Here is a 53,599-nt window from a genome sequence, read left to right as displayed (position 1 = left end):
CATCGCCGCTCCCGGCGAGACCGTCGTGCTCAGCGTCCACGCCGAAGGCGCGCAGGTCTATGAGTGCAAGGCGGGCACCGACGGCAAGCTCGCCTGGGCCTTCCGCGAGCCGATCGCCACGCTGCTCGCCGACGGCAAGACCATCGGCCGGCACTATGCCGGCCCGAACTGGGAGCATGCTGACGGCAGCGCCGTGGTCGGCAAGGCCATCGGCAACGCACCGGGCGCAACCGCCGCCGACATCGCCTGGCTGAAGCTCGAGGTCGCCTCCCGCCGCGGCAGTGGCGTGCTGACCCCGGTCACCACAGTCCAGCGCATCAACACCCATGGCGGCAAGCTCGACGGCGCTTGCGACAAGGCCGGCGACTTCAAGAGCGCGCCCTACTCGGCCGACTATGTCTTCCTGAAGAAGGGCTGACCGCTCAGCGGTCGGTACCGTCGCGCTCGGCCTGTGCCAGCTCCGCCGCCGCGAGGTCGCCGGTCTCCTCGAGCCGCGCTCTCGCGGTCTCATGGACGTGGGCGGCGAGCGTCGGCATGCGCTCGATCAGGGCATGGAAGTCCTGGGCGTCGAGCAGCAGCAGCCGCGTCTTCCGCGTCGCCGTCACCGTGCCGCTGCGTTTGGTTTTGTGCAGCAGCGCGATCTCGCCGAAGAAGGTGCCGTCGCCAAGCCGCACCTGCTGGCTCGGCAACGCGATCTCGACCTCGCCGGCGGTGATGAAATACATCGACGATGCGACGTCCCCTCGCCGCACCAGGATCTCGCCCTGCTCGGTGGTGCGGGCGCGCAGGAGCCGCATGATGTCGGCGATCTCGGACGCGGACAGATGCGAGAACAGCGGCACCCGCGCCAGCATGCCCCAAGTGACGACGAAGTCGCGCCGCTTCACCTCCTCGGCAAAGGCGGTGGAGATGATCGCGACCGGCAGCGCGATCATGGCAAAGCCCGAGACGATCGCGAACACCGAGACGAATTTTCCGAGCGGCGTCACCGGCACGACGTCGCCATAGCCGACGGTGCCGAGCGTCACGATCGCCCACCACATCGCGTCCGGAATGGTGCCGAGCTTGCTGGGCTGCACATCACGCTCGATGGCGTAGAGTAGCGAGGCAAAGGTCAGGACCACGCCGAACAGGATGACGATGCAGCCGATCAGCGCCCGCCGCTCGGCATGGACGGCTGCAAGCAGCGAGCGCATCGCCGGCGAGTACCGGATCAGCTTGAAGAACGGCAGCACGCCGAGCCCGGCCAGCGTCGCGTGCCGGCCCGTGGCCAGGACGATCGCGGCCGGCAGGAACGCCATGAGATCGATGATGCCGAGCGCGGAGAAGGCATAGCCCAGCCGGTCGGCAAGGGCAGAACCCTGGCGCGGCGTGTGGCCCGCCACGGTCCAGAGACGCGCGGCATATTCCAGCGCGAACACGATCACGGACAAGATGGTGATCGCGGAAAACAGCACGCCGAATTGCGCGTCGAGCTCCGGCACCGAGGCGAGGATCATCGCGACCACGTCGAGCACGATGACGCCGATGATGAGCTGGATGAAGCGCGATCCGGCCGAATAGGCCAGCGGATCGTGCTCCAGCAATTCGTAGAGGCGGTCCCTCAAATCGGGATCGCGAAGCCCACGTCCTCGCGGAACGAGGCGCATGGGCCTTTACGCGCCTGCCATCGCTTTTTCGATCGCCGCAAGCGCCTCGGACGCCTTGGCGCCGTCGGGGCCGCCGGCCTGCGCCATGTCGGGCCGGCCGCCGCCGCCCTTGCCGCCGAGCGCCTCGGAGGCAACGCGCACCAGGTTCACGGCATTGAAGCGCGCGACGAGGTCGGCGGTGACGCCGACCACGATTCCGGCCTTGCCGTCCTCGGTGACGCCGACGATGGCGACGACGCCGGAGCCGATCTGCTTCTTGCCGTCATCGGCGAGGCTCTTGAGATCCTTCATCTCGATGCCTTCGACCGCGCGCGCCATCAGCTTGACGTCGCCGACTTCGCGCACGCCAGCCGCCGCGCCGTTGCTGCCGGCGGACGCGCCGCCGCCCATCGCGAGTTTCTTGCGCGCATCGGACAATTCGCGCTCGAGCTTCTTGCGCTCCTCCATCAGCGTAGCGATACGCGCCGGCACGTCGTCGATCGAGGTGCGCAGCTCGTTGGCCGCGGTCTTCGCCAGCGCCATGGTGTCGTTGGCGTGCTTGCGCGCATAGTTGCCGGTCAGCGCCTCGATGCGGCGCACGCCGGAGGCGACCGCGCTCTCGCCCGTCAGCGTGATCAGGCCGATATCGCCGGTGCGCCTGACGTGGGTGCCGCCGCAGAGCTCGACCGACCAGCCGAGCGCGTTGGCACCGCGCTCGCGCGCGGTCCGGCCCATCGAGACGACGCGAACCTCGTCGCCATATTTCTCGCCGAACAGGGCGCGCGCGCCCGCTTCGCGGGCTTCGTCCACGCCCATGACGCGGGTCGTGACCTCGTCGTTCTCCAGCACCACGTCGTTGGCGATGTCCTCGACGCGGGCAAGCTCCTCCGCCGTGATCGGCTTCGGATGCACGAAGTCGAAGCGCAGCCGGTCCGGCGCGACCATCGAGCCGCGCTGGGCGATGTGGTCGCCGAGCACCTGGCGCAGCGCCTCGTGGATGAGATGGGTCGCAGAGTGATGCGCGCGGATCGACGAGCGCCTGCTGTGATCGACTTCGAGCTGGAGCGCGGTGCCGAGCTTCAGCTCGCCGCTCTCCACCGTGCCGATATGCACGAAGAGATCGCCGAGCTTTTTCTGCGTGTCGGTGACGCGGAACTTGATCCCGCCTTCGCCCGTCAGCACGCCGGTGTCGCCGACCTGGCCGCCGGACTCCGCATAGAACGGCGTCTGGTTCAGCACCAGCGCGCCGGTCTCGCCGGCCTTGAGGCTCGTGGTTTCCTGGCCGTCCTTCACCAGCGCGGACACCACGCCTTCGGCGCTCTCGGTCTCGTAGCCCAGAAATTCGGTGGCGCCGAGCTTCTCGCGCAGCGGGAACCAGATCGCCTCAGAGGCAGCTTCGCCAGAACCCTTCCAGGACTCGCGCGCCTTGGCTTTCTGGCGCTCCATCGCATCGGTGAAGGACGCCTGGTCGACGCCGATGCCGCGCGACTTCAGCGCGTCCTGCGTCAGGTCGAGCGGGAAGCCGTAGGTGTCGTACAGCGTGAAGGCGACGTCGCCGTCGAACATGTCGCCCTTCTTCAACGACGCGCTCTTCTCGTCGAGGATGGCCAAGCCGCGGACCAGCGTCTTGCGGAAGCGGGTCTCTTCCAGCCGCAGCGTTTCCTCGATCAGGTTTTCCGCGCGCATCAGTTCGGGATAGGCCTGGCCCATCTCGCGGACCAGCGCCCAGACCAGGCGGTGCATCAGCGGCTCTTTCGCGCCAAGAAGCTGCGCATGGCGCATCGCGCGGCGCATGATCCGGCGCAGCACGTAGCCGCGGCCCTCGTTCGAGGGCAGCACGCCGTCGGAGACGAGGAAGGCCGAGGAGCGCAAATGGTCGGCGATGACGCGGAACGAGGCCACCGTCTGCTCGTTCGGCCCGCTGCCCAGCGCTGACGCGGTCGCATCGATCAAATGACGGAACAGATCGGTCTCGAAAACGCTGTCGACGCCCTGCATGATGCAGGCCATGCGCTCCAGCCCCATGCCGGTGTCGATCGAGGGACGCGGCAACGGCACGCGCTCCTCCTTCGTCACCTGCTCGTACTGCATGAACACGAGATTCCAGAATTCGAGGAAGCGGTCGCCATCCTCCTCCGGAGAGCCCGGAGGGCCGCCCCAGATGTGATCGCCGCGATCGATGAAGATTTCAGAGCACGGACCGCACGGGCCGGTGTCGCCCATCGCCCAGAAATTGTCCGAGGTCGGGATGCGGATGATGCGGTCTTCGGAGAAGCCCGCGATCTTCTTCCAGAGGCCGGCCGCCTCGTCGTCGGTGTGGTAGACGGTGACCAGCAGCTTGTCCTTGTTCAGCCCGAAATCCCGGGTGATCAGGGTCCAGGCAAGCTCGATCGCGCGCTCCTTGAAATAGTCGCCGAACGAGAAGTTGCCGAGCATCTCGAAGAAGGTGAGATGGCGCGCGGTGTAGCCGACATTGTCGAGGTMGTTGTGCTTGCCGCCCGCGCGCACGCATTTCTGCGAGGTGGTGGCGCGCTGATAGGGCCGCTTCTCGACGCCGGTGAAGACGTTCTTGAACTGCACCATGCCGGCATTGGTGAACATCAACGTCGGGTCGTTGCGCGGCACCAATGGCGAGGACGACACGATCTCGTGGCCGTTCTCGGCAAAGAAGTTCAGAAAGGTCGACCTGATCTCGTTGACGCCGCTCATGTTCATCCAATCGGGTGTGCTTGGACCCGCTTCCTTGCCATCCAAACCTGTGATTTGGGCTGATATCTGCGGGCCAAAGCGCTTTTAGACAAGGCCAGCTTCGCTGTCCAGAAACTGTGCAGAGAGATCAGAGGGTTGCCGTATCAGCGCAATCCCGTTGCAATCCCGTTGAAAGGCGCAAAGCCCGCGTTGACAGGCTTGGCCGGGCTGTGGTCTGTACCTATTTGTATCGTACGGCCACGTCGGGAGAGACCGGCTTTGGGTAGCCGGCGCCGAAGGAGCAACCGCCCCGGAAACTCTCAGGCAAAAGGACCGCGTGGCTTTGACAGCATCTGGAAAGAGGCGCCGACGGGCTTGATGTCCGGATGGCGTCCGCCGACGGGATAATACTCTCAGGCACAGCGACAGATGGGGCTTCGACTGGTGTCCATCGGGGAATCCTCCCCGGGGAACCGCCGAGGGCCCCTGTGATGCTAGCGCGCGACGACCAAGACTCCCTGAAACGTACCCCCCTTCACGGGCTGCATGTGTCCCTCGGCGGCAAGATGGTGCCGTTCGCGGGCTATGACATGCCCGTGCAATATCCCGCCGGCGTGCTGAAGGAACACCTTCACACCCGCAGCCAAGCCGGCCTGTTCGACGTCTCCCATATGGGCCAGCTCCGCTTGCTGCCGAAGTCCGGCAAGGTCGAGGACGCCGCCCGCGCGCTGGAGCGGCTGGTGCCGCAGGACATCGTCGCGGTTGCGCCGGGGCGGCAGCGCTATGCCCAGTTCACCAATGCGGATGGCGGTATCCTGGACGATCTGATGGTCGCCAATTTCGGCGATCACCTGTTCCTGGTGGTCAACGCCGCCTGCAAGGCCGAGGACGAGGCGCATCTGCGCGCGCACCTCTCGGACGACTGCATCATCGATTCGCTGGCCGACCGCGCGCTGATCGCGCTCCAGGGCCCGAAGGCCGAAGCGGCGCTGGCGAAATTGTGTGCAGAGGCGCCCGGCATGAAGTTCATGGACGCCGGCCCGCACAAGGTCGCCGGCCTCGACTGTTTCGTCTCGCGCTCCGGCTATACCGGCGAGGACGGTTTTGAAATTTCGGTTCCCGCAGGCGATGCCGAGCGCCTCGCCAGGACGCTGCTGGAAAACGCGGACGTGATGCCGATCGGCCTTGGCGCCCGCGACAGCCTGCGGCTGGAAGCCGGGCTCTGCCTCTATGGCCACGACATCGACACCGCGACCACGCCGGTCGAGGCCGCGCTGGAATGGTCGGTGCAGAAGAGCCGCCGCAGCGGTGGCGCCCGCGCCGGCGGCTTTCCCGGTGCAGACAAGATCCTCGCGCATTTCGACCAGGGCGCGAGCCGCCGCCGCGTCGGCCTGCGCACCGAAGGCCGCGCCCCGGTGCGCGAAGGCGCGCTGCTGTTTGCAGATAGCGCCGGCGGCGAGCCGATCGGAAAGGTCACATCGGGCGGCTTCGGCCCGAGCCTGAACGCGCCGGTGGCAATGGGCTACGTGCCCACGCGCCTGAGCGCGCTCGACACAAAACTGTTCGCCGAGGTGCGCGGGCAACGGCTGCCGCTCACCGTCGCCGCCATGCCCTTCGTGAAAAACACCTACAAACGCTGAGGACTGAGAAAATGACCACGACGCTGTACACCTCCGACCATGAATGGCTGGCCATCGACGGCGATGTCGCAACCGTCGGCATCACCGATTACGCGCAGTCGCAGCTCGGCGACGTCGTGTTCGTCGAACTGCCCAAGGTCGGCCGCACGCTGAAGAAGACCGAAGCCGCGGCCGTCGTGGAGTCCGTGAAGGCCGCCTCCGACGTCTACGCACCGATCTCGGGCGAGGTGCTCGAGACCAACCCCGCACTCGCCGGCGAGCCGGCGCTGATCAATACGGATGCGCAAGGCGCAGCCTGGTTCTTCAAGATCAAGATTGCCGACAAAAGCGAGCTCGGCGGCCTCATGGATGAAGCCGCCTACAAGGCACACACGGCGTGAGATGAAGCAGACTCCAACCTCATACTCCCTGTCATCACCCGCGAAGGCGGGTGATCCAGTACGCCGCGCCCCATCGGCTCAAGCACTGACGGCCGCGTTTACTGGATGCCCCGCCTTCGCGGGGCATGACAGCGACAGATGACCTAAAACGAGGACCCATGATGACCGCGCACCGCAAATCCGATGGCGATACCGCCGCCTTCGTTCGCCGCCACATCGGCCCCTCCGCGCGCGATGTCGCCGCGATGCTGGACACCGTCGGCGCCAAAAGCGTCGACGCGCTGATGGCGGAGACGCTGCCCGCCTCGATCCGGCAGACCGCCCCGCTCGATCTCGGCAAGCCGCTCAGCGAGACCGAGGCGATCGCGCATATGGCCGAGCTTGCGCGCGACAACCAGGTCTTCACCTCGCTGATCGGCCAGGGCTATTCCGGCACCATCCTGCCCGCGGTGATCCAGCGCAACATTTTGGAGAGCCCGGCCTGGTACACGGCCTACACGCCCTACCAGCCCGAGATCAGCCAGGGCCGGCTGGAAGCGCTGCTCAACTTCCAGACCATGATCTGCGACCTCACCGGGCTCGACGTCGCCAACGCCTCACTGCTCGACGAGGCGACCGCCGCCGCGGAAGCGATGGCGCTCGCGGAGCGGCACTCGCGGGTCGAAGCGAAAGCCTTCTTCGTTGACAAGGACGTGCATCCGCAGACGCTCGCCGTGATGCGCACCCGCGCCGAGCCCTTGGGCTGGACCCTGGTTGTCGGCGATCCCCTCATCGATCTCGACACGGCCGACGTGCTCGGCGCGCTGCTGCAATATCCGGGCTCATCGGGCGCGGTGCGCGACCTCAGGCCCGCGATCGCGGCGCTGAAGGCCAAGGGCGCCCTCGCGATCGTTGCCGCCGACTTGCTGGCGCTGACACTGCTCGCCGCGCCCGGCGAGTTGGGGGCCGACATCGCGATCGGCTCGGCACAGCGCTTCGGCGTGCCGATGGGTTATGGCGGACCGCATGCGGCCTATATGGCGGTGCGCGATGCGCTGAAGCGCTCGCTGCCCGGCCGCATCGTCGGCCTCTCCGTCGATTCCCGCGGGATGCCCGCCTATCGCCTCGCGCTCCAGACCCGCGAGCAGCATATCCGCCGCGAGAAGGCGACCTCCAACATCTGCACCGCGCAGGTGCTGCTTGCCGTGATCGCTTCGATGTACGCGGTCTATCATGGCCCCGAGGGGCTTGCGCAGATCGCGCGCAATGTGCATCGCCGTGCGGCCGTGCTCGCGGCCGGCTTGCGCAAGCTCGGCTTCGCGCTGCAATCCGACAGCTTCTTCGACACGGTGACGGTCGACGTCGGCGGCAAGCGCGACGAGATCGTGGCGCGTGCATGGGCCGAAAAGATCAATCTCGGCCTCGGCGATGGCGCCTTGCGCATCGCGCTCGACGAGACCACGACGCCCGCTTCCGTCGAGGCGGTCTGGCGTGCGTTCGGCGGCAAGCTCACCTACGCCGAGATCGATGCGACCACGCGCGAGGCGCTGCCCGATTCGCTGAAGCGCGCGACCTCCTTCCTCACCCATCCCGTGTTCCACGCGCACCGCTCGGAGACCGAGATGCTGCGCTACATGCGCAAGCTCAGCGATCGCGACCTCGCGCTCGACCGCGCGATGATTCCGCTCGGCTCCTGCACCATGAAGCTGAACGCGACCACCGAGATGATGCCGCTGACCTGGCCGGAGTTCGGCTCCTTGCACCCGTTCGCGCCGCGCGAGCAGGCCAAGGGCTATCATGCGCTGTTCGCGCGGCTGGAAAAATGGCTGTGCGACATCACCGGCTATGACGCGATCTCGCTCCAGCCGAATTCGGGCGCGCAGGGCGAATATGCCGGGCTCTTGGCCATCCGCGGCTATCATGCCGCGCGCGGTGAGGCCCATCGCAAGATCTGCCTGATCCCCTCCTCCGCCCATGGCACCAACCCAGCCTCGGCCGCGATGGTCGGCATGGAGGTGGTGGTGGTCGCCTGCGAGAAGAACGGCGACGTCGACGTCAATGATCTCCGGGCGAAGGCCGAGAAGCATTCCAACGATCTCGCCGCGGTCATGATCACCTATCCCTCGACGCACGGCGTGTTCGAGGAGCACATCCGCGAGATCTGCGACATCGTCCATGGCCATGGCGGCCAGGTGTATCTCGACGGCGCTAATCTGAACGCGCAGGTCGGCCTGTCCCGGCCCGGCGATTACGGCGCCGACGTCAGCCATCTCAATCTGCACAAGACGTTCTGCATTCCGCATGGCGGCGGCGGCCCGGGCATGGGCCCGATCGGCGTCAAGGCGCACCTTGCACCGTTCCTGCCGGGCCACCCCGCGACGAATGGGGATGCGCCGGTCGGCCCGGTCTCGGCGGCGCCGTTCGGCTCGGCCTCGATCCTGACCATCTCCTACATCTACATCCTGATGATGGGCGGCGAAGGCCTGAAGCGCGCCACCGAAATCGCGATCCTCAACGCCAACTACATTGCAGCAAGGCTCGATGCGCATTTCCCGGTGCTCTACAAGAACGAGAAGGGCCGCGTCGCGCATGAGTGCATCGTCGACCCGCGGCCGCTGAAGACGACGTCCGGCGTCACCGTCGACGACATCGCAAAGCGCCTGATCGATTACGGCTTCCACGCCCCGACCATGAGCTTCCCGGTGCCGGGCACGCTGATGATCGAGCCGACCGAGTCGGAATCGAAGGCGGAGCTGGATCGGTTCTGCGATGCCATGATCGCGATCCGGAAAGAGATCGCCGAGGTCGAGGCCGGCCGTTTCAAGATCGAGGCCTCGCCGCTGCGCCACGCCCCGCACACCGTGCACGACATCGCGGACGACGCGTGGGCCCGCGCCTACACCCGCAGCGAAGGCTGCTTCCCCGCGGGCACCTCGCGCACCGACAAATACTGGTGCCCTGTGGGCCGCGTCGACAACGTCTATGGCGACCGCAATCTGGTGTGCTCGTGCCCGCCTGTGAGCGATTACGCGGAAGCAGCGGAGTAAGCCGCGACGGAGGTCTCGCAGGGTGGGCAAAGCGAAAGCGTGCCCACCACCTTTGCATGACGTGAAAGATCGTGGGCACGGCGCTTGCGCGCGTCGTTTTCGTCGAACGTATCGCGCATCCACGACGATTGCGCCGTACGCGGCGCAAAGAACGCATCCCGCTCTGACTCGGACGGCAATGGTCCCCAGACCAGCCGGCGCTCGATCGAAATCACAAGATCCGCAAGCCCGCCTGTTGAATAGCGCCGGCGATGGACGAGTCAGTCGTGACAATGAGCCGCGTCATGCCCGCAGCCTCAGGGTTTCGTCAAAACAGCGCCGTAGCGCCATAGCTGATCATTGGTCAGATGCGTGCCACCCCACCAGCGGTCGATCGGATTGTGACGGCTGAAATCCTCCTGATGGGCCAGGACGGCCTTGCCGAACTCCGTCAACGAGAGACGGCTGCGAAGAAAGACTTCGTGCCGCGCTCGCGAATTCCGACGTTCAATGGTGCGCAGTTCGTCGCCCAAACCGGCCACTGCGGGCTTCGGCCCGAGTGCGAGCCCCTCGAACAAAAATCCGAGTTCGATCTCACCGAACACATATGTCCGCCGTAGCGAGCGGAGATGGAACAACGCATTCGTGTTCGCATACCAGTCAAGCATCTCCAGAAATCGCATCTCGGTCGCACCCAGTCCTGTCAAAGGAGACGGAAGCTCTGCCAGAAGCTCGAGCAACGCCGGCCGCAACATCAGCAAGCAACTCAGGTCGCGGTGAAGCAGATCAATGCAAGCCTTCGGGGTCGGCGCGCGATAGGCCGACCACGCCAATTTGGCAATCTCGAACTCCTCTGCAGTGACCCGCCCGACAGGAATGTGTCGCTCGCCCTTGGCGAAATCATAATCGGGATAAAAAATCAGGTCGGAGTCCAGTAATCGCAGCTTGAGCTTCTGTGCCAGCGCAGGATAACTGCGGAGGTGATCGAGCAACCAGACGAGTTGCAATTGATCTTGGGGCGTCGCTCCGAACCAGAGTTCGATCTCGTCATAAGGCTCGCAAAACTCGGCCAGCGACAATTTGCGGCCCTTGGCGCCCCGCGGCCAGCGGACCCAATCCGACCAGTGATCCGCCGGACCAAGATCTGTGGTGTATGCCGCGAAATAAGCCGAGAGCTTTTCCGCCGTCGGGAGCGGCCCCCACTCAAATCGAAAATGGAACGGTATGACGATCTCGGCCAACCCCGATCGACCAAGCTCACTCCCGCCGCCCCAGCCGGTCAAGATCAGACGCGTCATCGCACCACCTGATCAACGCAACACAAAACGAAACGGGCACTGACGACGTCGGCAACTCAACGTCCTCAGCGCCCGCTCCTCGCGAAAGTTCTTCGCGTTAGAACTTACTCGTCGCCCGGCTCCTCGCCGTCGGCGTCGCGCTCGGGGGTGCCGGCGAGAATCTGCTCGGCGATCAGGCCGGAGTTCTGGCGGATCGCGGTCTCGATCTTGGCGGTGATGTCGGGGTTGGCCTTCAGGAAGGCCTTCGAGTTCTCGCGGCCCTGGCCCAGACGCTGGCTGTCATAGGAGAACCAGGCACCGGATTTCTCGACGAGGCCGGCCTTGACGCCGAGGTCGAGGATCTCGCCCATCTTGGAGACGCCCTCGCCGTACATGATGTCGAACTCGACCTGCTTGAAGGGCGGCGCCAGCTTGTTCTTCACCACCTTGACGCGCGTGGTGTTGCCGACCACTTCGTCGCGCTCCTTGATCGCGCCGATGCGGCGGATGTCGAGGCGGACGGAGGCATAGAATTTCAGCGCATTGCCGCCGGTGGTGGTTTCCGGCGAGCCGTACATCACGCCGATCTTCATGCGGATCTGGTTGATGAAGATCACCATGGTGTTGGACTTGTTGATCGAGGCCGTGAGCTTGCGCAGCGCCTGGCTCATCAGACGGGCCTGGAGACCCGGCAGCGCATCGCCCATCTCGCCTTCGAGCTCGGCCTTCGGCACCAGGGCCGCGACCGAATCGACCACCAGCACATCCACCGCACCCGAGCGCACCAGCGTGTCGCAGATTTCCAGCGCCTGCTCCCCGGTGTCCGGCTGCGAAATCAGCAGCTCGTCGATGTTCACCCCAAGCTTGCGGGCATAGACCGGGTCGAGCGCATGTTCGGCGTCGATGAAGGCGCAGATCCCGCCCTTCTTCTGCGCTTCCGCCACCGTGTGCAGGGCCAGCGTGGTCTTGCCCGAGGATTCCGGCCCGTAGATTTCCACGACGCGCCCCTTCGGCAGACCGCCGATCCCGAGCGCAATATCAAGCCCGAGCGACCCGGAGGACACCGCCTCGACATCCATCGAACGGTCGTTCTTGCCGAGCCTCATCACCGAACCCTTGCCGAACTGGCGCTCGATCTGGGAGAGCGCGGCGGCCAGAGCTTTACTCTTGTCCATGGAAGATCCTTCGACGATACGCAGGGCAGTGGTGGACATTGGGTCGTGCTCCTTATGGCGAGGATTCGCTAGGGGGACAAACGGTTGGCGAGGCGGGCCGGCGATAAAACCAATGTACCCCATTTGTTCCTAGTTCGCAATATGTTCTTTTGGATTGAGCGGCGCTGGCCTGTTTTAACCCCTAGTAGCCTAAGTTGAATTTGGGAGTGGCCTGTTTTGTTCGCGAACTGCCACAACCTGTTCATGCGCGTTTAGGATTAACCCGTTCTGGGTGTAGCGAATAAAGGACGGGGCGTTCCGCTAAGAGAACACCCTTGGGGAACAACCGGCTTGGCGGCGCGTTTGCTCGCACCCCCAGCCGAAAGGCGCCCCCCCGACAGCTGGAGGAAAACCCGCAAGGCGGGTTGGCGGCCCCCTACTGGGGCCGTTTAAAATTCAAGAACAAGAGCCGCCTCAGTTGGCGACCTCTTTCATTTCATAACCTATTTCGGCCAGTACCGATTGGGGGGTGCTGTCCGTGTTTAAGTCCTGGTGGCCTAAGTTGAATTCGGAGGTGTCCGAATTTCGGTTTCGTTAACTTTTCCGGGGTGGTCAAGATTGACCATCTGTCCGGTACGGGACGTGCAAAAATCCAACCATCACCGCGCGGCCCTTGGCTTTCATCGGGTGATGAGAACGCCACTAGCGCTCCCGCCTCCTCTAGAATGGAGCAGCGCCATGCAGCGACGCCATTTCAAGCAAACCACGTCCCTTGAAGAGCGCCTTGCCGAACAAGCACAGCGTCTCCGCCAGGAAGCCAAATCGCTTCCCCCGGGTATCAAGCGGGAGCGTGCGATCCGCAAAGCCCGGCAGGCCGAAACCGGCTCGCACATCAGCGAGTGGCTGCGTTCGCCCGGCCTAAGATCCCCCATTTAAAGGGTAAGGCCGCCTCAATTGGCGGCCTTCTCCTGTTCGATCTGCACTTCAACAGGATTTTCGTCCCCGTCATAGATTTGAGAGACGTTCACTGCGAACGTTCCTCCAGCGGAACGCGGACTTGCAAGGAATGGAGCAAGAGAATTTAATGGTTCCATCCATAGCGGTGCTGAGGGCCGTCAGATGCCTGAGTACCAAGCCTGTGTGATCGGCGAGGATGGGCACATCAAACAGCGCCTCGACCTCATCTGCGCGGATGAAGTTGAAGCCAGGGAACGGGCCCAGTCGCTGGTGGAAGACGACGTCGTAGAGCTATGGCAATCCGACCATAAGATCGCGACGTTCGACCCCGACCCCCTGAAAGCTGAACGCGTGCAGGGCTGGCTCAAGAGCGACCTGCAGCCGCCGAAATAGGCGCTGGCCTGTTTCCGACCTCACTGGTCAAAGTTGATTCCGCAGTGACCCATTTTGGCTTTACGCTGCACCGCACTGCGATGGAGCTGGCCGATGTCGGACGAGGTTCGCGATCTATTCGACCGTTGGGAACGGGTCTGGCACGAAGGCCGGTACGATCTGGTCCCCGGCTGTGTCGGGCCGAACTACATCCGGCATGACGAGAACGGCGACCGGACCGTGACGCGGGAGGCTTATGCGGCCGAGCTGCAAGGCGTCCACCGGGACCGGCCGGGCATTCGCGTCGTGGTCTACGATCACTCGTTTTCGGCAGACCGTGCGTGGTTCAGGTTCTCCTTCCAATGGCCCGATCCCAAGACCGGCGAGACGCAAAGCCGCGCCGGGATGCAGAGCTACCGGATCGACGACGGCAGGCTGGCCGAGACCTGGATCACCATGCGCCCGCTCGGCACGTCATGGACGGACGTTGCGCAGGAACGCTGGACCAGCCCGAGGACGTAACGCCGCCTCGGTTGACGCCCCTGTTTTGCAATGCGGAATAACGTGGCTTTTCCCGGACCAAGGGCGTACCGTCCGACCATCACCGCCCCGCCTTTGGCATCCATCGGTGACAGAGAGTGTGTCGTGCTCCCGCCTCCACGAACCGAGGAAGAGCACCATGCAGTCCCGCCGCAGTGCCCCGCCATCCACATCGCTTTATCATCGCTTGAACCAGGAGGCGCAGCGTCTGCGCAGCCAGGCAGACGCGGCTCAGCCCGGCGTTGAGCGCGAGCGGCTTATCCGCCGCGCGCGACAAGTCGAGAATGCCTCTGGCATCAACGAATGGCTCTCGTCCCCGGGCCAGCAGCCGCCCAGGTGACAAGACGCGCGCGCCGCTACTGTGGAGCACGAGGCATGCACACCGTCTGATCTGCCTCGATCTGATCTGCCTCTACGCGCGTCCCGTCCTGACACAATGAACCTTGGCCCGCCTTGTGCAGACCGATCGGTATCCGGGATTTTGTTCGTTCCCTCCCGGGGCTGGAACAGCGCCGCCGAGCGATCGTTTTCAACGCTTGGCGGCGTTTTTATTTCCTGTCGCTGCAAGAAGCGGCCGCAGGCTCGGGGCCTGGAGGCGCGGGGGCCGTCCTGATGGCCGAAGCGGCCAGGCGCACAAGCGACTAACGACTCCCGGATTTGTCTGTCCGTTTTCCGGACACAAGCCAATCCAAGGTGTCCCAAAAATCACTTGGAAATTTGGGGTGTTCCAACTCCATGTGTTCACTTTGGAACTGAACGGCGAATATCGGCATATTAGGAATCGAGGTTGCAAGCCCTACGGTTAGGACCCGTATGCACGAGGACAGTCATGAAGCATCGCCAACGATTCAAACAGACCTCCCCTCTCGAAGAACGTCTAGCCGAAGAAGCCGAACGGTTGAGACAGGAAGCCAGGAAGCTGCCTCCCGGTTCGCGACGAGAAATCCTCCTCCGCAAAGCGAGACAAGACGAGATCACGGCTCATCTTGCCGAGTGGCTGACCTCACCCGGGTTGCAGCCGCCCAAGCCATAGAGCCCGCGCGCGCTGCCGTTACCCGCTCAAAAACGCATCGCTGGTCATTGTCGCGCGCTCGGCCGTTGAAGCGCTCAATTCGCTGAGCGAGCGCGGCGCGCATGCATGACGCGTAAGACTGCCCTGATTTGCGGCCTCGTTTTGGTGGTCGACCTTTGCGCCGAACGTTTCCGCGTCACGTCCCGCACTTCATTTCAAGATGATGCGCATCAAAGACGCGCAGCCGGGTCGCCGTCATAATTCCGCAATCCTGAGGCAACGAACCTTTCCGCGGTTTCCGGCTTTCCTTGGGATGAGACCGCCACAGTGGGATCTGGGTCATGACGGAAAATACGCAGCGCGATGCCGCTCGGCGCAATCACCTCCTGGAAGCCGCGCTCGAGGAGATGGTCAAGTTCGAACGCAAGGAAAACGAGTTCCGCAAGAAGGACCGCGAGGAGCGCGCCGCCGAGCTCCGCCTTCCTCTCCACGAGATCAAGGTGCATTAGGCTGCTGGGCGCGACCGGACGGGCTTGCCCGCCGGGTGGTCTTCCCAACTAGGTATCTAAATACCTATTTGACAGATGTTGTCATCGGCCGCGAGGCCGAAACCGCCGCCTCAATTCTACTGTGCATGGGGTTGTTTTCGATATTTTTCGAAAACGGCCTGACGGCGACGGCGCCTGCTGGCGCGGATCCGGGCTCAGGACCCCGTCGCCGTTGTCCGCCGCGCCGTTGTTTGGCGCGCCTTGGCTGTCGCGATCGTCGGACCGGTCTAGAACAGAACCAGCAATGCGATGCCGATCACCAGCACCACGAACCCAGCCGCCGTCGCGGCGGCGAATGACCGCTCTACGTTATCCATGATGCCACCCCGTAGCCGGCGCGCCACGTTTCCCCCATGGCTTCGCCGAGCGGACGGAATCTGGCCGACGGGTGTGTCGCTAATTGTGCAATCGGATGTCCAAATTGGGACCGGTGCGGGGCCAGTCTGCGGCCTCTCAGGCGCGACTTTCGCGCGCGACGTCAGGCGCCTGTAAGCCGACTCTCGTAATATGCTCTTGCCCGGTGGACCAACACCGGGCCTCCATACCCAGTCGACGACCCCGCTCCGCCCCGAGCGGGGTTTTCTGTTTGCGGGCACGGACGGCGATGGAGCCGGCCCGGATCCGATCCGCCGGCTGTCAGGCTGCCGTAAGCTGAGCCGGTTACGGTCATCTCGCTATGGTGTTGCAGCCCAGCACCTCAGCCTCCAATAACCTCTCGCCCCGCTTGGCTCTCCCCAGGCGGGGCTTTTTTTCGTCTCTGCAATCCGGTCAGCCGGTCCCCTCCTCCCGCGTCAGCCGCAGCGCGAACGCGCGGATCGCGGGCGCCGCGAGCAGCACGACCGGCAGCATCGCCGCCCATGCGACATCCAGTGCTGAACGAACAGCATCGCGCTTTGCGCGGGAAAGCTGGCGATCCCCGCCGCGATCAGCGAGGTCAGGCCGGACTGGATGACGCCGAAGACGAAATGACTGTAGCGGCGGGGAATGCCGAGCATGATGCGCCCATGTTGCTGCCGTCGTCAGGCAAGCAAGGCATGTGCCGTGGATCGCACCGAGACCGGTTCGAGGCCTCCGCTTCGGACTCCTGTCGCGCGCGTTAGCGCGACGAATTCGCCAGCGGTCTGCGTCCCTTCGCCTCCGCGCGATCAGGCCGGCACGACAACCCCTCGAACCGCCAGAAGGTCACGACGCTGGTCCGGCCGCACTGCTCGCAGGGGAGCTTCTCGTCGCCGAGCATGTAGCGTCCGCGTCTGAACGCAACCGAAGAAGCGGGGTGCCGGCAATACGGACAGACCAGCGGGAAATTCCGTGCGCTCCAGCGCAACAGAAGATGTCTCAGCCAGTTCACGCGTTCCTCTTCTCCGACATCGCGTCCGTGCCGCCCTTCAACGCCAGAAGAGCATAGATGCACCGCACGCAAAAGTGGAAAAGAGCCGCAGGAACCCGGCCTGCTGACAGCTGGCGGTTCCGGTTCCACAGGGGCTGCGCCAGCGTCCGATCCGGGGTCTCGCCGGTCCCACTCGCCGCGATGGAGAATCGCGATTTCAGCGACCAACGCGCCGAATCGTTCCGTGGTTCTCCGACCAAGAACAGAGTTCCTGGGCATTGATCCGGGTTGCAGATGCCACGCAGCCATCAGCAAAACGCCGCCGCGACGGCGGCTCCCACATACGTCGCAGCGTCCGCTGGCGCGCGCCTTTCGGTATCCGATTTCGTTTGTTTCGGGCCGCGCGCGTTTTCGCGATTTCCGTGAATTATCCAAGACTTACCGGAAGATTTCACTTGTCGTCGGAATATTATGACGCCCAACATGTTTGCGGTCATGGAAAGTGAATCGTGGAGGTGACCATGAATCACAGGGGCATCGACTTCACCGTTGCCAAGACGGCGATTCCGGGCGTCTGGCAGTGGCAATTCCGCATCGGCGACCAGATCAAGACCGGCAAGACCGAGACGAAGATTGATCTGTTGGCGATCCGGCGGGTGCAGCTGCGCATCGATCGGGAGCTGAAGGCCATCGCACGCAAGACGGCCTGAACCGGCGGCTTTGAGAGCGCGCGCTCCTCCGCCCCAGCGGGCTTGGGCTTGCAGGAAGCCTGCGGCGTCGATGGCGGGTATTCCGTAGACGCCCGGAATTGATCTGCGTGCGGTTTGGGATTGAATTAAGCACGTTATGGCCTTGGGGACCTGGCCATCACGCGATCGGTGCCAATCATGCCGCATTACTTCTTTCGAATCCGGAACGGCCGCTATTCCGGCTGTGCGGATCAGGCGACGGAGTTTGCCGATCGCAATTCGGCCTGGAAGGAGATGACCAGCGTCTGCGCCGACATGGCCGCAGGCATCTCCCGCAAGCTCCAGGAAAATTCGGAGTGGCACATGGAGCTGCTCGACGAAGCCAAGGAACCGGTATTCCGGATCCGCATCGTCGCCGAATCTTTCGAATAGGCGGCACCGGTTCTAGTCGGCGCTGGGCAGCCGCCGCATGGTGAATTCGATTTCGCCGCCGGGCAATTCGCGCCAGTCCTCGACTTCGCTCATGTAACCGGCCTTGGGATAGCGCGCGAAGAAGGCCTGCGCTCTCGCTCGCGCCGCCGCGCGCGGCAAGGTGAAGGTCTCGCGCAGATAGCCGTCGCCGGCTTGATCGGTCGCCTTGCCGCCCGCCTTGCGCCGGCGGGCCATCCGCTCGGCGAGATCCTGCGGCCGATCGACGATGCCTCTCCTCGCCAACGCCTCGCCTCCTCTACGCAACACTCTTTCGGGAATGTAGGAAGCGGGGCGGGCGAAGTGGAGTCCCCGATCGGAGGCGCAAGCCGCCTCCGACCGGCATACGGTCAGTTGGCGGCCGTGCCGGCCTTGGTCTTCTTGGGCGCGCTGGTTGCGGCCGATGCCTTCGGCGCGGGCTGCTTCGGCGGATCGGAGCGCATGCCGCCCCAGGGATCGTTGGACGCCTTGGAGTCCGGAATYTTCTTCAGCGTTTCCTTGTAGGCCCTCTCGCGCTCGGCCTCGGCGGCCTTCTCCTCCGGGGTCTTGCTCGGGCCGTCCTGCAGCAAATTGAGATTGGGCATTTGCGCATAGGCCGGTCCCGCCAGCACGGCCAGCACCACGGCCGCCATACGGAAAAGCTTCATCATCCACTCCTTGATCATCCATGGAAGGGCGGATCACCCCGCGCCTTGTCATCCTTGTCACGTCCCGGTCACGACCTGGGGGTCGCTCGGGGCCGCATGGGCCCGCTAAAGCCGGTCAGATCTGCACGATTTCGGCGCGTTCAGCCAGTCGTCCCAGATCGGGCCGCATTTGGTGCATCCGTTCAGCGCGAGGCCCAGCGCGGCCAGACAAAAGACCAGGACACATCGACGCAACATCGTCCACCCCATTCCCAAGCGCGGCATCATAGAGGGCGAAGTCAGGCATTTTCAAGCCGACGGGACCAATGCAGACCGGGTGACTTTGCCGCGCCAATGCGCGCAGAATGACCGAAACATCCGGCAACAATGGAGGAAACGACAGCAATGCCATCGCAGCCAGAAGCGGAATTCGGCATCGCCGACGCCAGACGCGTACTCGGCGAGGTCTTCGCGCCCTGGGTCCAGGATCTCAACCTCTCCGTCGAGCGCATCGAGCACGCCCAGCCGGCGGATGCGCCGGACTGGCAACCGGGCGCATTGCTGCGCATGGCGTTTTCGGAACGGCTGTGCCGTAACGGCGGCGTGGTATGCGGCCAGGCGCTGATGGCGCTCGCGGATACCGCGATGGTGATCGCAATTCTGGCCGCCAGTCGCGGCTATCGTCCCATGACCACGGTCGACCAGACCACGCATTTCATGCGCGCGGTGTCCTCGTCGGACGTGCTTGCTGATGCCCGCGTGGTGCGGCTCGGGCGCACCATGAGCTTCGGCCGCGTCACCCTGCTCTCCGCCACCGACAACAAGCCGGTGGCGATGGTGTCGAGCGCGTTCGCGATGCTGCCGGGGTGAGCTTCACGCAAAAAGGAAAAGAGCCGCGTGAACGCGAAGCGCACCGCGGCTCTCGATGACGATGATGTCGAGCACGATGCCGAAGCGCAATTGCTATCGCGCTTCAGACGCCGGGCAGCTTACTTGCCGAGCACTTCGTCGGCCGCGGTGACGATGCTGACGTTCGGATTTTTTCCGCAATAGGCCCCGAACTGCTTGGCGTTCTCGACGAACACCTCGGTGTCGATGATCGCGTTGTCTTCGTCGCCCTTGTACCAGCCGTCCATCCAGGTCAGCACCATCTTGATGGTGTCGTCGCCGCTCTCGACGAACTGCTTGCAGCTCATGGTCGCGAGATCGAGCTTGGTGGCGTGGGCGGGAACGGACGACAGCGAGAGCGCTGCGGCGAACAGAAGCGAAAGCGTGGTCTTCATCAGAATCTCCATCGGCGCGCGGCGCCACAAAAGAAAGGCTCGTTGGGAAAGTCGGCGGAGGGAATCTCCGCTTCAGTTTCGTAAACGAAGTCTGAAGCGGTGTGCAAGTAGCGCCAGTATTGAGTTTAGTTCAACGTAATTTCTATGCACTATTTCACAATCATCGTTTTGGATTAACGCGAATGATCGAGAAACGTGCAACGCAGCGGCACCGTGTTTTCAAGGGTGGCACGATCACCTTTGCAGGCAGCGGCATTGCGTGCACGGTGCGGAATCTGTCAGCGGGCGGCGCCGCAATCGATCTCGACGGCCCCGTCGCGCTGCCGCAATCGTTCACACTGTCGATTTCGCGCGACAATTTCGTACGCGATTGCCGCCCGGTTTGGCGCAGCGACAGGCGCGTCGGCCTCGCCTTTGTACAGTAGTACATACGATGTGAATGACCGTTCGCATCACGCGAACGATTCAGCGATATGCTCGCTCGATCCGACGCCGGCAGCGCCAACGCAGACCCGCGATCACGCGTGCGGCGATCGCAGGCACAATCGCCGATGACGACGAGATCGCCGGTGTGACATTCGAAGGCCAGGTTGCCGACATTGTCGGGCGTGATTTGCCGCAATGGCGAGAAGCGCAAGCCACGGGCATCTGCGCCCCAGTTCTCCCAGGCGGCCGACGGCCGCGCCACAAGCAACGGCAGTGCAACAGCCCGGCCGGATAACGCAGGCGGGTCGGCCCCCCGCCTCGCTTTACTTATTTCGGCTTCTTGGCGGGTTCGCTCGGGCGCGCCCCGCTCCAGGGATCATACTTCTCCTTGGGCTCGGGAATGCGCTCGAGCGCGGCCTTGTAGGCCTTTTCGTCGACCTTGGGCTTGTTGTCCGCCTTGGCCTCATTGCCCTGGCGCTTGCCGCCGCTGCCCATCTGCGCCTGAGCCGCGCCCGTCGCCAGCGCCAGCACCGTGGCCGCTATGACCAAAATCCTCATTGGTGCAATCCCCCTCGTCTGGGGTACAAACTAGCCTGCAATCCTGTAATAGCAAATGCCGCCGGTCCCCCCGGCTTCAGCAAATCTTGATCGCGCGGGACTTCGCCGGATCACATTCGTGCCTATCTGTTGGCCCGCAGGGGACCTTCACGGATGTTGCGGATCATTGCTCATGCGGCGCTGCTCGCCGGAGCGCTCGCGCTCGGCGCCTGCGGCTTTGCCGACAGCCGCGCGCCGGTGCCCGAGTTCATGCGCATCAAGGAAGCCGAGCAGCAGCCGCCTGAACCGCCCCCCGACGTCAAGCGCGTGGTGCGCGAGCAGATCGATGTCGTCTTCGTCACCACGTCCTATCCGCGCGAGGTGCATGTGGCCCCGCCCCATCACGAGGTGCGAGGACCGGGCTGGACGGCCTGCGTCCGCGCGCAGCTCACCTCTGCCACCGGCACCGCGCTCGGCACCCAGACCTACATCGTGACGATCACCGGCGGAAAGGTGGTCGACCGCCGGCGCGCCGAGGCTGATGACATCTGCGGATCGGAAACCTACGAGCCGATCTAGCGCGATCCAACAGACGCGCGACATCTTCGGTCATTTTCGGACGTGGTCATTGCATCGGACTCGCGCTGCGAAAGTTCGGCCGCTATAGCGGCATCATGCCCGACTTCGACGCACGGTATGAAGCTCTTCGCCACCGCGACGCCGCGATGGACGGCGTCGTCTTTGTCGCGGTCAAGACGACGGGCGTCTATTGCCGCCCGGTCTGTCCGGCCAAAACTCCCCTCGCACGCAACGTCGAGTTCTATCGCAGCGCAGCCGCTGCCGAGCACGCGGGATTCCGTCCCTGCCTCAGATGCCGTCCCGAAACAGCGCCGTTCTGTCCCGCGTGGAAAGGCACCCGGACAACCGTCGAGCGGGCGCTGGCCCTCATCGAGGCCGGCGAACTTGATCGAAGCAGCGTGGAACGGCTGGCCGAACGGTTAGGGGTCGGCACGCGCCATCTGACGCGCCTGTTTGCCCGGCACCTTGACGCATCTCCGCTACAAGTTGCGCTGTCGCTCCGCGTGCAACGTGCCAAGCGCCTGCTCGATGCGAGCGGCCTGCCGATCGCTGCCGTTGCAGAACGCTCCGGCTTTTCGAGCACGAGGCGCATGAGCACGGCGTTCACACGACTTTATGGTCGTCCACCATCGGCATTCCGGAGGAAGGCCGCGACGTCACGGTTCGAAAACGGTTGACCACGGCAAGGAGACCATGATGGCCATCAAGGCCTACGGAACAGTCAGCGCCGAACAGCAGAAGCAGATGAGCGGGCTCGAGTTCGTCCAGGGACTTGCGGCCGGAACCCTGCCTCTCAATACAATCGCGCAGACCCTCGGCTATGACGTGGTGGAGGCGGAAAACGGTCGCGTCGTCATCGCGCTCGTACCGACAGGCGCTCATCTCAACCCGGCAGGAACGGTGCATGGCGGCCTCACGGCCACGTTGCTCGACAGTTGCATGGGGCTGGCCATCCAGTCGATGCTCGACAAGGGGACCAGCCAGACCACGCTCGAATTCAAGATTTCTCTCGTGCGATCCATCACACCGGAGACCGGTCCGATCAGGGCCGAAGGTAAGGTCCTGAACTGCGGTCGCCGCATTGGAACGGCTGACGGACGTGTGACAGATGCCAAGGGCCGGTTGCTCGCTCACGGCACGACGACATGCCTCATCTTCTCGGCTTGAGATCGGAAGGGAACGATCGTGCCGACGCGCGAGCCGGTTCCAGGAAAAACCTGTAATTCCGCCGGAACGATCGCTGCCTCCCCTTCTTGTTACCGCAGAGGGCAGTTTCGGAGGAGAACACGATGAGGACATTCACGATTGCGCTGCTGGCGGGCGTCGGCGTGCTGGCTGCGGCTGGCGGCGCGAAGGCTGCGGATATCTACACGACGAGCGAATACACCAGCCCGGATCTGATTCAGCAAGTCCGGCTCGTCTGCGATGACGCCGGCAATTGCTATCGCACCCGTGGCGGCGCGCGCGTCGTCGTGCGCGACTCCTATGCCACCATGCCGCGCGACCGCTACTACGAGCGCCGCACCTATCGCGACTGGGACGACGGCCCGCGTGGCGGCGTCGGCATTCGCGCTCCCGGCGTCAGCATCGGTGTCGGCGGCGACCGCTGGTAATCGATAAGACCTGATGGACGGGACGGGACCGGACGAGACAGCTCGCCCGGTCCCGCGCATGTCAGGTTTCGAGCGGATCGGGCGGCGTGACGACGCGCGTCGGGGACGGAAGCTGCGCGATGAAGCGCGCGAGCACCATGCCCACGCACATCGCGGCGACGAAGATGAAGGCGGATGCCGAGCCAAACCCGAGCGCGGTCAGCGCCGGTCCCGGACAAAAGCCTGCCAGCCCCCAGCCGATGCCGAAAACGGCGGGACCAACGATAATTCTCCGATCGATGTCGTTTCGCGTTGGAACGTAGAATCGTTCGGCGAAGAACGGCCGTGCGAGCTTCAGGACGCGGTTGAAGCCGATGAAGGTCACGGCCACGGCGCCGGCCATCACGAAGGCGAGGCTCGCATCCCATGTCCCTCCCGGGATGCCGCCGATATCGAGGAAGTTCAGCACCTTTGCCGGATTCGACATGCCGGAGATGATGAGGCCGAGGCCGAAGGTCAGGCCGATCGCGAATTGAATGAGGATGGTCATCGCCGTCAGCTCCAGTGCCGCATCACGAAGACAGTGGCGATGCCCGCGGCCATGAAGGTGATGGTCGCGACCAGCGAGCGCACAGATAACCGCGACAGGCCGCAGACACCGTGGCCGGACGTGCAACCGTGGCCCCACACCGCGCCGAAGCCCGTGAGCAATCCGGCGACAATCAGCACCGGCGTTGCCGCCTCGATCGTCTGCGCCGGCAGGCTGCCGGTGGCGAGCCGCACCAGCACGGGGGCCGCGACGAGGCCCGCGACGAAGACGAGCCGGCCCGCGAATTCGCGATCTTCATAAGGTGGAAACAGCCGCGCCGCGATGCCGCTGACGCCGGCGATCCTCCCCGTCGCCCACATCAGGAGCACGGCGGACAGGCCGATCAGCGCGCCACCCAGGAGCGAAGCAATCGGCGTGAAAGGTGTGGCGATCATGGTGATCCTCCGGGTCGAGAGCCATTCTTTGCGTATCCATCGAGGCAACCAGCCGCCGGACGCCCGCGTGCTCAACGAGACGTTAATATTACCACTCGAATTGACGCTACGTCCCAACGGTATTTTCCAATCTTTGCGCTAAGCATGGGCTCCTGAACGGGGAACGACGGGACGTGGTCGACATCGCGCACCAGGCTGCGATCAATCCGGCATCGGCAAGGCATGCTGAGGCTGTGCGCGCACTTGTCCCGCTCACCTCCATCGATCCGGGCCAATGGCGCGCGCTGGCGCAGCGCGCGATCGAGCCGAACGGATATTACCTGCCGGGCTGGGAGCTCGCCGTCAGCGCAACCGCGCGCGGCCGCACCTCGGCCTCGGCGCTCTCCGCATGCGACGGATCTTCGACGCGGCTGATCGGGCTGATGCCGGTGATTCCGCTCTGGCGGGCCTGGAAGATCCCCCTGCCCGCGCTGGTGAGCGCGCATCCCTATGGCACGCTGTGCAGCCCGCTGATCGACCGCGATGCGCCGATCGAAGCGGCCACGCGCCTGCTGCAGCAGGCGCGCGAAGCCGGCGCGCATGCGCTGGTGCTGACCGACGTCGCGCTCGATGGCGCGGCGATGAATTCATTCAAACAGGTTCTGAGCCGCGACGGCCTGAAGCCTCGCGTGCTGTCCTCCTACATCCGCGCCGGCCTCGACGCGAGGCAGGACGGCGAGACGCTGCTGCGCGAGGCGCTCGGCGCCAAGAAGCTCAAGGAGCTGCGCCGCCAGCGCCACCGCCTCGAAGAGCATGGGCCAGTCAGCTTCGACGTCGCCCGCAAGCCCGATGAGATCGGGCCCGCGCTCGAAACATTCCTGCAGCTCGAGGCCAGCGGCTGGAAGGGCAAGCGCGGCACCGCGCTGATCCAGCATGCCGGCGATGCGACCTTCATCCGCCGCGCAGTGCCCGCGCTCGCAGAAACCGCGCAATGCGAGATCATCACCTTGCGCGCCGGCAAGATTCCGGTGGCGGCCGGCATCGTGCTGCGCCACCAGGACCGTGCCTTTTTCTTCAAGCTCGGCATCGACGAAGGCTTTGCAAAATATTCGCCGGGCGTGCAGCTCACGCTCGAGCTCACCCGTCACCTCTGCGCCGATCCAGCTATTGCGAGCGCGGATTCGACAGCAAGCGCCGACCACCCCATGATCAACCCGATCTGGCGCGGGCGCTTTGCGATCGGTGACGTGCTGATCCCGCTGCGGCGGAATGATCCGGTGGTTGCGCTCATTCACGCAGCGCTGACCGGCCTCAACGCCGCGCACGAGGCCGCGCGACGCGTCGTCCATCTGCTTCGAAAATAAGAGACTACTCCGCCGCCTGCGCGTTGATCTCCGCCGACACCTCGCGGATGGCACGCGCGAGCATATTGGGATCCTGCGCGCCGGAGACGGCGTATTTCTGCGCGAAGACGTAGGTCGGCACGCCGGAGATGCCCTTCTCGGCGGCCTCCTGCGCATCGGCCGAGACGCGCGCAACGTCCTCATCGGTGGCAAGGCGGCGGCGCACGTCGGTCGCGTCGAGCCCGACATCGGCGGCTGCCTGCACCAGCACGTTCACATCGGTGAGATCGCCGCCGTCGCGGAAATAGAGCTCCATCAAACGCTGCTTCATCTCGGGCGCCTTGCCGACCGCCTCGGCCCAGAGGATCAGGCGGTGGCAGTCGGTCGTATTGGGCTGACGTGCGACCAGCTCCGGCTTGTAGACGAGGCCCTCCTCGCTCGCGGCCGCGACGACGCGGCCGGCAATGCCCTTATAGGCCTCGACCGAGCCGAACTTCTTGGTGAGATAATCCTCGCGGCTGATGCCCTCGCGCGGCACCCAGGGATTGAGGAAGAAGGGGCGGAATTGCAGCTTGACGGGCACGTCGGGAACGAGCGCGAGCGCGCTCTCGATCCGGTGCTTGCCGATATAGCACCAGGGGCACACCACGTCGGAGACGACGTCGATCTGGAGCGGTTTCAGCGTGCTCAGGTCAGACGAGCTCATTGGCGCCTCCTTCGGGCATTTAAAGGGTTTGCACCAAGATAAGCCGAACCGGCTCCGAGGCAAGGGCGCTAGGTCATAGCTGCCGCGATCTGCTTCAGCCGCTCGGCGGTGCGCTCGTCGGCCGGAAAGAAGGTCTCCAGCGCCAGCTCCGACAGGGTGATGTCGACCGGCGTGCCGAACACCATGGTGGTGGAGAAGAAACTTAGTATCTCGCCGTTGTGGCGCAGCTTGAAGGGGATCGCGACATTGTCGCTCGACAGCGGGGCCGAGCGTGCCGGGATCGGGTAGCTCTTGAGGTCGTTGTAGAGCTTGATCAGCTCCGGATCGGCCGTCGCCTCGCATTGCCGGTGCAGCCGCTCCAGCAGATGCCCGCACCATTCCGCGAGATTGACCGTGCGCGGTGCCAGCGCCTCGGGATGAAAGGCGAGCCGCAGCACGTTGAAGGGCTGGCCGAGCAGCCGTGGCGGAATACCCTCGAGCAGCGGCGCCACCATGCGGTTGGCGGACACCAGATTCCAGTGCCGGTCCACCGCGAGCGCCGGATTGGGCTCGTGCGCCTTGAGGACGAGGTCGATCGCCCGACGGGCCGATTTCAAGGCGGGATCCTCCAGCGGACGCTGCGGGAAAGCCGGCGCATAGCCGGCGGCAACCAGCAGCACGTTGCGTTCGCGCAAGGGCACGTCGAGACGCTCGGCAAGCTTCAGCACCATGTCGCGCGAGGGCGCGGCGCGGCCGGTCTCGACAAAGCTCAGATGGCGGGAGGAGATTTCGGCCTCGCCTGCGAGATCGAGCTGACTCATGCGGCGGCGCTGCCGCCATTCGCGCAAATGGTCGCCGATATGGACGGGCTGGCTGCGCTCGGTGGGTGCGGTGGCTGCATGTGCGTTCATGGTCGAAAACCTAGCATGCGGATTTCAACCCATCCATTACCCCCGAGGTAATCGAATTGGGTCCCGGGCCGGCGCATCGTCCTTCGCACAGGAGATGACCATGATCGCGCTGCTGCTCTACCGCACCCTCGCCGATAGCCTCTTGCCCTGGACCATGACCTTCGCGACCCGGATGCTGGCGCGCAGCCTCAATATGCCGGAACCGCTGGTGCATTCGACCGGCGACTACGTCGTCGCGCAAGTGCTGGCGTTCGAGCACGGCGTCGGCAAGAGCCTCTGCCCGTTCCGTCTCGCCCGCCTGCTCCGCGCCTTCTGGCGCGGACTGCGCATGCGTTGATTTTCACCCCCGACCAACCCAGGAGAACCACGATGATCTACGCATCCACCTTCCTGCGCCGCGCCCTGCTTGCCGACGCTGTCTTCAGCGGCGTCGCAGCGCTCGGCTTCAGCGTCGGCGCCGGCGCGTTCGCCTCCCGCTTCAACCTGCCTGAAGGACTGCTGCGCGAAACCGGCCTGTTCCTGCTCGCCTACACCGTGCTGGTCGGCTTTCTTGCCTCACGCGCTTCAGTGCCGAAGGCGCTGGTCCTGCTGGTCGTGATCGGCAATGCCGCCTGGACGGTTGCAAGCGTCGCGCTGCTACTGTCGGGCGCGGTGGCGCCAAGCCTGCCGGGCGAGCTCATGGTCGTTGCGCAGGCGATCGCCACCGGCGTGTTCGCCGAGCTGCAATATTTGGGATTGCGGAAGAGCGGGACCGTGGTGGCCGCGTGAGGCTTGTTTGGTTGCTCACCACGCGCAGTCGTCGCCCGGCTCGACCGGGCGCCCCAGTATTCCAAAGGCGGTCGTCGTATGCGGAGAGGCCGCGGCGTACTGGATGCCCAGCCTGCCGCCTACGCTAAAGCTTCGGCGCCCGGGATATCAACCCCGGCGAAGCCTTGGCGTAGCCGGGTCGCGGGGCATGACAGCGGGGGCTAGGCCCGCCCGCGGCCGACCTTGCCGTTGAAGTGCTTGCCGTTCAGCTTCTTCTTTTTCGCGGCGGTGCCTTTCGCGCCGGTCTTCTTGGCCTTGCGCTCCGCGCGCGCCTTCACCTCGGCGCGCTCGGCCCGGGCTTCTGCGCGCAGCTTCTTGCGCTTCTTCTCGCAGGATTCGCACTTGCAGCCGATCGGCTTCAAATAGGCTTTGAAATAGTCGGTGCCGTAGTCGTAGTTGATCTCGTCGCCCGGCTCGATGTTCTTGATGGCGCGGATGAACACCTTGCGCTCGCGCGGGCGGACGTCGGATTCCGCGTTCGGCCGGCAGGAATGGTTGATGTAGCGGGCGAGGTTCTTGCGCACCGAGCCGTCGATGGTCCAGCGGCCGTTGAGCTCGAACAGATATTTGTTCTCGATGTCGTCCTGCTCGGGGATGCGCGAATCCAGGATCGGCCCGAAATAGCGGACGATCCGGGTCCCCTTCTTGATCGGTTTGGTGGCGAAGAGGCCGAGCCCGGTCTTGGAGCGGCCGACGCGATAAGGTTTGTTCGACGAGATGGCTGACATGATCAAGAGAAACGAGGACGCGAACGAGGCTGGAACAGCCCAAGCGAAGCCGCTCTTCTAGAACGATTCCGCGCCGCTGTCAGGTCTTCGCTGCGCCTGTTTGAACCTTGCCCACAATCAAGACGTCTGATGGCGCGAGTTCCCGCTACATCATGGCCTCAGGATGACTTGCATCACGCCCGCATGCCTGGCCGTGTTGCTGATATGCGCCGGCCTCGACTGCGCCACCGCCCAATCCGTGGGCAGCAGCTAGGCCTCGCCTGGCGTCGGTGCCGATCGGTCAGGCCTCCGGCAGCTTCCGGGTCATGGGCGACATCAGCATCGTCTCAAACAGCCGCTCGGTCGTCGTCCCCTTGGGCAGCCGCTGCAAAATATCCGTCAGCCGTCCGTCGAGCAGCAACGTGGTGAAGCCATGCACCATCGACCAGGCGCGCGCAATCGCCGCGCCCTGATCGAGCGTTAGCGCGTCTCCGCTGATCTGCTCCTGCCGCATCGCGCCGATCGCATTGGCGAGCCCGGCGAAGGAGGCCTCGGCGGCCTCGTGCAGCGCGGGCCTGGAATAGTCGAGCCGCTCGGTGCGGAACATCAGCCCGTACATGCCGGGATGGACCTGCGCGTAGGCAACGTAGGCTTTCGGCCGCGCCAGCACGCGCTCGAGCGGCGTGGTGGCGGCATCACAGGCCGAGACCATCGCCGCGTTGAACTGGCGGAAGCCGATGGCCGCGAGCTCGCTGACGAGGCCGGTCAGATCGCCGAAATGATGCGTCGGCGCGGCATGCGACACCCCCGCCTCGCGCGCCACCGCACGCAATGTCAGACCGGCGAGGCCCTCGCGCTCCAGCACCCGTTCTGCAGCCTGGAGCAGCGCCTCGCGCAGGGCGCCGTGGTGATACGGCGTCTCGGTCTTCGCGCTCGCCCGCGGCGCGGGGCGAAGCCGCCCACGGGAAGCGGATGATGTCACGCGGGTGCGGCGCGCCGTTTCGGTCTTCGTTTCGGATTTAGCCATGGACAAGCTATATGACGCAATATTGACACTGTAAAGATTTCGCTTGACGAATACGGCCATCGGCGCTACCTGATCTTTACGATGTAAAGATAGGGAGATACGCCGTGCAGCAGGACGCCATCTCTGAGCGCCGCAACAATCTCGCGCCGATCCCGTTCGAGGCCGACGCGCCCTTCCTCAAGATCATCGGCGAATTGCCGCGCGAGCTGAACGGCACGCTCTATCGCAACGGCCCCAATCCGCAGTTCGACTCGCCCGGCGCGCACTGGTTCGTCGGCGACGGCATGCTGCACGCCTTTCACCTCGAGAATGGCCGCGCCAGCTACCGCAACCGCTGGGTCCGCACCCCGAAATGGCTGGCCGAGCACGATTCCGGCCGCGCACTGTTCGGCGGCTTCGGCCGCAAGCTGCCGGACGCCCCGGCGAACCTCACCGATGGCGGCGTCGCCAACACCAACATCATCTTCCATGCCGGCAAGCTGCTGGCGCTGGAGGAGGCGCATCTGCCGACCGAGATCGAGCCGGGCACGCTCGCAACCCGCGGCTACCACAACTACCAGGGCCGCGTCGCCGGCAGTTTTACGGCGCATCCGAAAGTCGATCCCGTCACTGGCGAGATGCTGTTCTTCGGCTACAACGCCGCGGGGCCGCTGACCCCTGCCCTTTCCTTCGGATCGATCGATGCCTCCGGCAAGGCGACGCGCTTCGAACGGTTCGAGGCGCCCTATGCCAGCATGGTGCACGACTTCATCGTCACCGCGAACCATGTGCTGTTTCCGATCCTCCCCATCGCCGGCAGCATGGAGCGCGCGATGAGCGGACGGCCGCCCTATGCCTGGGAGCCGGACAAGGGCGCCTATGTCGGCGTGATGAAGCGCAAGGGAACGGCCAAGGACATCGTCTGGTTCCGCGCTGAAGCCTGCTACGTCTTTCACGTCATGAATGCGTGGGAGGACGGCAACCGCATCATCGCCGACGTCATGCAGTTCGAGGAAGCGCCGCTGTTTCCGCATCCCGACGGCCGACCGACCGATCCGGAGAAATCGCGCGCCCGCCACTGCCGCTGGACGTTCGATCTCGCGGGCAATACCGACCGCTTCCAGCAGACTTATCTGGACGATCTCACCGGTGAATTCCCCCGCATCGACGATCGCCGCGCCGGGCTGAAGAGCCATCACGGCTGGTACGCCTGCGCCAATCCGAGGCTGCCGATGTTCGGTGCACTCTCCGGCGTCGTCCATGTCGACGGCAGCGGCAGGCGGCTCGGCCATTATCTGCTTCCGGCCGGCGACACCATCTCCGAGCCGGTCTTCGTCGAACGGTCGAAGGATGCGTCCGAAGGCGACGGCTGGTTGCTCGCGGTGGTCTGGCGCGCGCGGGAAAACCGCAGCGACCTCGCCGTGTTCGACGCCACCGATGTCGAGGTCGGCCCTGTCGCGCTGGTGCAGCTCGGCCACCGCGTGCCGGACGGCTTTCACGGCAATTGGGTGGGGGCGGCGTAGCCTCCTCTCGTCATTCCGGGGCGCGACGAAGGCGCGAGCTACGATGCGCAATTGCGCATCGTAGCTCGACGCTTCGCGTCGCCCCGGAATGACAAGCGTAGATGTGTCACACCAGAGAGGCCTCCCATGCACATGCCCTCAATCACCGCCAACGCCCTTGCCGTCCTCGCCCTGATTTGCGCCGCGCTCGCATTCCAGATGATCCGGCGGCGGCGGAGCAGCCAGGCCACCTTCAGCTGCGGCGTCTTGCTACCCGTCGGCCTCTTGATCGCCTGCGCGCTGCCGCTGCTGCCCTGGGCGGAATTCGTCGATGAGATTTCCGAGCAAGCCATTGCAGCAATTCATCTTTTAGAAGTCACCTACGTTATTTTGACACTGTAAAGATTTCGCTTGACCCGGCCCACGGCTTGAAGTACGTATCTTTACACTGTAAAGATTTGCCTGACCGAGGCGGCCCATGACGATTTTCCTGATCCTTGCCCCCTACGGCGCCTACACCTTCCTGATGCTCGTGACCTCGGCCACGATCAGCGTGTTCGCAGCCTCCGCGATCTGCCTCGCCACCATCGCGATCGACGTCGCACGCGGCCGCTCGGTGAAGATCCTGACCGCCGGCTCGGCGATCGTTTTCGCCGCAATCGGCCTCTACCTCGCACTGCTCGATCCGAGGCTCAGCACGCTCGGCGTCAAGCTGTCGGTCGATATCGGCATCTTCATCCTGTCGCTCGGCTCGATGCTGGTCCGGCGGCCCTTCACGCTGCAATATGCACTTGAATCCGTGCCGGCCGAGACCGCGGCGATGCCCGGCTTCCTCACTGCGAACTACATCATCACCGGCGCCTGGACCGCGGCCGCGCTGCTGATGACGGCGGCGAATGTCGTGCTGCTCTATGTCCCGGGCTTGCCGCTCTGGTCGAGCCTCGCGGTCGCCTTCGCCGCCCGCAACAGCGCGATCTATTTCACAAAGTGGTATCCCGAATATCGCCGGATCAAATATGCTGCGCCGGCCGCCGCCCTGCCCCACTCTCATTGACGACAGGACAGACGATGAAAGACGTATTCCGCCGGCTCGCCTCCGACTTCCTCTCCACCATCGTCTTCCTGGTGATCTATCTGGCGACCGACAACGTCATCCTCGCAACGGTCGTCGCCATCCTCGGCGCCATCGGCCAGGTGGTGTGGTCGCGGATCAAGGGCCAGACGCTCGGCTACATGACCTGGGCGAGCCTCGGCCTCGTCATCGTGCTCGGCGGTGCGACGCTCCTCACCCACGACCCGCGCTTCGTGCTGGCAAAGCCGGCGATCGGACATGTCGCGATCGGCTGCATCATGCTCAAGCGCGGCTGGATGTTGCGATATCTGCCCCCGATCGTGACCGAGACCATTCCTGAATACGTCACCCTCGCCGGCTACGCCTGGGCCGCGCTGATGTTCGTGCTCGCCGCAGGGACCGTCGCCGTCGCCATGACGGGGGACATGAAGCTGTGGGCCTTCTATATTTCGGTGGTTCTGATCGGCGCGAAGATCGCGGCGTTCGCGATCCAGTACGTTGCCTTCCGCCTCCTCGTCGGTAGCCGCATACGTGCTGCCGCGCGCGCCTGAACTCCCGACGCCTTGTCCACACGCGAACCGCTTTCCCCTTCGCGCGAAAACGCCAATTTTTGCCGCGGCAAAGAGAGCGTTAGTCACGCCACGCGAGTTGGGCTATAGGCGTCCCTGGCCGGCCTTGCGGATTGGCGCAGGCCGCCGGGAAAAAATTGGGAGACGGAAATGGCCGTGGACGGCAACTGGAATCTGACCATGACGACCCCGATGGGCGAGCGCCAGGCGACGCTGACCCTGTTGAGCTCCGGCGGTACGCTGACGGGCACGCAGGGCGCCGATGGCAATTCCACCGAGATCTTCGACGGCACCATCAGCGGCGACGCCGTCAACTGGAAGGTCTCGATCACCAATCCGATGCCGTTGACGCTCGAGTTCATCGGAACGGTCTCCGGCGACAGCATGAGCGGCGAGATGGGCATCGGCCCGATGGGCAGCTTTCCGTTCACGGGCACCAAGGCCTGAACGGCTGTTCGAACAGATCATGCGCGCTCTCCGACTCATCGCGGCGACGATCCTGTGTGTCGCGACGCCGGCGACAGGGCGTGCGGACGACACCGAACCGGCGTGGCGCGCAAGCGCGCTCGCCCTGATGCCGGCAGGCTACGTGGCGGGCGCGGCATATCGGACCGACGGTTCGACCGGCTACCTCGCCGTCTATCCGGCGACGTCGAACGATCCGAAGACGCCCACAAGCGTGTTCGCCGCACGGCAGGCTCTCGTGGTCACGCTGACGCCGGATACGACACGCGCGGTATCAGCGGAGTTGAAGCCGCGCACCGAGCCCGATCCGGACAACGACGACACCGATTTCGCCAAGCTGCACGCCGACCTTGCCGGCAAGCGCGCAACGCTGCCTGAGGGCACCGAACCTTGCGATCTCGGCGCTTGGTCCATCGACAAGGATCCGAACGGACTCAACGTGCGCGCCAAGCCATCGGCAAAGGCGCGCGTGCTTGGCACGCTGCCGCCGCCCTACCGGCTGAAGTTGGGCGGCAGCGAGAACACGCCCGACGGCGGCTGGCTCACCGAATTCCGCATCATCGGTTTCAGGGACGGCTGGTTCCTGATCGAAGGTGCCAAACCGCCGGGCAAGGACTACGAGGACGAGAAGAGATATCCGCGCAATGCGCCGAAGCCCTATGCCGGGCGCGGCTGGGTCGCGTCCAACAAGATCGGCGCGACCTATGCCAATGGCGGCACGCGCATGGGCGGGCTGTTTCAGGCGCCCTTCGTGGATGCCAAATGGATGCCGGCGCAACGCGAGCTCGGCGGCGCGATCGACACCGATGGCGGCCCGAAGCGCATCTTTGCCTGTAGTGGCCTCTGGGGCCTCGTCGAGAGCCAGGACGGCGTGCGCGGCTGGTGGCGCGCGCTGTGCTCCAACCAGGTCACGAATTGCAGTTAGGCGGGTTGAGGCTTCGCCGATACCTCACTTCGTCATACGCGGGCTTGACCCGCGTATCCATCTTCCTTGAAGAGCGATGGATGGCCGGGTCAAGCCCGGCCATGACATCTCAGCCCAAATTCAATTCCTTGAAGAAGTCGTTGCCCTTGTCGTCGATGATGATGAACGCGGGGAAGTCGACGACTTCGATGCGCCAGATCGCTTCCATGCCGAGCTCGGGATATTCGAGCACCTCGACCTTCTTGATGCAGTGCTCGGCGAGGTTTGCCGCCGCACCGCCGATCGAGCCGAGATAGAAGCCGCCATACTTCTTGCAGGCCTCGCGCACGGCCGGCGCGCGGTTGCCTTTGGCCACCATCACCATCGAGCCGCCGGCGGCCTGGAACTGGTCGACGAAGGAATCCATGCGGCCCGCGGTGGTCGGACCGAACGCGCCGGAGGCGTAGCCCTCGGGCGTCTTGGCGGGGCCGGCGTAATAGACCGGATGGTTCTTGAAATAGTCGGGCAGCGGCTCGCCCTTCTCCAGCCGCTCGCGCAGCTTGGCATGCGCGGAATCGCGCGCGACGATCATGGTGCCGGTCATCGAGACCCGCGTCTTGATCGGATTTTTCGAGAAGGTCGCCAGAATGTCCTTCATCGGCTGGTTGAGGTCGATCTTGACGACCTCGCCGCCGAGCGACTGCTCGACCTGCGGCAGATACTGCGCCGGGTTGTGCTCGAGCTCCTCGAGATAGACGCCGTCCTTGGTGATCTTGCCGAGCACCTGGCGATCGGCCGAGCAGGACACGCCGAGCCCGATCGGCAGCGAGGCGCCGTGGCGCGGCATGCGGATCACGCGCACGTCGTGGCAGAAATATTTTCCGCCGAACTGCGCGCCGACGCCGAGTGACTGCGTCATCTTGTGGATTTCCTGCTCCATCTCGACGTCGCGGAAGGCGTTGCCGTCGGGCGAGCCGTGGGTCGGCAGCGCGTCGAGATAGCGCGCCGAGGCCAGCTTCACCGTCTTCATGCAGAGCTCGGCCGAGGTGCCGCCGATCACGATGGCGAGGTGATAGGGCGGGCACGCCGCGGTGCCCAGCGTGAGGATTTTTTCCTTCAGGAAAGCCAGCAGCCGGTCCCTGGTCAGCACCGAGGGCGTGGCCTGAAACAGAAAGCTCTTGTTGGCGGAGCCGCCGCCCTTCGCCATGAACATGAACTTGTAGGCGTCATCGCCCTCGGCGTAGATCTCGCACTGCGCCGGCATGTTATTGGCGGTGTTCTTCTCCTCGTACATCGACAAGGGTGCGACCTGCGAGTAGCGCAGATTGCGGCGCAGATACGCATCGCGCGCGCCTTCCGACAGCGCCGCCTCGTCGTCACCGTCGGTGATGACGTTGCAGCCCTTCTTGCCCATGATGATCGCGGTGCCGGTGTCCTGGCACATCGGCAGCACGCCGCCGGCGGCGATGTTGGCGTTCTTCAAAAAGTCCAGCGCGACGAACTTGTCGTTCGGGCTGGCCTCGCCATCCTCCAGGATCGCGCGCAACTGCTTCAGGTGCCCCGGCCGCAGGTAATGGTTGATGTCGCCAAAGGCCGCCTCCGACAGCGCCCGCAGCGCCTCGCGCGATACCACCAGCATGTCTTTCCCCAAAACCTTCTCGACCCGGACGCCCTCGGCCGTGATCTTCTTGTAGGGCGTCTCGTCCTTGCCGAGCGGGAACAGCGGGGTGTGCTTGTAGGGCGGAACGGGCTTGGACGGGTCGGGAAAGGCGGTGGGAGCGTTCATGGTCTGGTCTCGGATTGGGGTCGCAGGGCGCGCGCCAAAGGCGCCGAAGATAGAACTCTTCTAAGCCCTTTTCCCACAAATGGAAGGTTCTCGCCTGCCCACAATTGGGGATGCGGCCCTGCCGCCTGGTGCGGTCTCCAAGTGTCCCGATGAAGCACCGGGAACGCTATCGCCACCTCTGATTTTGCGATTTTATGTCCGCAATCGACCTGGTGAAAAGGGGGGAATCCGAAATGTCAGAAATTACAACGCCGGCGGTGAAGTTTAGCGAAAAGATCACCGGCTCCGTCATCAAGGGTTGGCAGGTCGGGGGATATGCGCTTGCCTTGCTCGTTCTCGCGGCGGCGACCTTGGTGATGGCGTGTCTCTTGGCTCTTTCCGGACACGAGCAGCCCGCAATTGCGTTTCTCTTGCTGGGTTCGGCCGTCATCGTGTTTGTGGGGTACAACTTCTATGTGAAGGCCATTGTCCCGGCAAAGATGGCCACTGAACGTCTGGAACAGAACGGCGCCTTGGTGGACACCGTCCAAGAGCTGGCGATCCTCCTGACCGACATCATCTCCCAACTGAACGACTATGCCCTCTTGAACACGGAAGCGATCGTTTCAACGGTCGAAGGCGTGAAGGAACGAATCGCCAGGTTGCCAGGCGGCAGCCTGCTGGTTGGTTCAAGCTACTTTGCAAAGGGAGAGAACCTGGCAAAGGGCGTCCGCCAGGTCGCGGCAAGTTCGCGCGGCGTCGTCGCGGACGTTCGCGATTCCATCACCAAGGCCGACGTGTCGCGGATTGGCAGGCATCTGGAGGATTTGAAGCAGCTGAAGCAAACAATAGAAAAGGAGCTTCTCAGCGCCCAGGGCGCTTAAACAGCACAACCCTTCGCAATAGGCCTGATCGAAGGTCTTGCATGGCCTCGGCGTACAGGCTTTTATGCGCCCTCCAAGGGGCTTTTCATCATGATTTTGAAACCGAACGTCCGCGGCGCGCTCCTGCTTGCCGCCGCCATCACCGGCCTTGTCACCCTCGTCTCGCCTGCGCGCGCGGACCAGTGCGACGACATCGCAAAGCAGCTCGCGAGCGGCGTCGACAGACTGAAGGTCAACTTCAAGGCCGCCAATATCATCTACCTGACGCACCCGGCAGCGAAGGAGCTTTCGCTCGGCTGCCGCGCGCAGGGACAGAACTATTCCAACGAGCTCTATGCCAAGGGCGACCGCAAGCCGACGCCGCAGTTCTATGACCTGGTCGGGTCCGCGGCGGCGATCATCTTCACGGTGCCGAAGGACGACACCACGAAAGGCGCGACCCGCTGCCTGAAGCGCATGGGCCTGCTCCGCGGCGACAAGGTGTCGATGCGCTTCAAGCGCCTCAACATGGAGTGCTCGCGCACCAAGACGGAAGCGTCGATCGCGATCACGCGGCCGAAGGACGAGTAGGCGCTCATACGTCTCGCTATTGCCGCGGGCGCAGTGCACACGTGTCGCTGCGCAGCCGGCCACGTACTCCGTTATTGCGAGGAGAGGTCTCGCCGTCTCTCTGACATGGCACGACGAGGCACAGAAGAGCCCATCCCACCGCACCATATCCCTCGCATTTTACCGATTGCCTTGACGGAAGTTTCGCTCCTCGCAGGCCAGTGTGGATTGTTTCCATCTGTGAGGATTTGTGGATGAGTGTTTCCACCGTTGCACCGCCGCCGATCGCGATCGTGGTCCCGAGCTACGACACGACCAAGCAGCAGGACGACCAGGCCAAGACCAGGGACAGCGACCCGACCCACCAGCCGACGCCGCCCGCGCCGCTGCCGCCGGGCCAGGGCACGCGGATCGATCAGCTCGCCTGATCAAATCTCCCAAAGATGAAGCGCCCGATCCGGTCGATCGGGCCTTTCGCGCGTCCGGTCGCATCTTCGCCGGATAGCGGGCCCAATATCGTGCGCGGTTGATCCGGGACCTGCGCATGATCGCAAGACTGCTGTTGCAGAACACGATCGTTACCGTCGCGATGGGCGGACTGCTGTTCGCGTGCGCCGGGACGCTGCATTGGCCTTCCGCCTGGATATTCCTGATCACCTCCGCCCTGCTCGGCCCGCTCTGCGGCTGGTGGCTCTATCGGGTCGATCCGGCGCTGCTCGCCGAACGTCTGCGGCCAGTCCTGCAAAAGGACCAGCCGGCCGCCGACAAGGTGTTCATGGCCGTGTTCGTCGTGGCGATACTGGCCTGGCTGGCGCTGATGGGCCTCGACCGGCGCCATCTGGCCTCCGACATGCCGGTCGCGTTCCAGGCACTTGGCTTCGTGCTGTTTCTGCTCTCGACGCTGTTCACGATGTGGGTGTTCCGCGAGAACTCGTTCGCCGCACCGGTGGTGAAGCTGCAAGCCGAGCGCTCGCAGCACGTGATCTCGATCGGGCCGTACGCCCATGTGCGCCATCCCATGTACAGCGGCTTGATCCTGTTCTTCGCCGGCGTGCCGCTGCTGCTGGGCTCATGGTGGGGACTGGCGATGACGCCTGTCTTCCTCGTCCTGCTCGCGGTCCGCATCGACATCGAAGAGCGCGCGCTGAGGGAGGGCCTGCCGGGCTACATCGATTATGCGGCACGGGTGCGCTATCGCCTGCTGCCGGGCCTGTGGTGAGCGCGCATCACTACCCATCGAGTTCGCGGTAGCGGCGGAAGATGCCCTGCTCGTTGAAGGGAATGCGGCGCGGGCTGTCGAGATAGGCCTTGATGTTCGGCCGCGCGGCGACGCGGTCGTGCAGCCCGACGAGGCCCGGGATGTCTGCCTCGAAAGCCTTCATGCGCTTGGGAAAGGCATAGCGCAGACCGTCGACGATCTGGAACAGCGAGAGATCGACATAGGTCAGCCTGCGGCCGGTGATATGGGCTCCGCCATTGTCGGCGAGAAGCTGCTCGAAATAGCCGAGATATTTCGGCACGCGCGCGCTCCAGAAATCGGCCGTGCGCTTCTTCGCCGGCGGCTTCTGGTCTTCGTAATAGAGCGAGGGGCCGAGCGGATGATGGGTGTCGTGGATCTCGACCACGAGGTCGGTGATGGTGAGCTGAAGCTGATGCACCCAGAGTTTTCCGGCCTCCATCTTCGGCGCGAGCCCGTGGCGGGCGCCGAGATAGAGCAGGATGTTCGCGGTCTGGCCGATGACGAGCTTGCCGGCCTTGAGGAACGGCGGCGCAAAGGGCGGCGTACCGCCATGCGCATCCATCATCTTCATCATCGCACTGGTGCCGCGCGGTCCCCGTGCCACGTCGACATAGGCTGCCCCCGCTTCCTCCAGCGCCAGCCGCACATATTCGCCGCGGCCCTGGATCTCGGGCCAGTAGTAGAGCTCGTATTTCATGGAAACAGTCCGTGATTGCGTTGCGGCGAGTGTAGCACGCAACCACGGACGCCATGACGGTGGACGGTGCTCCGCGCCTCAATTCGCCGCGAAGCAATACAGCAGCCCGTCGCCACCCGTGCTCTTCAAGTCGGCCTGCGAGCAGCCGCCATCGGGACCGCGCGAGGGGTGCGAGCTGTTCCACGATTTCGACGGCTCGTCGTCACGCAGGCCCCGCCGGTCGGCATGGCCGACCACCGCAGCACCTTGCGTGCTCGACGACCAGTTCTTGCAGGTCTTGTCGTCGCCGGCGGCGAAGGCGGTGCCGTCGGGTTGCGTCCCCGTGAGGATGTCGTGCCGGTTCGGCGTATCGCCGGCTCCGTTGGTGACCTCGCCCTTTTCGCTGAGCGCCGTCTGCTTGGTCAGGTTGTTGGCGGGGCCATGCAGCTCGGCAACGTCCTTGGCGATGACCGCGCCCTTCGAATTCTGCCACGGCCCCTTGCCGATGCGGTCGCGCGCGTTGACGGCCGGCTTGCCGTCGGCGGTCTGGGTCGAGAGATAGGCGCGCCAGGTTCTGGCGCCGGCACCGGCCGATTGCGCGAGCTTCTGGCAGTGCGCATCGGCCCCTTCCAGGCCGCCGAGATCGGCACCTTTGCCCGGCCCGCTCGAGGTCACAAAGAAGGTCATATCGGCTGACTGCGCCAGCACCGATGGACTTGCGAACACCGCGAGCGCGGCGCCTGCTGGCACGATGACCCTGGCAAAAATGTTCATCCTATCCTCCCGATTGGTCCTGCGATTGCTCCTGGCTGGCCCGCTTTGACCCTCTGACACGAACCCGTCACGACGGACATTATTCCGGATTCCGGCGGCCGCCCACCGCACGCGCGTCACCTCGCGCGGCGGCGCGGGACCGGCCGCCCCCGAAGGCCGTGTCGATTAATTGCTTCCCGAGACCGTAGCGCCGGGCGAGCATACCAACGTGGGCCGATCCTCAAGCGATCGCCCAGGGGAGGACGCGGGAGTCTGTAGCGGAACCGTTCAGGGCGGTATCCGCGATCACATCGGGGCTGCCGCCGGGCGCGGCGTGAGGGGAGATCGTCATGCACTGGAACACCGTCCGCCCAATCGCGGCAATTGCCGGCTATGCGGCACTTTGCTGCCTTGCCATCGGTCCGGACTGCGCCTCGGCCGCGGAATTGCTCAAAGCCAGGCTTGCGCAAAACCTCGGACCGATCTCCGGCCTTGCGATCGTCGCCAAATCGAAGGGGATTTTCGAAAAGAACGGACTGGACATCACGGTCTCGAACTTCACGTCCGGCAAGCAGTGCCTGGACACGGTGATCGGGGGCGGCGCCGACATCGCGACGACGGCGGAGGCGCCGGTCACCGCTTCAGCGATGGCAAACCAGCCCATCGCCTTCGTCGCCGGCATGGAATATTCCGACCTCAAGACGGTCGTCGCCGCCAAGGCCGGCGTCAAGACCAAGGCCGATCTTCGCGGCAAGCGAATCGGATTCACGGCCGGCACCGGCAGCGAGGTCTACACGGCGACTTTGCTGAAGTCGGCGGGATTGACTGCCAAGGATGTCACCCTCGTCAATCTGCGGCCGCAGGAGATGCTGCCGGCACTTGCGGCAGGAAGCATCGACGCGATCGACACTTGGGAACCCCACATCGCCAACGCCAAGAAGGCCCTGGGCGAAGCCGTCGCTCAGCTCGATACAACGGGCACTTACTCGGAAACGTTCAACATCGTCGTCATGAGGCCCTATCTGGATGCCAACCCTGCGCTGGTTGAGAAGTTCATCGCCGCGCTGATCGATGCCGAGGTCTGGATGAAGGCGCACCCGGATGAAGCGATCACGGTCGTGGCGGACGCGGTCGGCATGAAGCGGGACGAACTCGCCCCCATCTGGGCCGACTATGTTTACCGGGTGCGCCTCGACGACCGGCTGATCGAGATTCTCAAGACCCACTCCGCATGGCGCCTCGAGAGCGGCAACCATCCCCCGGGAGCGGCGATGCCCGACTTCAGCAAAGTCGTCGTCACCGAGCCGCTGAAGAAGGTCGACCCCTCACGCGTCACCCTCACGTGGAAATAGGCCCCCGCACAGCCATGCCAGACGGCACTTCAGCGCGACGAGAGATTGCTCTCCGCACTGGCGGTCGCGGTCGGCGGCCGGATTCAGCGCGTCTCCGCCGCCTCAATATTCTGGTCGGGGCGCTTTCGCTTCCCCTGTTCGTCGGCATCTGGGAACTGGTCTCCCGTTCCGGGGCCGTCAACATGGTGCTGTTTCCGCCGCCGACGGTGGTTGCTGCGGCCGTCCTTGAGTGGATACGCAGCGGACAGTTCCTTGGCGATCTGCTGGCCAGCCTCTTTCGCGTCACCACGGGGTTCATCGTGGGCGGCGTGCTCGGCATCCTGCTCGGTATCCTCACCGGCCAATTCCCCGTCGTTTCGAGCTTGCTGTCGCCGCTATTCCATATCCTGCGGCCAATTCCGCCGATTGCTTTCGTGCCGATCGTCATCCTCTGGTTCGGCCTGTCGGAGGCGGGAAAGCTGTTCCTCGTCGTATGGGGCGTGTTCTTCACGGTTTGGCTTGCGACCCACATCGGCGTGCAGAAGGTCGACCGCGGCCTGATTCGGGCGGCGCTGATGCTCGGCACGCCCCGGCGGCAGATGCTCCAGGAGATCGTACTGCTGGGCGCGCTTCCCTACATCGTGGTCGGATTGCGCACCGCCGTCAGCATCTCCTTTTACACGCTTGTCGCCGCCGAACTTGCCGGCGCGTTCGCCGGCATTGTCTACAGGATCGAGATTGCGCAGCAGAATTTGCAAACGGGCCAGGTCATGGGCGGGCTCGCGGCGCTCGGGTTGATTTCGTTCATTGCCGACCGGCTGTTTTCGGCTCTTGCGGAACGTACTGTCTGGTGGCGTTGATGTCGGGACCTCGATCGATCATGAAACTGGCTCTGGCAAGTTCGCCAGCCTCCGTCGAGGAGGAGCGGAAACAACCGGCCATTCAGGTCTCGAACCTGAGCATCGTTTTTGACACCAACCGCGGGCAGACCATCGCGGTGGATCGCGTTTCCTTCGACGTGGCGCCTGGCGAGTTCGTTTGCATCGTCGGGCCCTCCGGCTGCGGCAAGTCGACGGTGCTCAATACGATCGCCGGACTGGAAGTGCCGTTTGAAGGCGACATCCTGGTCGAGGGCTCGCCTGTCTACAGCCCGCGACCCGATGTCGGCATGGTGTTCCAGCAGCCGCATCTTTTCCCCTGGAAGTCCGTCCGCAGGAACATCGCCCACGGCCCCAGGATGCTCGGGAAGTCCACGACGCAAGCCAATGCCATCGCCGACGATCTGATCGCGATGGTCGGCCTCAAGCGTTTCGCCGACGCCTATCCGAACACGCTGTCGGGCGGCATGCAGCAGCGCGTGGCGATCGCGCGAGCGTTGGCCAATCAGCCCCGGGTGCTGCTGATGGACGAGCCCTTCGGGGCCCTCGACGCACAGACCCGGGCGGTGATGCAAGACAATCTGCTGGAGCTGCGCGACCGGATCAAGGCGACAATCGTGTTCGTCACGCATGACATCGATGAAGCCATCGTGCTGGCCGACCGCGTTCTCATCATGAGCGCGGGACCCGGCCGCATCCTGCGCGAAGTCATGGTCAAGCTGCCGCGCCCGCGGTCGAGCACCATCATGGTCGAGCCAACTTATCTTTCCCTCAAGAAGGATTGTCTCGACGTCATCCGCGCAGAAGGGTTGCGGGCGTTCAATCAGTCGGACGCGAGCTGATCGCCAAGAAACTCGCAGCCTGAACTCGCAGATCGGGAAGCGCACCACAACGCGCTGGCATGGTTCTTGAATGATCGACGCTGGGCCTCACAGCGGAGCCGGCGATGCACAGGGCGAACAGCGCGATAGCGGCAGGTGTGATGCTGGCCGAGTCGGATAATCTCGTCAGGCCGCTGCCCGGCTTGCTTGACGGTCTCAACCGGGCTGATTGCAATCGCTTGCGTGCGATCGGACGCGAGAAGGCCCTGGAAGCCGGCCAACTGGTTTGGTCCCAGGGCGACGCACAGGCCGGGATCTACCTGATCAGCGAGGGGCGCATACGCAGCTACTATGCGGCCCCGTCGGGGCGCGAGGTCACGCTCGCCTACTGGTTTCCCGGCAACTTCGTCGGCGGCCCCGATATATTCGGAACAGGCCCGCACATGTGGACATCGGTTGCGGCCGAACGCAGCCGGTTGACGTTCATGCCCGGACCGGCGCTGCGGCGGCTTGCGCTGGAATCGCCGGCGATCGCCGTCGCCTTGCTGGATGCCCTGGCCTTCAAGGCGCGGTGCTATTCGGCGATGGCCCAGATGCTCGGGACGCGCTCGGTGACCGAGCGGCTGCATAGCCTGCTGATCTTCCTGTCGCACGTCTACGGCGTGAAGCGCGACGGCGAGATCGTCGTCGGCATGCCGTTTACCCACGGCGATCTCGCCAATCTCATCGGATCCACCCGCCAATGGGTGACAGTGCAGCTCGCGCGGCTCCAGGAGGAAGGCGTGATCAGGTACGACAGATCCGTGATTTCGATCCTGGATCTTTCGACGCTTGGGCAGGAGGCGGAATAATATCCGCCTTTCAGCCGCCAGACTTCAATTCGAACGCCGCTCGGCCTGCACTGGCCTCGAACCGCCGCGCCAGTCCGATCAGCGCGCGATCATGCCAGGCCGGCGCCAGCAGGGTCACGCCCATCGGCATGCCGTTCGGCAATGTCGCGTTCGGAACCGCCACGCCGCAGAGATCGAGCAGATTGGCAAAGTACGAGTAGTAGCCGAGGCGATTGTTGAGGGTGACCGGATCGCGATCCATCTCCTCCAGCGTGAACGGCCGCGGTGCGGTCGGGACCACCAGCGCATCGATCCCCGCAAAGATCGCTTCGGCATTGCGGCGAAGCCGGTGCAACAGGTGAATGGCACCAAACGTGTCGATCGCCGAATAGCCGGCGGCTGAGCCCAGCACGGTCCTCGTGACATCAAGCAGGGAGCCGGAATCGATGTCCAAAAGCGAAGCGATGGCCGAGTGCCGCTCCGCCACCCAGGGTCCGCTGAACATCAACTCCCCGGCCTGGCGGAACGGGGCGAAGTCCACCTCAATCGCCGTTCCTCCGATCTGCGTGAAACGCTCGCAGGCGCGCTCATAGAGCTCACCGCATTCCGGCATGCCGAAGCATTCGAGATCGGCGGGCGCAATGCGGCCGAACCGGAACGATGGCACCGCCCCACCGGCGAATGAAACCGCCCTGGGCACGCGGCTGTAGGGATCTTCGAAATCGAACCCTTCGATAATGTCGAGGATCGCCTCGCCATCGCTGACGGTATTGCAGAACACCGAAACGCAATCGATCGTCGGGCAATTCGGCACCAGCCCGCGTGATGACACCAGCCCAACGGTCGGCTTGATCCCGACGATGTTGTTGAAGCCGGCAGGTATGCGGCCGGACCCGCCGGTATCGGTGCCGAGCGCGAACGCGACGTGCCCGGCCGCCACGGCGACCGCGGACCCGGAACTGGAGCCGCCCGCAACATAGCGCGCATCGGCAACCGACGCGCAGGGGCCATAGGGCGAACGCGCGCCGGACAGGCCTGTGGCGAACTGATCGAGATTGGTCTTTCCGAGGCAAATTGCGCCGGCCGCGGTGAGGCGTTCGACGCTGTGCGCGGAATGCCAGGGCGTGTAGCTGAACGCCGGGCATGCGGCAGTGGTCGGCATTCCCTCGACATCGATATTGTCCTTCACGCCAAAGGGAATGCCGAGCAGCGGAAGATTTTCGCCTGTCCGGGCGCGCGCCACGAGCTTGCGGCAGGCTTCGAGCGCCTCCTCCCGCGGGCGGAGATAGATCCAGCAATTGCGGTCGCGCTCGGCCTCGATCCGGTCATACGCCGTTTCGATCGCCTCCAGCGGCAGGGACGAATTCCTGGCGATGGTTTCGTGATTTGTCCTGGGGCGCGCGACAGACTGACTCACCGAATATCTCCTTCTCCAACCGTCAGGAGCGAAATTGCGGGAGCTCTGCGCGGGCAACAAGCAATTAAGTGCTTCGCGCCAATGGCCGGCCGGATCAGGATATACGCGGCTTCAAAAGAAAAAGGCGCCGTGCCGGAGCACGACGCCCTTGTTGTTCAATTCGCTGGCGGTCAGTTGGTCTGCTGGATCGCCGACAATTCCCAGCCGCTGCCCGGCCGGCGCGCGAAGGTCCAGACTTCGGTGACCTCGCCCGGCTGCTCGCTGCCGGCGACGATCGCGCCGGTGTTGCGGTCGAGCGTCTTGTCGGTGAGCGCGAAACGCAGCGCCACCGTGGCATAGTCGGTCTCGCCTTCGCGCCAGGCTTCGGCGAGGTCGCCCTGCAACAGTTTCACGTTGGAAGTCCTGTTGACGACGTTGCGCGCGCGATTCTCGCCAAGGTCCTTCTCGAAATAGGAGACCATCTCCGGCGTCGCGAGCGTATGCAGCTTTGCCACGTCCTCGTTCGACCAAGCGGCCTGGATCTCGCCGAGCAGGCGCTCGAACGCCTCATAGTCGTCCGGCTTGATTTCGAGCGGCGCATTGTTGGCGCCGAAGCCGAAGCCGCCACCAAGACCGCTGCGATAGTTCGTCTGCGGCGCCGGACCGGCACCGGCATCAGCGTTGGCGTAGGCCGCCTGCGGCGTGTGGCGGCGCTGCCACCACGACATCGCCAGCCGCACCACGACCACCACGAGCACGATCTGGATGATCAGGCCGAGGATCGACGACAAGCCGCCGAGGCCGCCGAACAGGCCGCCGCCGAACAGCATGCCGAGCAGGCCTGCGCCGAGGAAGCCGGCCGCGAGGCCGCCCATGAAGCCGCCGGCGCGGCCAAACAGGCCGCCGCGCGCGGGCGTGGCTGCGGCCGAGTTCATGCCTGCGCCCGGCTGGGTGTAGGTGCGGTTGAACTGCGAGGTCGAGCCCGGCGCGGTCGTGGTCGACGGCGGGGCGGAGTAGGTCCGCGAGCCGCGCGAACCCGACGAGAAGCCGCCGCCGACGCGGGCGTCGGCGGACGAGATCGCCAGCGCAGTCGGCAGCGCGAGCGCCAGCACGACGGCAATCGTCTTGAAGAGACTGCGGCTACGTTGCGAGAAAGTCATGTTCGTTTCCCAAATCCCCGGCATGGGGACGTGCTCTTAAGATGGTCAGCCTTCCCGAAAAGGGAAGCCGGTTTCGGAACTTATGGCTGCGGCCCTCAGTCGCGGGGATGTGGCAAAAGCCCATATTTGGCGGAGGGTTGAGGCGCGACTGCGACGGAACCGTGGTCGCTGGTTACCGGCGCGTTTACGACGAGAATTCATCTTACAACTGTAACTTAAGGAATCGCCTGAGATCTGCCCGATGTCGTCCTGGCGAACGCCAGGAGAACTCAGGGGACCCATTACCCCAGAAAGCAATTTGGCAAAGACCGGGCATTCGGGATTGGCAGCGTGCGCAATCGATAGATCACGCCGTATGGGTCCTGGCGTTCGCCAGGACGACGACGGAGGTTGTCGCGCGTCCTTCGTTCAAACGCGCTCACCCCGCCTTGGCCATCGTCTCCTTCACCGCCGCCACGAGTTGGCTGAGCGTGAACGGTTTTGGCAGGAAGTCGAACTGCTGCCCTTCCGGCAGGCTCTTCTCGAAGGCGTCCTCGGCGTAGCCGGAGACGAAGATGAACCTGATTTCGGGGTTCTTCTCGCGCATCGCCTTCAGAAGCGTCGGGCCGTCCATCTCCGGCATCACGACGTCGGAGACGACGAGATCGATCCCGCCGCTCTGCTCCTCCAGCACCTCCATGGCCTCGACGCCGTTCTCGGCCTCGACCACGGTGTAGCCGCGCGAACGCAGGCCGCGTGCGTTGAGTGCGCGCAGGCCCTCTTCGTCCTCGACCAGGAGGATGGTGCCCTGTCCGGTGAGATCGGTGCGCGGCTTGGCTTCCGCCGCGGATGCGGCTTCCTTCGCGGCGCCATTGGGTGCGCCGGCCGCCGGCGCCGGCTGCTCGACCTGCGCTTCCTGCTCGGCATGGTGGCGCGGCAGGAAGATGTGGAACGAGGTGCCCTGCCCCGGCTCGGAATCGACGTAAATGAAGCCGCCGGTCTGCTTGACGATGCCGTAGACGGTGGAGAGCCCGAGACCGGTGCCCTTGCCCACTTCCTTGGTCGAGAAGAACGGCTCGAAAATCTTGTCGCGGATGTCGGCGGGAATGCCGGTGCCGGTGTCGGCGACCTCGATCCGCACATAGTCCGCGGCCGGCATGCCCTTGTAGGCGAGCTTGGCCGCCTCGTCCGCGGTGACGTTGGCGGTGCGGATGATCAGCTTGCCGCCGTCGGGCATCGCGTCGCGCGCGTTGACCGCGAGATTGACGATCACCTGCTCGAACTGGGAGACGTCGACCTTCACCGGCCACAGATCGCGGCCGTGGATGGTCTCCTGCTTGACCTTCTCGCCGATCAACCGCCGCAGCAGCATGGCGAGGTCGCTGAGCGCATCGCCGAGGTCGAGCACCTGCGGCCGCAGGGTCTGCCGCCGCGAGAACGCGAGCAACTGCCGCACCAGGGTCGCAGCGCGCGTCGCGTTCTGCTTGATCTGCATGATGTCCTGGAACGACGGATCGGTCGGCTTGTGCGCGTTCAGCAGGAAGTCGTTCGCCATCATGATGGCGGAGAGCACGTTGTTGAAGTCGTGGGCGATGCCGCCGGCGAGCTGGCCGACCGTCTCCATCTTCTGCGACTGGTTGATCTGGTTCTCCAGCGCGCGCCGCTCGGTGGTCTCGAGCATGTGGACGATCGCAGCTTCGGTGTCATGCTCGGCCTCGTCGACCGGCGTGACGAAGAATTGCCCCCAACGCTCCTTCGTACCCTCGAGCGCCACCTCGACCGGCGCGACGTCGGCGTGGCCTTCGGCGGCCTGGTTGATGGCCGCAATCAAAAGGTTCCGGTCGCGCGTATTGACCGCGCGGAAGATCGATTTGCTGGCGCTGTCGAGCCCGAGGGCCTGCCCGAGCTTGGCGTAGCGCGCGTTGGCGCGCACGACATTGCCGCCGCGATCGACGGTCGCAATCGCCATCGGCGTGTGGTCGAAGAAGCGCATGAAGCGCACTTCGGCGGCGCGGTCGGGATCGCTGCGCTCGTCGCGGGCGCGGCTGATCACCAGCGTGCGCGACGGTCCCGGCGCGCCGTCGGCGCCGAAGGCGAGCTTGTGATAGAGCCGCACCGGCATGGTCTTGCCGGTGCGCATGCGCAGGTCGATGTCAAAGACCTCCGTCTTCACCTCGCCCGGCACCGCCACGATCGCAGTCAGAAGCGAGGCGCCGTCGCCGGAGACGATGTCGGCGAGCTTGAGGCCGCCCGAGCCGATCTCGGCGAGGTCGTAGTCGAGCCAGTTCGCCAGCGTCGCGTTGACATAGGCGAGCTCGCCGGCAGGATTGACCGAGAAGAAGCCACAGGGCGCGTGATCGAGATATTCGATCGCGTGCTGGAGTTCCTGGAACACGTCCTCCTGACGCTCGCGGTCGCGGGTGATGTCGGCGATCGACCACACCGCATATTTCGCCTCGCGCTTGCCGGTGCCGAGCGGGCGCACCCGCATGCGCAGCCAGCGGCCCTGGCTGCCGTCATGGCCGGAGATGCGAACCTCTTCCTGCTGGCGTTTGCCCTCACGCGCGGCCTTCAGCAGGCGGAACACCGCCTCGGAGACGTCGGGATTGCCGATGAAGACGCGCTCGACCGGGCGCACATCCTGCGGGCCGGCGGCGCCGGTCAGGGTCAGATATGCGGCGTTGGAATAGACCACATGGCCGCGCGGATCGGTCACCGCGAGCCCGTCGAAGGCGTGGTCGGCGATGCGCCCCATCACGGGATCGTCCAGACTGCGGTCGACGAAGCGGATGATGCCGGCGGCAAACGCAAACAGGTTGAACAGGCCGACCATCGCCAGCACGGCCAGGATGCCGAGAATGTAGGGCTGCGCCTGCGCGCGCCCGAGCGTCATCAGACCGACGGCGACCGCGACGAGGCCGGCAGCCACGAGCAGCACCAGCGCAATGCTGCCCGAGCGCGGCGACGGCTCGTGCGCCGCAGCGGGTTCTCGCGTGAGGTCGTGGTCGGTCTCGGCGGTCATCTCAAGCTGGCGCAGCCTGTCGGCAGAGAATCAACGCGCTACGGGGCGCGCCGGGTCCTCCCTGCCTGAATCGGACCCGCAGGCGCAAGGGTGGCAGAGGCGAAACGTACGCTGATTCCCACATTACGGCCATTTCCGGTACTTTTCGGGTATTTTATCCTCACCCGGCGCCAAATCCGCGCTTCAGCCGCATGACGTAGCCGATGACTTCGGCCACCGCATGGTAGTGCTCCGTGGGGATTTCCTGGTCGATTTCGACGGTGGCGTAGAGCGCGCGGGCCAGCGGCACGTTCTCGACGATGGGGATGTCGTGCGCGCGCGCGATCTCCCGGATCTTGAAGGCGAGGTTGTCGACGCCCTTGGCGACGCAGATCGGTGCCTGCATGCCGCGCTCGTAGGACAGCGCGATCGAATAGTGGGTCGGGTTGGTGATGATCACGGAGGCCTTGGGAACCGCCGCCATCATGCGCTTCTTGGCGCGCTGCTGCCGCAACTGCCTGATCTTGCCCTTGATGTGCGGGTCGCCTTCGGACTGCTTGAACTCTTCCTTGATCTCCTGGAGCGACATCTTCTGCCGCTGGAACCAGCTCCGGTACTGGAAGAAGTAGTCGGCGATGGCGACGATCGCGAGCGCCGCGACCACCGCGCCGAGCAGATGGATGGTCATGCTGGTGGTGGCGCCAAGCAGGGCCGCCGGATCGAGCTTGACCATCGCCTCCATGCGGTGCCGTTCCGGCCACAGGATCATGGTCATGACCACGCTGAGCGCGATCAGCTTGCCGATGCCTTTGAGAAAATTCGCCGCCGCCTGCTTGCCGAAGATGCGCTTGAAGCCGGCGCCGGGCGAAATCTTGCTGAATTTGGGCTTCAGGGATTCGGCCGACCACACCAGCCGGTGCTGGAGCATGTTGCCGGCAATCGCCGCCAGCGCCAGCATCAGCAGGGGCACGCCGACGGCGGCGAGCACCGCGAATTCGATCTGCTGCATCAGCGCGAGCAGAGCCCGGGCGTCGGTCTTGATCATCCAGGAGTTGGCGAGCAGGTTGCGCATCGGCGTCATCAGCCCGCTGCCAACCGAGCCCGAGAAGGTCGAGACCACGAGCGTGCCGCCCGCGATCATGAACCAGGTGTTGATCTCCTGACTTTTGGCGACGTCACCGCGCTCAAGGGCGTCTTCGAGACGCTTTTGGGTCGGGTCTTCTGTTTGGCTCTCCGGATCGTTGTCTTCCGCCATCGAGCCCTCTTATTTCAACGGCATCATCTGGTGCATGACACCGATGAAGTAATCCAGAAATGTGCCCATCATCGCCGTGATGACGACGCCGAGCACCAGGAAGCCCGCGAAGATCGAGAGCGGCACGCCGACGAAATAGACCTGCATCTGCGGCATCAGCCGCGCCAGCACGCCGAGCCCGATGTTGAAGACGAGGCCGAACACCAGGAACGGTCCCGAAAGCTGCAAGCCGAGCAGGAACGCGGCCGAAAAGGCCCGGGTGGCGAGCGAGGCGACGTCGCCGCTGGACACGGTCTCGCCCGGCGAGAAGATCGAATAGCTGTCGTTCAGCGCGGCGATCACCAGGTGATGGCTGTCGGTCGCGAACAGCAGCGTGATCCCGAGCATGGTCAGGAAGTTGCCGACCAGCACGCCCTGCTGGCCCTGGGTCGGATCGACCGAGGTGACGAAACCCAGCCCCATCTGCTGCGCGATCACGGCACCGGCGACCTGGAGCGCCGACAGCGTCACGCGCGCGGTCGCGCCCAGCACGATGCCGATCGCGATCTCATGCAGCATCAGCACCAGCAGCGGGGCAATCGAGCCCATGTCGACGTGGTAGGCGTTGCGGTGCAAGGGCAGGATGATCAGCGTCAGCAGCAGCGCGATCGACAGCTTGATCCGCGTCGGGATGTTGGTTTCGCCCAGCCCCGGCAGCAGCATCACCATCGCGCCGACCCGGGCGAAGACGAGCATGAAGGCCGCGGCGAGCGCCGGCAGCAGCGAGACGTCGATGCGCATAATTCACGCATTGTGCCTCAGCCGCCGATGATTCGCGATGATATCCGCAGCATGTGGGAATGGAGTGCGTCGGCCATGAACGGCAGCGCCAGCAGCATTGTGGCAAAGATGGCCAGGATCTTCGGCACGTAGATCAGCGTCTGCTCCTGGATCTGCGTCAGCGCCTGGAACAGCGACACGATGACGCCGACGACCAGCCCCACCACCATCAGCGGCGACGACACGATCACGATGGTCCAGATCGCATCGCGCGCGACATCGAGGGTTTCAGGTCCGGTCATTGCAATTCTCGCTTTCAGTTACGTTCGTCATTCCGGGGCCCGCGAAGCGAGAACCCGGAATCTCGAGATTCTCAGGTGCGCAATTGCGCACCATAGTTCGGTGCTTCGCACCGCCCCGGAATGACAGCGCCCATCAGATCGGCATCTTCAAGATGTCTTCATAGGCCGCGATCACGCGGTCGCGGACCGAGACCAGCGTGGACACCGCGACGTCGGTGTCTGCGACCGCGGTCACCACATCCATCACATTGGCCTTGCCGGCGGCCATCGCCACGGTCTGCGCGTCCGACTTGCGGCCGGACTCCATGACGCTGCCGACCGCGTCTTTCAGCAGCGAAGCAAAGGACTGCGCGGGCGCCTCGCTGCCCTTGCCGGCGCCGCTGTTCTCCAGCACGCGGGCAAGGTTGGCATAGGCATTGGCTGCGATTGTCGGTGATGCCATGGCTTAAGGATCCTGTTCAGGACTTGAGGATATCGAGCGTGCGCTGGATCATCCGGCGCGTCGCGCTGATGATGTTGACGTTGGCCTCGTAGGACCGCTGCGCGTCGCGCATGTCGGTCATCTCGACCACCGAATTCACGTTGGGATATTTGACGTTGCCGCTGGCGTCCGCCGCCGGGTTGTTCGGCTCGTATTTGACGCGGAAGCTGGACTGGTCGGGCCGGATCTTGCCGAGGGTGACGACCTGCGCGTCGAGCGTGCGGTCGAGCGCGGACGAGAAGGTCGGCACCTTGCGGCGGTATGGATCGCCGCCGGCGGTCTGCGACGTCGAATCCGCGTTTGCGATGTTCTCCGAGATCACCCGCATGCGCCCGGCCTGCGCGCGCAGGCCGGAGGTCGCGATCGCCATAGAGCGGGCAAAGTCGCTGCTGTCATTCGCCATGATCTGTTTCCTTCAGCTCTAGCCCTTGCCGATCGCGGTCTTGAGCAGATGCAGGCTCTTCGAGTAGAGCGAGGTCGCCGCCGCATAATCCATCTGGTTGCTGGCGGACTTCATCATCTCTTCCTCGAGATTGACGGCATTGCCCGCGGGGCGGGTCTCGAAGCCCGCGTTCTTGTTCTGGTCGAAGTTCGAGGCCGCGCCGGATGGCGTCATGTGGGAGCCGCTGGTGCGGGTGAGCGCCAGGGGGCCCATCGAACCCGTGACGGCGCCGCTCTTGTCGAGCTTCGGCTCGACCAGGTCGCGTGGCCGGAAATTGGGCGTATCGGAATTGGAGACGTTCTCGGACAGGACGCGCTGGCGTTCCTGGTGCCACTGCATCTTGGTGCGAAGCGCCGACAGCACCGGGAGGTCGTTGATGGACATCGTTGCGGCTCCTTCCGCCCTCGGACCGTTGCCCGAAGCTAGGCAGAATTTGCCGCGTGTATGGTTAACAGGTGGTTAAGGCGGCTGCAGACGGATGTTTCCGATTGGGACATGCCCCGGCGCCCCCGTGATTCTACGCCCTCAAAAGTGGCATTAACCCAACCGTTTGGCGGCGCATTCGCGGGCCAAGAAGTCGTTTTGGATCGGGCGATTCATAGGTTATTAAGAGTTGGGGACGGCAAAACTTGCCGTGGGACATTAAGAGATCGCAGTTTGGGGCATCGCACGCCCGTGGTCGGCGCACCTGACCATGGGCATGAGAAAAGCGCCATTTGTCGGGGACAAGTATGCAAGGCAGCCCTATCACCTTCATCGTCGCGTTCATCGTCGTTCTGGCGTTGATCGGCGTCGCTGCATGGCTGGTTCGCCGATTCGCCACCAGCCGGCTCGGTGCCAACACCCAGCGTGGCAGGATGCCCCGGCTCGCCGTGATCGACGCCGCCGCCGTGGACGGCCGCCGGCGCCTGGTGCTGGTCCGGCGCGACAATGTCGAGCATCTCCTGATGATCGGTGGCCCCACCGACATCGTCGTCGAGCCGAACATCGTGCGCGCCGCGCCCGGCCGCGACCAGCTCCCGCAGCGTTCCAACGCCGCCGAACCGCCGCGTCTTGCGCCCATGCCGGACACCGGCGGCTGGGCCGACGAAGCGCCGCGGCCCGAACTGCTCGATCATCCCGAGCCGCAAATGCCGGAACCGCCGCCGCGGCCCGCGCGCCCGTCATTCGCCGACGAAGTGCGCCGGCCGGCGCCCGCTCTGGCCGAGCGCCGCAGCGATCCTCTCCCCGGCTTTACGCCCGAGCCGATCGCGCCGCCCCGCCCCGAGCGTGAACCGCGGCCGGAGCCGATGCCGCCGCGCGTCGCCCGCGGCGAACCGCCGCTGATGCCGCGTCCGCCACGTCAGAGCGAGCCGGTGAAGGTGCCGCCGGTGCGTGCCGAGCGCGCGGTCGCGCCGCCGCCGCCCCCGCCCGTGCCGCAGGCTCCGCCTGTGCC

General features: G+C 64.7%; 61 protein-coding genes, 1 pseudogene and 1 riboswitch (1 of these 63 cut by a window edge). Of the genes and pseudogenes, 34 read left to right on the top strand and 28 right to left on the bottom strand.

Features of this window, described 5'->3' with window-relative positions; translation table 11 throughout:
* Positions 1-418, top strand: the 3' portion of a protein-coding gene (locus ACXJMY_RS21130) for a DUF3455 domain-containing protein (protein ID WP_456621277.1). Its footprint begins 86 nt before the window's first position; 418 of the gene's 504 nt are visible here — the last part of the coding sequence; its start codon lies off the left edge, out of view; the stop codon is at positions 416-418.
* Positions 419-422: 4 nt separating this feature from the next.
* Here the strand turns inward: ACXJMY_RS21130 and ACXJMY_RS21125 are convergent, their stop codons facing one another.
* A complete protein-coding gene (locus tag ACXJMY_RS21125) occupies positions 423-1,649 on the bottom strand; it encodes a cyclic nucleotide-gated ion channel (RefSeq protein ID WP_456621276.1) in 1,227 nt (408 codons plus the stop codon).
* Between the two features lie 6 nt (positions 1,650-1,655).
* A complete protein-coding gene (gene alaS / locus ACXJMY_RS21120) occupies positions 1,656-4,337 on the bottom strand; it encodes an alanine--tRNA ligase (RefSeq protein WP_456621275.1) in 2,682 nt (893 codons plus the stop codon).
* Between the two features lie 233 nt (positions 4,338-4,570).
* A riboswitch (glycine riboswitch) is annotated at positions 4,571-4,661 on the top strand.
* Between the two features lie 146 nt (positions 4,662-4,807).
* Here alaS and gcvT point away from each other — a divergent pair.
* The 3 genes from gcvT (at position 4,808) to gcvP (ending at position 9,362) form a co-directional block, all read left to right on the top strand.
* The gene (gene gcvT / locus ACXJMY_RS21115; protein ID WP_456621274.1) at positions 4,808-5,956 is read left to right on the top strand and encodes a glycine cleavage system aminomethyltransferase GcvT; all 1,149 of its coding nucleotides are present in this window, start codon (positions 4,808-4,810) and stop codon (positions 5,954-5,956) included.
* A gap of 11 nt (positions 5,957-5,967) precedes the next feature.
* Positions 5,968-6,336 (top strand): glycine cleavage system protein GcvH, encoded by a 369-nt coding sequence (gene gcvH / locus ACXJMY_RS21110; RefSeq protein ID WP_456621273.1) that lies wholly within the window; start codon positions 5,968-5,970, stop codon positions 6,334-6,336.
* A gap of 161 nt (positions 6,337-6,497) precedes the next feature.
* The gene (gene gcvP, locus ACXJMY_RS21105; RefSeq protein ID WP_456621342.1) at positions 6,498-9,362 is read left to right on the top strand and encodes an aminomethyl-transferring glycine dehydrogenase; all 2,865 of its coding nucleotides are present in this window, start codon (positions 6,498-6,500) and stop codon (positions 9,360-9,362) included.
* 296 nt (positions 9,363-9,658) lie between these two features.
* Here gcvP and ACXJMY_RS21100 read toward each other — a convergent pair whose 3' ends face one another.
* Both ACXJMY_RS21100 and recA read right to left on the bottom strand, forming a co-directional pair.
* The gene (locus tag ACXJMY_RS21100) at positions 9,659-10,639 is read right to left on the bottom strand and encodes a hypothetical protein (RefSeq protein ID WP_456621272.1); all 981 of its coding nucleotides are present in this window, start codon (positions 10,637-10,639) and stop codon (positions 9,659-9,661) included.
* A 104-nt stretch (positions 10,640-10,743) separates the two neighbouring features.
* Complete coding sequence (gene recA, locus ACXJMY_RS21095; protein WP_456621271.1) at positions 10,744-11,832, bottom strand: recombinase RecA; 1,089 nt, start codon at positions 11,830-11,832, stop codon at positions 10,744-10,746.
* Positions 11,833-12,510: 678 nt separating this feature from the next.
* Between recA and ACXJMY_RS21090 the strand changes: the two genes are divergently transcribed.
* From ACXJMY_RS21090 to ACXJMY_RS21075, 4 genes are all read left to right on the top strand, one after another.
* Complete coding sequence (locus ACXJMY_RS21090; RefSeq protein ID WP_456621270.1) at positions 12,511-12,708, top strand: hypothetical protein; 198 nt, start codon at positions 12,511-12,513, stop codon at positions 12,706-12,708.
* Positions 12,709-12,891: 183 nt separating this feature from the next.
* Positions 12,892-13,122: a hypothetical protein gene (locus ACXJMY_RS21085; RefSeq protein ID WP_456621269.1), complete on the top strand. Its 231-nt coding sequence runs from the start codon at positions 12,892-12,894 to the stop codon at positions 13,120-13,122.
* Between the two features lie 93 nt (positions 13,123-13,215).
* Complete coding sequence (locus ACXJMY_RS21080; protein WP_456621268.1) at positions 13,216-13,623, top strand: nuclear transport factor 2 family protein; 408 nt, start codon at positions 13,216-13,218, stop codon at positions 13,621-13,623.
* 1,371 nt (positions 13,624-14,994) lie between these two features.
* Positions 14,995-15,162, top strand: a complete 168-nt coding sequence (locus ACXJMY_RS21075) for a hypothetical protein (RefSeq protein ID WP_456621267.1) — start codon at positions 14,995-14,997, stop codon at positions 15,160-15,162.
* 807 nt (positions 15,163-15,969) lie between these two features.
* Here the strand turns inward: ACXJMY_RS21075 and ACXJMY_RS21070 are convergent.
* Positions 15,970-16,196 (bottom strand): annotated as a pseudogene (locus ACXJMY_RS21070) (DUF2798 domain-containing protein).
* 853 nt (positions 16,197-17,049) lie between these two features.
* Here ACXJMY_RS21070 and ACXJMY_RS21065 point away from each other — a divergent pair.
* Both ACXJMY_RS21065 and ACXJMY_RS21060 read left to right on the top strand, forming a co-directional pair.
* On the top strand, positions 17,050-17,238 hold the full coding sequence (locus ACXJMY_RS21065) for a hypothetical protein (protein WP_456621266.1): 189 nt from the start codon (positions 17,050-17,052) through the stop codon (positions 17,236-17,238).
* A gap of 177 nt (positions 17,239-17,415) precedes the next feature.
* Positions 17,416-17,649 (top strand): DUF6894 family protein, encoded by a 234-nt coding sequence (locus tag ACXJMY_RS21060; protein WP_456621265.1) that lies wholly within the window; start codon positions 17,416-17,418, stop codon positions 17,647-17,649.
* Between the two features lie 12 nt (positions 17,650-17,661).
* On the opposite strand, the gene ACXJMY_RS21055 is transcribed toward ACXJMY_RS21060, so the two are convergent.
* The 3 genes from ACXJMY_RS21055 to ACXJMY_RS21045 all read right to left on the bottom strand — a co-directional run bounded on the left by ACXJMY_RS21055 (position 17,662) and on the right by ACXJMY_RS21045 (position 18,723).
* The gene (locus ACXJMY_RS21055; RefSeq protein WP_456621341.1) at positions 17,662-17,916 is read right to left on the bottom strand and encodes a hypothetical protein; all 255 of its coding nucleotides are present in this window, start codon (positions 17,914-17,916) and stop codon (positions 17,662-17,664) included.
* A 119-nt stretch (positions 17,917-18,035) separates the two neighbouring features.
* Positions 18,036-18,332, bottom strand: a complete 297-nt coding sequence (locus tag ACXJMY_RS21050; RefSeq protein ID WP_456621264.1) for a hypothetical protein — start codon at positions 18,330-18,332, stop codon at positions 18,036-18,038.
* A gap of 115 nt (positions 18,333-18,447) precedes the next feature.
* On the bottom strand, positions 18,448-18,723 hold the full coding sequence (locus tag ACXJMY_RS21045) for a hypothetical protein (RefSeq protein ID WP_456621263.1): 276 nt from the start codon (positions 18,721-18,723) through the stop codon (positions 18,448-18,450).
* Between ACXJMY_RS21045 and ACXJMY_RS21040 the strand changes: the two genes are divergently transcribed.
* Positions 18,717-19,181, top strand: coding sequence for a PaaI family thioesterase (locus tag ACXJMY_RS21040; protein WP_456621262.1), 465 nt, complete (start codon positions 18,717-18,719; stop codon positions 19,179-19,181). The genes ACXJMY_RS21045 and ACXJMY_RS21040 overlap by 7 nt on opposite strands.
* A gap of 119 nt (positions 19,182-19,300) precedes the next feature.
* On the opposite strand, the gene ACXJMY_RS21035 is transcribed toward ACXJMY_RS21040, so the two are convergent.
* On the bottom strand, positions 19,301-19,594 hold the full coding sequence (locus ACXJMY_RS21035) for an HdeA/HdeB family chaperone (protein WP_456621261.1): 294 nt from the start codon (positions 19,592-19,594) through the stop codon (positions 19,301-19,303).
* A 182-nt stretch (positions 19,595-19,776) separates the two neighbouring features.
* Here ACXJMY_RS21035 and ACXJMY_RS21030 point away from each other — a divergent pair, with 182 nt between their 5' ends.
* Positions 19,777-20,019, top strand: coding sequence for a PilZ domain-containing protein (locus ACXJMY_RS21030; protein ID WP_456621260.1), 243 nt, complete (start codon positions 19,777-19,779; stop codon positions 20,017-20,019).
* A 328-nt stretch (positions 20,020-20,347) separates the two neighbouring features.
* Here ACXJMY_RS21030 and ACXJMY_RS21025 read toward each other — a convergent pair whose 3' ends face one another.
* Positions 20,348-20,578: a hypothetical protein gene (locus ACXJMY_RS21025; RefSeq protein ID WP_456621259.1), complete on the bottom strand. Its 231-nt coding sequence runs from the start codon at positions 20,576-20,578 to the stop codon at positions 20,348-20,350.
* 153 nt (positions 20,579-20,731) lie between these two features.
* Here ACXJMY_RS21025 and ACXJMY_RS21020 point away from each other — a divergent pair, with 153 nt between their 5' ends.
* The 4 genes from ACXJMY_RS21020 to ACXJMY_RS21005 all read left to right on the top strand — a co-directional run bounded on the left by ACXJMY_RS21020 (position 20,732) and on the right by ACXJMY_RS21005 (position 22,749).
* Complete coding sequence (locus tag ACXJMY_RS21020) at positions 20,732-21,136, top strand: hypothetical protein (RefSeq protein ID WP_456621258.1); 405 nt, start codon at positions 20,732-20,734, stop codon at positions 21,134-21,136.
* 95 nt (positions 21,137-21,231) lie between these two features.
* A complete protein-coding gene (locus tag ACXJMY_RS21015; protein ID WP_456621257.1) occupies positions 21,232-21,813 on the top strand; it encodes a bifunctional transcriptional activator/DNA repair enzyme AdaA in 582 nt (193 codons plus the stop codon).
* Between the two features lie 19 nt (positions 21,814-21,832).
* Positions 21,833-22,303 carry a PaaI family thioesterase gene (locus ACXJMY_RS21010; RefSeq protein WP_456621256.1) on the top strand — a complete coding sequence of 157 codons (471 nt, stop codon included), beginning with the start codon at positions 21,833-21,835 and terminating at the stop codon, positions 22,301-22,303.
* 122 nt (positions 22,304-22,425) lie between these two features.
* Positions 22,426-22,749, top strand: coding sequence for a hypothetical protein (locus ACXJMY_RS21005; RefSeq protein ID WP_456621255.1), 324 nt, complete (start codon positions 22,426-22,428; stop codon positions 22,747-22,749).
* Positions 22,750-22,810: 61 nt separating this feature from the next.
* Here the strand turns inward: ACXJMY_RS21005 and ACXJMY_RS21000 are convergent, their stop codons facing one another.
* Both ACXJMY_RS21000 and ACXJMY_RS20995 read right to left on the bottom strand, forming a co-directional pair.
* Complete coding sequence (locus ACXJMY_RS21000) at positions 22,811-23,278, bottom strand: DUF6691 family protein (protein ID WP_456621254.1); 468 nt, start codon at positions 23,276-23,278, stop codon at positions 22,811-22,813.
* Positions 23,279-23,283: 5 nt separating this feature from the next.
* A complete protein-coding gene (locus tag ACXJMY_RS20995) occupies positions 23,284-23,712 on the bottom strand; it encodes a YeeE/YedE family protein (protein ID WP_456621253.1) in 429 nt (142 codons plus the stop codon).
* A gap of 173 nt (positions 23,713-23,885) precedes the next feature.
* Here ACXJMY_RS20995 and ACXJMY_RS20990 point away from each other — a divergent pair, with 173 nt between their 5' ends.
* On the top strand, positions 23,886-25,055 hold the full coding sequence (locus ACXJMY_RS20990; protein WP_456621252.1) for a GNAT family N-acetyltransferase: 1,170 nt from the start codon (positions 23,886-23,888) through the stop codon (positions 25,053-25,055).
* A 4-nt stretch (positions 25,056-25,059) separates the two neighbouring features.
* On the opposite strand, the gene ACXJMY_RS20985 is transcribed toward ACXJMY_RS20990, so the two are convergent.
* Both ACXJMY_RS20985 and ACXJMY_RS20980 read right to left on the bottom strand, forming a co-directional pair.
* A complete protein-coding gene (locus ACXJMY_RS20985) occupies positions 25,060-25,725 on the bottom strand; it encodes a DsbA family oxidoreductase (protein ID WP_456621340.1) in 666 nt (221 codons plus the stop codon).
* An 83-nt stretch (positions 25,726-25,808) separates the two neighbouring features.
* Positions 25,809-26,630, bottom strand: a complete 822-nt coding sequence (locus tag ACXJMY_RS20980; protein ID WP_456621251.1) for a helix-turn-helix domain-containing protein — start codon at positions 26,628-26,630, stop codon at positions 25,809-25,811.
* A 100-nt stretch (positions 26,631-26,730) separates the two neighbouring features.
* Between ACXJMY_RS20980 and ACXJMY_RS20975 the strand changes: the two genes are divergently transcribed.
* Both ACXJMY_RS20975 and ACXJMY_RS20970 read left to right on the top strand, forming a co-directional pair.
* Positions 26,731-26,967: a hypothetical protein gene (locus ACXJMY_RS20975; RefSeq protein WP_456621250.1), complete on the top strand. Its 237-nt coding sequence runs from the start codon at positions 26,731-26,733 to the stop codon at positions 26,965-26,967.
* A gap of 32 nt (positions 26,968-26,999) precedes the next feature.
* Entirely contained in the window at positions 27,000-27,398 is a 399-nt protein-coding gene (locus ACXJMY_RS20970; RefSeq protein WP_456621249.1) for a hypothetical protein, read from the top strand.
* A gap of 200 nt (positions 27,399-27,598) precedes the next feature.
* On the opposite strand, the gene ACXJMY_RS20965 is transcribed toward ACXJMY_RS20970, so the two are convergent.
* Together ACXJMY_RS20965 and ACXJMY_RS20960 are read right to left on the bottom strand one after the other, a co-directional pair.
* Positions 27,599-28,165 (bottom strand): SET domain-containing protein, encoded by a 567-nt coding sequence (locus tag ACXJMY_RS20965; protein ID WP_456621248.1) that lies wholly within the window; start codon positions 28,163-28,165, stop codon positions 27,599-27,601.
* 280 nt (positions 28,166-28,445) lie between these two features.
* A complete protein-coding gene (locus tag ACXJMY_RS20960; RefSeq protein WP_456621247.1) occupies positions 28,446-29,171 on the bottom strand; it encodes a TetR/AcrR family transcriptional regulator in 726 nt (241 codons plus the stop codon).
* Positions 29,172-29,275: 104 nt separating this feature from the next.
* Between ACXJMY_RS20960 and ACXJMY_RS20955 the strand changes: the two genes are divergently transcribed.
* The 6 genes from ACXJMY_RS20955 to ACXJMY_RS20930 all read left to right on the top strand — a co-directional run bounded on the left by ACXJMY_RS20955 (position 29,276) and on the right by ACXJMY_RS20930 (position 33,683).
* Positions 29,276-30,673 (top strand): carotenoid oxygenase family protein, encoded by a 1,398-nt coding sequence (locus tag ACXJMY_RS20955; protein WP_456621246.1) that lies wholly within the window; start codon positions 29,276-29,278, stop codon positions 30,671-30,673.
* 126 nt (positions 30,674-30,799) lie between these two features.
* Complete coding sequence (locus ACXJMY_RS20950; RefSeq protein ID WP_456621245.1) at positions 30,800-31,054, top strand: hypothetical protein; 255 nt, start codon at positions 30,800-30,802, stop codon at positions 31,052-31,054.
* Between the two features lie 76 nt (positions 31,055-31,130).
* A complete protein-coding gene (locus ACXJMY_RS20945; protein WP_456621244.1) occupies positions 31,131-31,706 on the top strand; it encodes a hypothetical protein in 576 nt (191 codons plus the stop codon).
* Between the two features lie 14 nt (positions 31,707-31,720).
* Positions 31,721-32,275, top strand: coding sequence for an inner membrane-spanning protein YciB (locus ACXJMY_RS20940; protein WP_456621243.1), 555 nt, complete (start codon positions 31,721-31,723; stop codon positions 32,273-32,275).
* Between the two features lie 168 nt (positions 32,276-32,443).
* A complete protein-coding gene (locus tag ACXJMY_RS20935; protein WP_456621242.1) occupies positions 32,444-32,740 on the top strand; it encodes a hypothetical protein in 297 nt (98 codons plus the stop codon).
* Positions 32,741-32,759: 19 nt separating this feature from the next.
* A complete protein-coding gene (locus ACXJMY_RS20930; RefSeq protein WP_456621241.1) occupies positions 32,760-33,683 on the top strand; it encodes an SH3 domain-containing protein in 924 nt (307 codons plus the stop codon).
* Between the two features lie 109 nt (positions 33,684-33,792).
* On the opposite strand, the gene ACXJMY_RS20925 is transcribed toward ACXJMY_RS20930, so the two are convergent.
* Positions 33,793-35,448 (bottom strand): fumarate hydratase, encoded by a 1,656-nt coding sequence (locus tag ACXJMY_RS20925; protein ID WP_456621240.1) that lies wholly within the window; start codon positions 35,446-35,448, stop codon positions 33,793-33,795.
* A gap of 233 nt (positions 35,449-35,681) precedes the next feature.
* On the opposite strand from ACXJMY_RS20925, the gene ACXJMY_RS20920 reads away from it, so the two are divergent.
* The 4 genes from ACXJMY_RS20920 (at position 35,682) to ACXJMY_RS20905 (ending at position 38,079) form a co-directional block, all read left to right on the top strand.
* Positions 35,682-36,311: a hypothetical protein gene (locus ACXJMY_RS20920; RefSeq protein WP_456621239.1), complete on the top strand. Its 630-nt coding sequence runs from the start codon at positions 35,682-35,684 to the stop codon at positions 36,309-36,311.
* A gap of 90 nt (positions 36,312-36,401) precedes the next feature.
* Positions 36,402-36,881 carry a hypothetical protein gene (locus ACXJMY_RS20915; RefSeq protein WP_456621238.1) on the top strand — a complete coding sequence of 160 codons (480 nt, stop codon included), beginning with the start codon at positions 36,402-36,404 and terminating at the stop codon, positions 36,879-36,881.
* A 233-nt stretch (positions 36,882-37,114) separates the two neighbouring features.
* Positions 37,115-37,288, top strand: a complete 174-nt coding sequence (locus ACXJMY_RS20910) for a hypothetical protein (RefSeq protein WP_456621237.1) — start codon at positions 37,115-37,117, stop codon at positions 37,286-37,288.
* 116 nt (positions 37,289-37,404) lie between these two features.
* On the top strand, positions 37,405-38,079 hold the full coding sequence (locus ACXJMY_RS20905) for a methyltransferase family protein (protein WP_456621236.1): 675 nt from the start codon (positions 37,405-37,407) through the stop codon (positions 38,077-38,079).
* Between the two features lie 10 nt (positions 38,080-38,089).
* Here the strand turns inward: ACXJMY_RS20905 and ACXJMY_RS20900 are convergent, their stop codons facing one another.
* Together ACXJMY_RS20900 and ACXJMY_RS20895 are read right to left on the bottom strand one after the other, a co-directional pair.
* Entirely contained in the window at positions 38,090-38,797 is a 708-nt protein-coding gene (locus tag ACXJMY_RS20900; protein ID WP_456621235.1) for a glutathione S-transferase, read from the bottom strand.
* 78 nt (positions 38,798-38,875) lie between these two features.
* On the bottom strand, positions 38,876-39,550 hold the full coding sequence (locus ACXJMY_RS20895) for a lectin (protein ID WP_456621234.1): 675 nt from the start codon (positions 39,548-39,550) through the stop codon (positions 38,876-38,878).
* Positions 39,551-39,879: 329 nt separating this feature from the next.
* On the opposite strand from ACXJMY_RS20895, the gene ACXJMY_RS20890 reads away from it, so the two are divergent.
* The 4 genes from ACXJMY_RS20890 to ACXJMY_RS20875 all read left to right on the top strand — a co-directional run bounded on the left by ACXJMY_RS20890 (position 39,880) and on the right by ACXJMY_RS20875 (position 43,410).
* Positions 39,880-40,881, top strand: a complete 1,002-nt coding sequence (locus ACXJMY_RS20890) for an NrtA/SsuA/CpmA family ABC transporter substrate-binding protein (RefSeq protein ID WP_456621233.1) — start codon at positions 39,880-39,882, stop codon at positions 40,879-40,881.
* Complete coding sequence (locus ACXJMY_RS20885) at positions 40,872-41,720, top strand: ABC transporter permease (protein WP_456621232.1); 849 nt, start codon at positions 40,872-40,874, stop codon at positions 41,718-41,720. Before ACXJMY_RS20890 ends, ACXJMY_RS20885 begins: the two co-directional genes overlap by 10 nt.
* 20 nt (positions 41,721-41,740) lie before the next feature.
* Positions 41,741-42,580 (top strand): ABC transporter ATP-binding protein, encoded by an 840-nt coding sequence (locus ACXJMY_RS20880; RefSeq protein ID WP_456621339.1) that lies wholly within the window; start codon positions 41,741-41,743, stop codon positions 42,578-42,580.
* Between the two features lie 104 nt (positions 42,581-42,684).
* Positions 42,685-43,410: a Crp/Fnr family transcriptional regulator gene (locus ACXJMY_RS20875; protein ID WP_456621231.1), complete on the top strand. Its 726-nt coding sequence runs from the start codon at positions 42,685-42,687 to the stop codon at positions 43,408-43,410.
* Between the two features lie 10 nt (positions 43,411-43,420).
* Here the strand turns inward: ACXJMY_RS20875 and atzF are convergent, their stop codons facing one another.
* The 9 genes from atzF to flgB form a co-directional block, all read right to left on the bottom strand.
* Positions 43,421-44,806, bottom strand: a complete 1,386-nt coding sequence (atzF, locus tag ACXJMY_RS20870; RefSeq protein ID WP_456621230.1) for an allophanate hydrolase — start codon at positions 44,804-44,806, stop codon at positions 43,421-43,423.
* A gap of 170 nt (positions 44,807-44,976) precedes the next feature.
* The gene (locus ACXJMY_RS20865) at positions 44,977-45,969 is read right to left on the bottom strand and encodes a Tim44 domain-containing protein (protein ID WP_456621229.1); all 993 of its coding nucleotides are present in this window, start codon (positions 45,967-45,969) and stop codon (positions 44,977-44,979) included.
* A 394-nt stretch (positions 45,970-46,363) separates the two neighbouring features.
* Positions 46,364-48,946, bottom strand: coding sequence for a cell cycle histidine kinase CckA (gene cckA, locus ACXJMY_RS20860; RefSeq protein WP_456621228.1), 2,583 nt, complete (start codon positions 48,944-48,946; stop codon positions 46,364-46,366).
* Between the two features lie 160 nt (positions 48,947-49,106).
* Positions 49,107-50,180: a flagellar biosynthesis protein FlhB gene (gene flhB, locus ACXJMY_RS20855; RefSeq protein WP_456621227.1), complete on the bottom strand. Its 1,074-nt coding sequence runs from the start codon at positions 50,178-50,180 to the stop codon at positions 49,107-49,109.
* A gap of 9 nt (positions 50,181-50,189) precedes the next feature.
* On the bottom strand, positions 50,190-50,960 hold the full coding sequence (gene fliR, locus ACXJMY_RS20850) for a flagellar biosynthetic protein FliR (RefSeq protein WP_456621226.1): 771 nt from the start codon (positions 50,958-50,960) through the stop codon (positions 50,190-50,192).
* A gap of 17 nt (positions 50,961-50,977) precedes the next feature.
* The gene (gene fliQ / locus ACXJMY_RS20845) at positions 50,978-51,241 is read right to left on the bottom strand and encodes a flagellar biosynthesis protein FliQ (RefSeq protein ID WP_015684971.1); all 264 of its coding nucleotides are present in this window, start codon (positions 51,239-51,241) and stop codon (positions 50,978-50,980) included.
* 133 nt (positions 51,242-51,374) lie between these two features.
* Entirely contained in the window at positions 51,375-51,683 is a 309-nt protein-coding gene (gene fliE, locus ACXJMY_RS20840) for a flagellar hook-basal body complex protein FliE (protein ID WP_456621225.1), read from the bottom strand.
* A gap of 16 nt (positions 51,684-51,699) precedes the next feature.
* The gene (flgC, locus tag ACXJMY_RS20835; RefSeq protein ID WP_456621224.1) at positions 51,700-52,125 is read right to left on the bottom strand and encodes a flagellar basal body rod protein FlgC; all 426 of its coding nucleotides are present in this window, start codon (positions 52,123-52,125) and stop codon (positions 51,700-51,702) included.
* Positions 52,126-52,143: 18 nt separating this feature from the next.
* On the bottom strand, positions 52,144-52,548 hold the full coding sequence (gene flgB, locus ACXJMY_RS20830) for a flagellar basal body rod protein FlgB (RefSeq protein ID WP_456621223.1): 405 nt from the start codon (positions 52,546-52,548) through the stop codon (positions 52,144-52,146).
* A 347-nt stretch (positions 52,549-52,895) separates the two neighbouring features.
* Between flgB and ACXJMY_RS20825 the strand changes: the two genes are divergently transcribed.
* The coding region (locus tag ACXJMY_RS20825) for a flagellar biosynthetic protein FliO (protein WP_456621222.1) at positions 52,896-53,599 on the top strand (704 nt) is incomplete at its 3' end.

The sequence above is a fragment of the Bradyrhizobium sp. P5_C12 genome, assembly GCF_054049735.1.
The sequence above is the reverse complement of the archived record's forward strand: the minus strand, read 5'-3'. Positions and strand labels throughout refer to the sequence as shown.

What these genes read in the sequence shown, in the direction of transcription:
- ACXJMY_RS21125 (WP_456621276.1), bottom strand. Translation starts at nt 1,649, where the DNA reads ATGCGCCTCGTTCCGCGAGGACGTGGGCTTCGCGATCCCGATTTGAGG.
- gcvT (WP_456621274.1), top strand. Translation starts at nt 4,808, where the DNA reads ATGCTAGCGCGCGACGACCAAGACTCCCTGAAACGTACCCCCCTTCAC.
- gcvH (WP_456621273.1), top strand. Translation starts at nt 5,968, where the DNA reads ATGACCACGACGCTGTACACCTCCGACCATGAATGGCTGGCCATCGAC.
- gcvP (WP_456621342.1), top strand. Translation starts at nt 6,498, where the DNA reads ATGACCGCGCACCGCAAATCCGATGGCGATACCGCCGCCTTCGTTCGC.
- ACXJMY_RS21100 (WP_456621272.1), bottom strand. Translation starts at nt 10,639, where the DNA reads ATGACGCGTCTGATCTTGACCGGCTGGGGCGGCGGGAGTGAGCTTGGT.
- recA (WP_456621271.1), bottom strand. Translation starts at nt 11,832, where the DNA reads ATGTCCACCACTGCCCTGCGTATCGTCGAAGGATCTTCCATGGACAAG.
- ACXJMY_RS21090 (WP_456621270.1), top strand. Translation starts at nt 12,511, where the DNA reads ATGCAGCGACGCCATTTCAAGCAAACCACGTCCCTTGAAGAGCGCCTT.
- ACXJMY_RS21085 (WP_456621269.1), top strand. Translation starts at nt 12,892, where the DNA reads ATGCCTGAGTACCAAGCCTGTGTGATCGGCGAGGATGGGCACATCAAA.
- ACXJMY_RS21080 (WP_456621268.1), top strand. Translation starts at nt 13,216, where the DNA reads ATGTCGGACGAGGTTCGCGATCTATTCGACCGTTGGGAACGGGTCTGG.
- ACXJMY_RS21075 (WP_456621267.1), top strand. Translation starts at nt 14,995, where the DNA reads ATGACGGAAAATACGCAGCGCGATGCCGCTCGGCGCAATCACCTCCTG.
- ACXJMY_RS21065 (WP_456621266.1), top strand. Translation starts at nt 17,050, where the DNA reads ATGAATCACAGGGGCATCGACTTCACCGTTGCCAAGACGGCGATTCCG.
- ACXJMY_RS21060 (WP_456621265.1), top strand. Translation starts at nt 17,416, where the DNA reads ATGCCGCATTACTTCTTTCGAATCCGGAACGGCCGCTATTCCGGCTGT.
- ACXJMY_RS21040 (WP_456621262.1), top strand. Translation starts at nt 18,717, where the DNA reads ATGCCATCGCAGCCAGAAGCGGAATTCGGCATCGCCGACGCCAGACGC.
- ACXJMY_RS21045 (WP_456621263.1), bottom strand. Translation starts at nt 18,723, where the DNA reads ATGGCATTGCTGTCGTTTCCTCCATTGTTGCCGGATGTTTCGGTCATT.
- ACXJMY_RS21035 (WP_456621261.1), bottom strand. Translation starts at nt 19,594, where the DNA reads ATGAAGACCACGCTTTCGCTTCTGTTCGCCGCAGCGCTCTCGCTGTCG.
- ACXJMY_RS21030 (WP_456621260.1), top strand. Translation starts at nt 19,777, where the DNA reads ATGATCGAGAAACGTGCAACGCAGCGGCACCGTGTTTTCAAGGGTGGC.
- ACXJMY_RS21025 (WP_456621259.1), bottom strand. Translation starts at nt 20,578, where the DNA reads ATGAGGATTTTGGTCATAGCGGCCACGGTGCTGGCGCTGGCGACGGGC.
- ACXJMY_RS21020 (WP_456621258.1), top strand. Translation starts at nt 20,732, where the DNA reads ATGTTGCGGATCATTGCTCATGCGGCGCTGCTCGCCGGAGCGCTCGCG.
- ACXJMY_RS21015 (WP_456621257.1), top strand. Translation starts at nt 21,232, where the DNA reads ATGCCCGACTTCGACGCACGGTATGAAGCTCTTCGCCACCGCGACGCC.
- ACXJMY_RS21010 (WP_456621256.1), top strand. Translation starts at nt 21,833, where the DNA reads ATGGCCATCAAGGCCTACGGAACAGTCAGCGCCGAACAGCAGAAGCAG.
- ACXJMY_RS21005 (WP_456621255.1), top strand. Translation starts at nt 22,426, where the DNA reads ATGAGGACATTCACGATTGCGCTGCTGGCGGGCGTCGGCGTGCTGGCT.
- ACXJMY_RS21000 (WP_456621254.1), bottom strand. Translation starts at nt 23,278, where the DNA reads ATGACCATCCTCATTCAATTCGCGATCGGCCTGACCTTCGGCCTCGGC.
- ACXJMY_RS20995 (WP_456621253.1), bottom strand. Translation starts at nt 23,712, where the DNA reads ATGATCGCCACACCTTTCACGCCGATTGCTTCGCTCCTGGGTGGCGCG.
- ACXJMY_RS20980 (WP_456621251.1), bottom strand. Translation starts at nt 26,630, where the DNA reads ATGAACGCACATGCAGCCACCGCACCCACCGAGCGCAGCCAGCCCGTC.
- ACXJMY_RS20975 (WP_456621250.1), top strand. Translation starts at nt 26,731, where the DNA reads ATGATCGCGCTGCTGCTCTACCGCACCCTCGCCGATAGCCTCTTGCCC.
- ACXJMY_RS20970 (WP_456621249.1), top strand. Translation starts at nt 27,000, where the DNA reads ATGATCTACGCATCCACCTTCCTGCGCCGCGCCCTGCTTGCCGACGCT.
- ACXJMY_RS20965 (WP_456621248.1), bottom strand. Translation starts at nt 28,165, where the DNA reads ATGTCAGCCATCTCGTCGAACAAACCTTATCGCGTCGGCCGCTCCAAG.
- ACXJMY_RS20960 (WP_456621247.1), bottom strand. Translation starts at nt 29,171, where the DNA reads ATGGCTAAATCCGAAACGAAGACCGAAACGGCGCGCCGCACCCGCGTG.
- ACXJMY_RS20950 (WP_456621245.1), top strand. Translation starts at nt 30,800, where the DNA reads ATGCACATGCCCTCAATCACCGCCAACGCCCTTGCCGTCCTCGCCCTG.
- ACXJMY_RS20945 (WP_456621244.1), top strand. Translation starts at nt 31,131, where the DNA reads ATGACGATTTTCCTGATCCTTGCCCCCTACGGCGCCTACACCTTCCTG.
- ACXJMY_RS20940 (WP_456621243.1), top strand. Translation starts at nt 31,721, where the DNA reads ATGAAAGACGTATTCCGCCGGCTCGCCTCCGACTTCCTCTCCACCATC.
- ACXJMY_RS20935 (WP_456621242.1), top strand. Translation starts at nt 32,444, where the DNA reads ATGGCCGTGGACGGCAACTGGAATCTGACCATGACGACCCCGATGGGC.
- ACXJMY_RS20930 (WP_456621241.1), top strand. Translation starts at nt 32,760, where the DNA reads ATGCGCGCTCTCCGACTCATCGCGGCGACGATCCTGTGTGTCGCGACG.
- ACXJMY_RS20925 (WP_456621240.1), bottom strand. Translation starts at nt 35,448, where the DNA reads ATGAACGCTCCCACCGCCTTTCCCGACCCGTCCAAGCCCGTTCCGCCC.
- ACXJMY_RS20920 (WP_456621239.1), top strand. Translation starts at nt 35,682, where the DNA reads ATGTCAGAAATTACAACGCCGGCGGTGAAGTTTAGCGAAAAGATCACC.
- ACXJMY_RS20915 (WP_456621238.1), top strand. Translation starts at nt 36,402, where the DNA reads ATGATTTTGAAACCGAACGTCCGCGGCGCGCTCCTGCTTGCCGCCGCC.
- ACXJMY_RS20910 (WP_456621237.1), top strand. Translation starts at nt 37,115, where the DNA reads ATGAGTGTTTCCACCGTTGCACCGCCGCCGATCGCGATCGTGGTCCCG.
- ACXJMY_RS20905 (WP_456621236.1), top strand. Translation starts at nt 37,405, where the DNA reads ATGATCGCAAGACTGCTGTTGCAGAACACGATCGTTACCGTCGCGATG.
- ACXJMY_RS20900 (WP_456621235.1), bottom strand. Translation starts at nt 38,797, where the DNA reads ATGAAATACGAGCTCTACTACTGGCCCGAGATCCAGGGCCGCGGCGAA.
- ACXJMY_RS20895 (WP_456621234.1), bottom strand. Translation starts at nt 39,550, where the DNA reads ATGAACATTTTTGCCAGGGTCATCGTGCCAGCAGGCGCCGCGCTCGCG.
- ACXJMY_RS20890 (WP_456621233.1), top strand. Translation starts at nt 39,880, where the DNA reads ATGCACTGGAACACCGTCCGCCCAATCGCGGCAATTGCCGGCTATGCG.
- ACXJMY_RS20880 (WP_456621339.1), top strand. Translation starts at nt 41,741, where the DNA reads ATGAAACTGGCTCTGGCAAGTTCGCCAGCCTCCGTCGAGGAGGAGCGG.
- ACXJMY_RS20875 (WP_456621231.1), top strand. Translation starts at nt 42,685, where the DNA reads ATGCACAGGGCGAACAGCGCGATAGCGGCAGGTGTGATGCTGGCCGAG.
- ACXJMY_RS20865 (WP_456621229.1), bottom strand. Translation starts at nt 45,969, where the DNA reads ATGCCGGGGATTTGGGAAACGAACATGACTTTCTCGCAACGTAGCCGC.
- cckA (WP_456621228.1), bottom strand. Translation starts at nt 48,946, where the DNA reads ATGACCGCCGAGACCGACCACGACCTCACGCGAGAACCCGCTGCGGCG.
- flhB (WP_456621227.1), bottom strand. Translation starts at nt 50,180, where the DNA reads ATGGCGGAAGACAACGATCCGGAGAGCCAAACAGAAGACCCGACCCAA.
- fliR (WP_456621226.1), bottom strand. Translation starts at nt 50,960, where the DNA reads ATGCGCATCGACGTCTCGCTGCTGCCGGCGCTCGCCGCGGCCTTCATG.
- fliQ (WP_015684971.1), bottom strand. Translation starts at nt 51,241, where the DNA reads ATGACCGGACCTGAAACCCTCGATGTCGCGCGCGATGCGATCTGGACC.
- fliE (WP_456621225.1), bottom strand. Translation starts at nt 51,683, where the DNA reads ATGGCATCACCGACAATCGCAGCCAATGCCTATGCCAACCTTGCCCGC.
- flgC (WP_456621224.1), bottom strand. Translation starts at nt 52,125, where the DNA reads ATGGCGAATGACAGCAGCGACTTTGCCCGCTCTATGGCGATCGCGACC.
- flgB (WP_456621223.1), bottom strand. Translation starts at nt 52,548, where the DNA reads ATGTCCATCAACGACCTCCCGGTGCTGTCGGCGCTTCGCACCAAGATG.